This is a genomic window from Actinoallomurus spadix (assembly GCF_024055725.1).
GTDB classification, from domain to species: Bacteria; Actinomycetota; Actinomycetes; order Streptosporangiales; family Streptosporangiaceae; genus Actinoallomurus; species Actinoallomurus spadix.
Map to the genome: position 1 here is coordinate 1 of NZ_JAMXMX010000039.1, position 48,475 is coordinate 48,475.

At 72.1% G+C, this 48,475-nt stretch carries 40 protein-coding genes; 12 read left to right on the forward strand and 28 right to left on the reverse strand.

Features of this window, described 5'->3' with window-relative positions:
• Positions 1 to 81 precede the first annotated feature (81 nt).
• A complete protein-coding gene (locus NE235_RS34810) occupies positions 82 to 327 on the forward strand; it encodes a DUF2630 family protein (protein ID WP_252810737.1) in 246 nt (81 codons plus the stop codon).
• Between the two features lie 93 nt (positions 328 to 420).
• Here NE235_RS34810 and NE235_RS34815 read toward each other — a convergent pair whose 3' ends face one another.
• The 9 genes from NE235_RS34815 to NE235_RS34855 form a co-directional block, all read right to left on the reverse strand.
• A complete protein-coding gene (locus tag NE235_RS34815; RefSeq protein ID WP_252810739.1) occupies positions 421 to 1,905 on the reverse strand; it encodes a glutamate--cysteine ligase family protein in 1,485 nt (494 codons plus the stop codon).
• Positions 1,906 to 1,955: 50 nt separating this feature from the next.
• On the reverse strand, positions 1,956 to 3,521 hold the full coding sequence (locus tag NE235_RS34820; RefSeq protein WP_252810740.1) for an ATP-binding protein: 1,566 nt from the start codon (positions 3,519 to 3,521) through the stop codon (positions 1,956 to 1,958).
• A gap of 96 nt (positions 3,522 to 3,617) precedes the next feature.
• Positions 3,618 to 5,354 carry an arginine--tRNA ligase gene (gene argS / locus NE235_RS34825; protein WP_252810741.1) on the reverse strand — a complete coding sequence of 579 codons (1,737 nt, stop codon included), beginning with the start codon at positions 5,352 to 5,354 and terminating at the stop codon, positions 3,618 to 3,620.
• Between the two features lie 106 nt (positions 5,355 to 5,460).
• A complete protein-coding gene (locus tag NE235_RS34830) occupies positions 5,461 to 6,612 on the reverse strand; it encodes a saccharopine dehydrogenase family protein (protein WP_252810742.1) in 1,152 nt (383 codons plus the stop codon).
• A 347-nt stretch (positions 6,613 to 6,959) separates the two neighbouring features.
• Entirely contained in the window at positions 6,960 to 8,000 is a 1,041-nt protein-coding gene (gene plsX, locus NE235_RS34835; RefSeq protein ID WP_252810805.1) for a phosphate acyltransferase PlsX, read from the reverse strand.
• Positions 8,001 to 8,098: 98 nt separating this feature from the next.
• Positions 8,099 to 8,422 carry a hypothetical protein gene (locus NE235_RS34840; protein ID WP_252810744.1) on the reverse strand — a complete coding sequence of 108 codons (324 nt, stop codon included), beginning with the start codon at positions 8,420 to 8,422 and terminating at the stop codon, positions 8,099 to 8,101.
• A 35-nt stretch (positions 8,423 to 8,457) separates the two neighbouring features.
• Positions 8,458 to 9,306, reverse strand: coding sequence for an alpha/beta fold hydrolase (locus NE235_RS34845; RefSeq protein ID WP_252810746.1), 849 nt, complete (start codon positions 9,304 to 9,306; stop codon positions 8,458 to 8,460).
• Positions 9,303 to 10,019: a DUF998 domain-containing protein gene (locus tag NE235_RS34850; RefSeq protein ID WP_252810806.1), complete on the reverse strand. Its 717-nt coding sequence runs from the start codon at positions 10,017 to 10,019 to the stop codon at positions 9,303 to 9,305. Before NE235_RS34850 ends, NE235_RS34845 begins: the two co-directional genes overlap by 4 nt.
• Before the next feature lie 112 nt (positions 10,020 to 10,131).
• Positions 10,132 to 11,274 (reverse strand): hypothetical protein, encoded by a 1,143-nt coding sequence (locus NE235_RS34855; protein ID WP_252810747.1) that lies wholly within the window; start codon positions 11,272 to 11,274, stop codon positions 10,132 to 10,134.
• A 397-nt stretch (positions 11,275 to 11,671) separates the two neighbouring features.
• Between NE235_RS34855 and NE235_RS34860 the strand changes: the two genes are divergently transcribed.
• The gene (locus NE235_RS34860; protein WP_252810749.1) at positions 11,672 to 13,048 is read left to right on the forward strand and encodes a KamA family radical SAM protein; all 1,377 of its coding nucleotides are present in this window, start codon (positions 11,672 to 11,674) and stop codon (positions 13,046 to 13,048) included.
• Between the two features lie 99 nt (positions 13,049 to 13,147).
• Here the strand turns inward: NE235_RS34860 and NE235_RS34865 are convergent, their stop codons facing one another.
• Positions 13,148 to 13,681, reverse strand: coding sequence for a YbhB/YbcL family Raf kinase inhibitor-like protein (locus NE235_RS34865; protein WP_252810751.1), 534 nt, complete (start codon positions 13,679 to 13,681; stop codon positions 13,148 to 13,150).
• An 86-nt stretch (positions 13,682 to 13,767) separates the two neighbouring features.
• Entirely contained in the window at positions 13,768 to 14,730 is a 963-nt protein-coding gene (locus NE235_RS34870) for an amidohydrolase family protein (protein ID WP_252810753.1), read from the reverse strand.
• Positions 14,731 to 14,913: 183 nt separating this feature from the next.
• Between NE235_RS34870 and NE235_RS38510 the strand changes: the two genes are divergently transcribed.
• Together NE235_RS38510 and NE235_RS34880 are read left to right on the forward strand one after the other, a co-directional pair.
• A complete protein-coding gene (locus tag NE235_RS38510) occupies positions 14,914 to 15,648 on the forward strand; it encodes an IclR family transcriptional regulator (RefSeq protein ID WP_252810755.1) in 735 nt (244 codons plus the stop codon).
• A gap of 183 nt (positions 15,649 to 15,831) precedes the next feature.
• Positions 15,832 to 17,031, forward strand: a complete 1,200-nt coding sequence (locus NE235_RS34880) for a phospholipase D-like domain-containing protein (protein ID WP_252810757.1) — start codon at positions 15,832 to 15,834, stop codon at positions 17,029 to 17,031.
• A 64-nt stretch (positions 17,032 to 17,095) separates the two neighbouring features.
• Here NE235_RS34880 and NE235_RS34885 read toward each other — a convergent pair whose 3' ends face one another.
• Both NE235_RS34885 and NE235_RS34890 read right to left on the reverse strand, forming a co-directional pair.
• Entirely contained in the window at positions 17,096 to 17,923 is an 828-nt protein-coding gene (locus NE235_RS34885; RefSeq protein ID WP_406567661.1) for an ABC transporter ATP-binding protein, read from the reverse strand.
• Positions 17,916 to 18,965 (reverse strand): ABC transporter permease, encoded by a 1,050-nt coding sequence (locus tag NE235_RS34890; RefSeq protein WP_252810759.1) that lies wholly within the window; start codon positions 18,963 to 18,965, stop codon positions 17,916 to 17,918. Before NE235_RS34890 ends, NE235_RS34885 begins: the two co-directional genes overlap by 8 nt.
• Before the next feature lie 118 nt (positions 18,966 to 19,083).
• On the opposite strand from NE235_RS34890, the gene NE235_RS34895 reads away from it, so the two are divergent.
• The 3 genes from NE235_RS34895 (at position 19,084) to NE235_RS34905 (ending at position 21,852) form a co-directional block, all read left to right on the forward strand.
• Positions 19,084 to 20,619, forward strand: a complete 1,536-nt coding sequence (locus NE235_RS34895) for a bifunctional phosphatase PAP2/diacylglycerol kinase family protein (protein WP_252810760.1) — start codon at positions 19,084 to 19,086, stop codon at positions 20,617 to 20,619.
• Positions 20,620 to 20,818: 199 nt separating this feature from the next.
• Positions 20,819 to 21,184 (forward strand): DUF2795 domain-containing protein, encoded by a 366-nt coding sequence (locus tag NE235_RS34900; RefSeq protein WP_252810762.1) that lies wholly within the window; start codon positions 20,819 to 20,821, stop codon positions 21,182 to 21,184.
• Positions 21,185 to 21,291: 107 nt separating this feature from the next.
• Entirely contained in the window at positions 21,292 to 21,852 is a 561-nt protein-coding gene (locus tag NE235_RS34905) for a YceI family protein (RefSeq protein WP_252810765.1), read from the forward strand.
• Here NE235_RS34905 and NE235_RS34910 read toward each other — a convergent pair.
• Both NE235_RS34910 and lepB read right to left on the reverse strand, forming a co-directional pair.
• Complete coding sequence (locus NE235_RS34910; protein ID WP_252810767.1) at positions 21,839 to 22,276, reverse strand: NUDIX hydrolase; 438 nt, start codon at positions 22,274 to 22,276, stop codon at positions 21,839 to 21,841. The two genes, NE235_RS34905 and NE235_RS34910, sit on opposite strands and share 14 nt — an antisense overlap.
• A gap of 188 nt (positions 22,277 to 22,464) precedes the next feature.
• Positions 22,465 to 23,154 (reverse strand): signal peptidase I, encoded by a 690-nt coding sequence (gene lepB / locus NE235_RS34915; RefSeq protein WP_252810768.1) that lies wholly within the window; start codon positions 23,152 to 23,154, stop codon positions 22,465 to 22,467.
• Between the two features lie 154 nt (positions 23,155 to 23,308).
• On the opposite strand from lepB, the gene proS reads away from it, so the two are divergent.
• Positions 23,309 to 24,745: a proline--tRNA ligase gene (gene proS, locus NE235_RS34920; RefSeq protein WP_252810770.1), complete on the forward strand. Its 1,437-nt coding sequence runs from the start codon at positions 23,309 to 23,311 to the stop codon at positions 24,743 to 24,745.
• Between the two features lie 56 nt (positions 24,746 to 24,801).
• Here proS and NE235_RS34925 read toward each other — a convergent pair whose 3' ends face one another.
• From NE235_RS34925 to NE235_RS34950, 6 genes are all read right to left on the reverse strand, one after another.
• Positions 24,802 to 25,413, reverse strand: coding sequence for a DUF6328 family protein (locus NE235_RS34925; protein WP_252810772.1), 612 nt, complete (start codon positions 25,411 to 25,413; stop codon positions 24,802 to 24,804).
• A 9-nt stretch (positions 25,414 to 25,422) separates the two neighbouring features.
• Entirely contained in the window at positions 25,423 to 26,661 is a 1,239-nt protein-coding gene (locus NE235_RS34930) for a glycosyltransferase (RefSeq protein WP_252810774.1), read from the reverse strand.
• Between the two features lie 324 nt (positions 26,662 to 26,985).
• Positions 26,986 to 28,893: a SpoIIE family protein phosphatase gene (locus tag NE235_RS34935; RefSeq protein WP_252810776.1), complete on the reverse strand. Its 1,908-nt coding sequence runs from the start codon at positions 28,891 to 28,893 to the stop codon at positions 26,986 to 26,988.
• Positions 28,894 to 28,953: 60 nt separating this feature from the next.
• On the reverse strand, positions 28,954 to 29,709 hold the full coding sequence (locus NE235_RS34940; protein ID WP_252810778.1) for a GAF and ANTAR domain-containing protein: 756 nt from the start codon (positions 29,707 to 29,709) through the stop codon (positions 28,954 to 28,956).
• A gap of 19 nt (positions 29,710 to 29,728) precedes the next feature.
• Positions 29,729 to 30,193, reverse strand: a complete 465-nt coding sequence (locus tag NE235_RS34945; RefSeq protein WP_252810780.1) for a CBS domain-containing protein — start codon at positions 30,191 to 30,193, stop codon at positions 29,729 to 29,731.
• A gap of 124 nt (positions 30,194 to 30,317) precedes the next feature.
• A complete protein-coding gene (locus NE235_RS34950; RefSeq protein WP_252810782.1) occupies positions 30,318 to 30,791 on the reverse strand; it encodes an SSI family serine proteinase inhibitor in 474 nt (157 codons plus the stop codon).
• Positions 30,792 to 31,134: 343 nt separating this feature from the next.
• On the opposite strand from NE235_RS34950, the gene NE235_RS34955 reads away from it, so the two are divergent.
• Genes NE235_RS34955 through NE235_RS34965 form a run of 3 tightly spaced genes read left to right on the forward strand, consistent with a single transcriptional unit; the run spans position 31,135 to position 34,782 of the window.
• Positions 31,135 to 33,360, forward strand: coding sequence for a MinD/ParA family ATP-binding protein (locus NE235_RS34955; protein WP_252810784.1), 2,226 nt, complete (start codon positions 31,135 to 31,137; stop codon positions 33,358 to 33,360).
• 47 nt (positions 33,361 to 33,407) lie between these two features.
• On the forward strand, positions 33,408 to 33,788 hold the full coding sequence (locus tag NE235_RS34960; protein ID WP_252810786.1) for a hypothetical protein: 381 nt from the start codon (positions 33,408 to 33,410) through the stop codon (positions 33,786 to 33,788).
• A gap of 40 nt (positions 33,789 to 33,828) precedes the next feature.
• The gene (locus tag NE235_RS34965; RefSeq protein ID WP_252810788.1) at positions 33,829 to 34,782 is read left to right on the forward strand and encodes a DUF6177 family protein; all 954 of its coding nucleotides are present in this window, start codon (positions 33,829 to 33,831) and stop codon (positions 34,780 to 34,782) included.
• Between the two features lie 136 nt (positions 34,783 to 34,918).
• On the opposite strand, the gene NE235_RS34970 is transcribed toward NE235_RS34965, so the two are convergent.
• Both NE235_RS34970 and NE235_RS34975 read right to left on the reverse strand, forming a co-directional pair.
• On the reverse strand, positions 34,919 to 35,506 hold the full coding sequence (locus tag NE235_RS34970) for a sigma-70 family RNA polymerase sigma factor (protein ID WP_289849654.1): 588 nt from the start codon (positions 35,504 to 35,506) through the stop codon (positions 34,919 to 34,921).
• Positions 35,507 to 35,988: 482 nt separating this feature from the next.
• A complete protein-coding gene (locus NE235_RS34975) occupies positions 35,989 to 39,117 on the reverse strand; it encodes a M14 family metallopeptidase (RefSeq protein ID WP_252810792.1) in 3,129 nt (1,042 codons plus the stop codon).
• Between the two features lie 243 nt (positions 39,118 to 39,360).
• Between NE235_RS34975 and NE235_RS38515 the strand changes: the two genes are divergently transcribed.
• Positions 39,361 to 41,862 (forward strand): ATP-binding SpoIIE family protein phosphatase, encoded by a 2,502-nt coding sequence (locus NE235_RS38515; protein WP_252810794.1) that lies wholly within the window; start codon positions 39,361 to 39,363, stop codon positions 41,860 to 41,862.
• 76 nt (positions 41,863 to 41,938) lie between these two features.
• Here NE235_RS38515 and NE235_RS34985 read toward each other — a convergent pair whose 3' ends face one another.
• The 5 genes from NE235_RS34985 to NE235_RS35005 all read right to left on the reverse strand — a co-directional run bounded on the left by NE235_RS34985 (position 41,939) and on the right by NE235_RS35005 (position 47,291).
• On the reverse strand, positions 41,939 to 42,613 hold the full coding sequence (locus NE235_RS34985; protein WP_252810795.1) for a lysophospholipid acyltransferase family protein: 675 nt from the start codon (positions 42,611 to 42,613) through the stop codon (positions 41,939 to 41,941).
• A 62-nt stretch (positions 42,614 to 42,675) separates the two neighbouring features.
• Positions 42,676 to 43,659, reverse strand: coding sequence for a GNAT family N-acetyltransferase (locus NE235_RS34990; RefSeq protein WP_252810797.1), 984 nt, complete (start codon positions 43,657 to 43,659; stop codon positions 42,676 to 42,678).
• Between the two features lie 239 nt (positions 43,660 to 43,898).
• The gene (locus tag NE235_RS34995) at positions 43,899 to 44,486 is read right to left on the reverse strand and encodes a hypothetical protein (protein WP_252810799.1); all 588 of its coding nucleotides are present in this window, start codon (positions 44,484 to 44,486) and stop codon (positions 43,899 to 43,901) included.
• A 140-nt stretch (positions 44,487 to 44,626) separates the two neighbouring features.
• Positions 44,627 to 45,292: a hypothetical protein gene (locus NE235_RS35000; protein WP_252810801.1), complete on the reverse strand. Its 666-nt coding sequence runs from the start codon at positions 45,290 to 45,292 to the stop codon at positions 44,627 to 44,629.
• 181 nt (positions 45,293 to 45,473) lie between these two features.
• A complete protein-coding gene (locus NE235_RS35005; RefSeq protein WP_252810803.1) occupies positions 45,474 to 47,291 on the reverse strand; it encodes a serine/threonine-protein kinase in 1,818 nt (605 codons plus the stop codon).
• Positions 47,292 to 48,475 lie beyond the last annotated feature (1,184 nt).

A 48,475-nucleotide genomic window follows, 5' to 3' on the forward strand; every position in this document is an offset into this window, starting at 1 on the left:
ACTGCGGGGCGGCGGCCGCCGCCCGGGGGCCCCCCCCCGCCGCTCGATGCTGCCAGACTGTCGTCGAGAGGTGATGCACGGATGCAGGACAACGAGATCCTCGGTCATATCAACGACCTGGTGGAGGAGGAGCACACGCTCCGCGAGCGGCTGCAGAAGGGAGACCTGACCGCCGACGAAGAGCACCAGCGGCTGCGCACGGTCGAAGAACGACTCGACCAGTGCTGGGACCTCCTGCGCCAGCGCAGGGCGCGGCGGAACGCCGGCGACGATCCCGAAGGCGCGCAGTCCCGGCCGACCGGCGAGGTCGAGGGCTACCTTCAGTGACCGTCACGGGCCACCACCGGTGACCGTCTCGGTTCACGTCCGGTGACCGCCCAGGGTCACCTTCGGTAGCCGTCGCGGGCCACCCCGGCGGCCTCAGCCCTCTCCGACGGGCCAGGTGTGCACGGGCGCGTTCGTGTGCATGTGCTCGACGTAGCGGCGCGTCATCAGCCGCAGTGCCTCCGCGCGGTCGGCGCCGGCCGCGCTCGCCGCGCGGACGGTCTCGACCTGCCACGTCGCGCCGTTCCGGCCGGTGACGCAACGCTGCTCGATGATGCCGAGCAGCCGGTCCCGTACGACCGTGTCGACGCCCCACCGGTCCAGGCCGGTGACGGCGAGGGGCAGCAGGTGCTCCAGCACCAGCCCGGTGACCGGCACCTCGCCCGTGCCGGGCCAGTAGACCCGGGCGTCCAGGCCGAACCGCGCACCGCGCCGCGCGTTGTCGGCGGCGGCCGCGAAGGACATCCGCTCCCAGATCGGGCGCTCCTCCTCCGCGAGCGCCCGTACCAGGCCGTAGTAGAAGGCCGCGTTCGCCATGATGTCCGCGACGGTCGGCCCGGCGGGCAGGACGCGGTTCTCCACCCGCAGGTGCGGGCGGCCGTCGACGACGGCGTACACCGGGCGGTTCCAGCGGTAGATCGTGCCGTTGTGCAGCGCCATCTCGGCCAGCTCCGGGATCTCGCCGCGGGCCAGCGCCTCCACCGGCTCCTCGTCCTCGCACATCGGCAGGAGTGCGGAGAAGTACCGCGAGTTCTCCTCGAACAGGTCGTACGCCGAGTCGATCCAGCGTTCGCCGAACCACACCCGGGGGCGCACGCCCTGGGCCTTCAGCTCCTCCGACCGCGTGTCGGTCGACTGCTCGAACAACGGCAGCCGGGTCTCCCGCCACAGCTCCCTGCCGAACAGGTACGGGGAGTTCGCGCCGAGCGCGACCTGCACACCGGCGATGGCCTGGGCGGCGTTCCAGGACGCCGCGAAGTCGCCCGGGCCGACCTGCAGGTGGAACTGGACGCTCGTGCACGCGGCCTCGGGCGCGATGCAGTCCGACGAGGTCCGCAGCAGTTCGACGCCCTCGATCTCCAGCGGGAGGTTCTCCCCGCGGGCCGCGAGGACCTGCTCGTTGAGCAGCCGGTACCTCGGGTTGGCCGACAGCGTCGCCTCGCTCACGTCCGACTCGCGCAGGGTCGGCAGAATGCCGATCATCATCAGCTCGGCGCCGACCGTCCGCGCCCGCCCATCGGCGTGGTTGAGGTTGTCGCGGATGCGCTGTTCGAGCATCGCGAGCGCCTTACCGGCCAGCGACCCCGGCGGCAGGTTGATCTCGATGTTGAACTGCGCGAGCTCGGTCGCCCACGCGCCCGGATCGGCGATGGACTCCAGAACGGCCGCGTTCAGCATCGCCGGCAGGCCGTTCTCGTCGACGAGGTTGAGCTCGACCTCCATCCCGATGCTGGCGCGGTCGTCCTCGAACCGGCCGTCGCGCAACATCGCCGCCAGGGCCTCCAGGCAACGCCGGACCTTCTCCCTGTAGCGCCGCCGGTCCTCTTTGGTGATGGCGACCGCCGCCACGTCCCTGCCCATGCAAACCCTCCGGGGAGTTCGTCGCACCGTTCCCGGGGAGGGCCATACCCCTACCCGACGAACGTAAGGATCGTCTCCCGGTCTTTCGCGACCGACGTGGCGAGAGTCTCATGCCGGGCGCGGAGCTCTCGGAAGGCGTCCGCGATCTGCCGCGTCTCGGAGAGGAAACGCTCCTTCTCGCGTACGGCGGACTCCGCGGCCGTACGACGAGCGAGCCGCTGCACGATCCACAGGACCGCCCCGACGACGGCGATCACGGCGGGGAGGACCGCCAGGGCGCCGAGCCCGGCCGCGATCGTCCCGACGAGGCCCAGGACACCGGCACCCGCCAGGGCCAGGCCGACCCGCTCCGCCGCCGGGCCGGTGGCGTACCGGGCGGCGATCCCGGCCTCCGCATCCGCCGTCGAGTCCGCACCGTCCGGGCCGATCGACAGGCCCCAGCCGCGCACCCGGACCTGCACGCGTTCGGGGAGGGGACGGGACGCCTTCTCCGCCAGATCGCCGACCGCCACGGCGACCCAGCGGCGCCCGGCGCGCAGCGCGACCAGGCGCAGCGCCGGTGATCCCTCGTCGAACATGTCGCCGCGCAGCAGCGACCGCGTCTCTCCTCCCGGGGCGTCCCAGGACTCCGGCGGCGCGGCCGTACCGTTCTCGATGATCTGCCGTAGCTCCCGGGCCCGGGAGATGAGCGGAGCCTCGGCGGGACTGCCCTCGTCGACGAGCGCGACCAGCAGCCGGGCGAACTCCGCCACACCGGCGTCGTCCGCCGTACGAGGCGAGGGCTCGACCGCGGGAACGGTCTCCTCGATCCTGGCCCGCAGGCGGGCGAGGCGCGCGGTGTCCACCTGCGGCCCGGTCAGGGCCGGCTGGTCCCGCAGGATCCTCGGCAGCCAGGAGGTCTCGCCGCCCCTGCTCGAGGCGGAGATCCTCTCGGCCCACGCCCGGCCCTCCGCGGCGGCATCGGCGGCCGGAAGGCCCTCGACGAACGCGGCCAGGCGGCGTTCGACGTGGGACCGTCCCGTCTCGCCGAAGATCCCCTCGGCGCAGGCGGCCCACAGCCGTCGCTGCACGTGGGTGACGGTCTCACCGAGGGGCGGCAGGGTCCGCGCCAGCCACGGCACGGCCTCGGCGTCCCGCCCCGCGACCGCGAGCGCCAGCGTCAGGAACAGGGCCGTCCGCGCCTCGTCGCGCCGGATCGCCTCGGCGGCGTGCGTGTCCGCGCTCACCCCGTCCCCGCGGAGCAGCGCCGTTAAGGCCGCCGTGGCCGGTCCCAGCCAGTAGCCGGGGCAGTCGTCCAGGTCCAGATTCAGGTCGAGGCGGGGCGGGTCGGCGGCGTCCCGGGCGAGCGAACGCAGCAGCCGCCGCGCCTCCTTGCGGATGGCGGCCTCCCGGTCGAAGACCGCCATCTCCACCCGCAGGTCCGAGAGCTCCACGAACGCGTCGAACGACCGGGCCAGCCGGTCGATCCGCCGTTCCAGCGTGCCCTGCACCTCCGTGAGCTTCGACTGCAGTGTCCGCGAGCTGCGATCGGCGTAGTCGTACGCCGCGCCGACCTCCTCCCGCAGATCGCGGATCTGCCGGTCCTGCCGTGCGTCGGTCCACCAGTCGTCGCTCACGTCGCCTCCCGCGCCTCGGGACCCTGCCGCTCGGAGTTCCGACGCACGGCACCGCCCGCCCGTTCCGCAGGAACGAGCGGGCGGCCGGAAGGATCGTTACATGCGCTCCGGAGTCGCCACGCCGAGCAGCTCGAGGCCCTTGCTGAGGGTGCGCAGGGTCAGCGCGCACAGCGCCAGCCGTGACGCCTTCGTCGGCTCGTCCGGCGCCCGCAGCACGTGGCAGTTCTCGTAGAAGGTGGTGTACGCGGAGGCGAGGTCGAACAGGTACGCGCACAGCCGGTGCGGCTCGGCCGCCTCGCCGGTCTGCCGCAGCGCGGTGCCGAACCCCAGCAGGTGCAGGGCGAGGGCCCGCTCGGCCTCGTGACCGAGCGTGATCGGGCCCGCCGCCTCCTCCGGGGCCAGCCCGCCCTTGCGGAAGATCGACCGGATCCGCGCGGTGGCGTACTGGAGGTACGGCCCGGTGTTGCCCCGGAAGGAGATCATCCGGTCGAAGTCGAAGATGTACTCGCTGCCCCGGGCGACCGACAGGTCGGCGTACTTCACCGCGCCGATGCCGACGGCCTCGACGATCCGCCGCCGGGTCTGGTCGTCGAAGTCACCCTCGTGCGGCACCTCGTCGAACGCCGCGCCGGCCCGCTCCACGGCCTCGTCCAGCAGCTCCGTCAGCTTGACCGACCTACCGCTCCGCGTCCGAAAGATCTTCCCGTCGGGGCCCAGGACGTTGCCGATCTGGGCGTGCTCGGCGCTGACCTTTTCCGGCAGCCAGCCGGCCATCCGGGCCACCGCGAACACCATCTGGAAGTGCAGCGCCTGCTGCGCGCCCACGACGTAGATCATCCGGTCGACGTCCAGCTTGTCGACGCGGTACCGCACCGTGGCCAGGTCGGAGGTGGAGTAGTTGTAGCCGCCGTCGCTCTTCCGGATGATCATCGGCAGCGGGTCGCCCTCCCGGCCGGTGAACCCGGGCGGGAACACGCACAGCGCGCCCTCGCTGATCTCCGCGAGGCCCTTGTCCCGCAGCTCGTCCGCGGTGACGCCGAGCATGTCGTCGTAGAAGCTCTCGCCCCGGATGTCCTCGTCGGTCAGCGTCACGCCGAGCCGGCCGTACACCGTGTGCAGGTAGACCTTCGACAGCTCGACCAGCCGCTCCCAGTGCCGGATCGTGTCCGGGTCGTGGGCCTGCAGCTTCACGACCCGCTCCCGGGACCGCCGGGCGAACTCCTCGTCGGAGTCGAACCGCTGCCGCGCCATCTGGTAGAACGCGTTCGGGTCGGTCTCCAGGAGCCCGGCCTCCGCCGAGCCCTCGCCGACGTCGAGCAGCAGCTCGATCAGCATGCCGTACGGCGTGCCCCAGTCGCCGATGTGGTTGTCCCGGATCACGTGGTGCCCGAGGAACTCCAGCACCCGCGCGAGCGCGTCGCCGACGATCGTCGTCCGGAGATGACCGACGTGCATCTCCTTGGCGATGTTCGGCGAGGAGTACTCCACGACCGTGGTCTGCGGAGCCTCCGCCTTCTCCACCGCCAGCCGCTCGTCGCCGTGCATGGCCTGGGCCTGCCCGGCGATCCACTCCGGGCTGAGCGTCAGGTTGACGAACCCCGGGCCGCTGATCTCGACCTTCGCGCAGACGTCGGACACGTCGAGGTGCGCCACGAGCTCGGCGGCGATGTCGCGCGGCTTGCGGCCCAGCTTCTTGGCGAGCGGAAGCGCGACGTTGGCCTGGAAGTCGGCGAACTGCGACGGACGGATCACCGGGTCGGCGTCGGGCTCTCCGAACGCCGCCCCGAGGGCGGCCTGGACGCGGGCGGCGAGAACGTGCTGCGGGTCGGACATCGGGATCCTCATGGAGTACGGCTTCGGCAGCTGCGGCTGCGACGTCCTCAAAGCCTATCGGCGACCGCCCACAGCCCCATCCGAATATCCCCCCGCCCGGCCCGTGTCAGCCCGTTGAACCGACGACCGTGAACTCCAGCCCGGCGTGCCGCAGGCGGGTGAGGAGGGCGTCGCCCATCGCCTGGGCCGTCGTGACCTGACCGGCGGTCTCGGGAAGGTCGTCGAAGGCCAGGCACAGGGCGGACTCGGCCAGCATCTTCGCGGTCTCCCCGTAGCCGGGGTCACCGCCGGAGACCTTGGTCACGACCTTCCGGCCGCCGCCCTCCCCGGCGAAGTGCACGCTGAACCAGCTCCGGGCCCGCCGCTCCGCCGACGGCCCGGCCCCGGGCGTGAAGCGGTCGAGCAACCGGTCCCGTACGGGCCCGATCTGAGCGGCGGCCACGACCCCCGCCGCCCCGGCGGCCAGGCCGACGGCGGAGGTCAGGTGCCGTACGGCGGCGAAGTGGCCGTAGGAGAAGTCGGGCCCGTAACGGTCAAGAGCGGCCGCGGAGCGCCGGACCACGTCCGGGTCCAGGGTCGGCAGCGGAAGCGCCCAGGCGCCGAGCCCGGCGTTGTGGTGCGGACGCCCCCGGACGGCCCGGACCCGGCGCCCCGGCACGGGCGGCTCCGCCGCCCGCCGCCGGCGATGGACCCGGGCGGCCTGCCGCGAGTGCGCCGCCGCCATGATCGCGGAGTGCACGGTGCCGCTGGACGGCGCCCCACTGGCCTGGACGTACCCGCGCACGCTCAGCGGGACGTCCTCGGGCAGCCGCCGCACCGTGAAGTAGACGCCGAGGTCGTGCGGCACCGAGTCGAACCCACACGCGTGCACGAGCCGCGCTCCCGTCTCGGCCGCCCGCGCGTGGTACTTGAGGTACATGAGGTCGACGAACTCCGGTTCCCCGGTGAGGTCGACGTAGTCGGTGCCCGCCTCGGCGCACGCGGCCACCAGCGGCTCGCCGTAGGTCACGTACGGGCCGACGGTGCTGATCACCACGCGGGCGGACTCGGCGACCTCCCGCAGCGAGGCCGGGTCGTTCACGTCGGCGCGCAGGAGCGGCAGGTCGGCGCCGAGCCGGTCGCGCAACGCCTCGAGCTTCGCCGGGCTCCGCCCGGCCACCGCCCACGTCCCGGACCCGTGCGCCGCGAGGTACTCGGCGGTGAGGCCGCCGGTGAACCCGGTCGCGCCGAACAGCACGATGTCGTAGGTCCGGTCCATGAGGCCTCCCGCGGTCGCGTGTACCTGCCTGCTTACCGCGTACGCCGCGCGCGGAAAAGCACCCCGCCCCGACTGTGGCCCACGTCGCACGATCCGTGGTGAAGCGGAAGCCGATCGGGACGGTGTCTCGTTCCCTGGGGGTGGCGGTTACAGTGCCTGAGCCGGCACCTGGCCGGGCTCCTCGGCCGGATCGATCAGCCACTGTGACGCCGCCGGTGACGCCACAGGCCCTGGCAGAGCGGTCATCCATCATCACCCGCCGACGGCGAAGAGACCCCAACGGAGACGAGCCGACCACGACGGCGGCGGGGAGGGGAGTGGATGCTGACCGGGGCCCTGCCGGGCCGTCAGAGGTCGGAGGGGTCGGGGGACGGGCCGGGGTCCGGGTCGGGGTGGGGGCGGCGGGAGAAGCGGTTCGGGCGGGTGGCGGCCAGGCCCTCGCCGATCTGCTCGACGATGCGGCCGGCGGCCAGGTCACGGGCGAGGACGCAGGCGGAGCTGATCGCCGGGGCGCGGGACGCGCCGTGGGCGATGACCACGGTGCCGTTCAGGCCGAGGAGGACGCCACCGCCGTGGGTCTCCGGGTCCAGCCGGTCCCGCAGCCGGCGCAGTTGCCGGCGCTGCAGGAGCGTGGCGGCGCGGGCGAGCAGGCCGGAGCCGATCGCGGCGCGCATCTCCGTCACCGCCATCCGTACGGCGCCCTCCACGGTCTTGAGCGCGACGTTGCCGGTGAATCCGTCCGTGACGACGACGTCCACCGCGCCGGCGAGAAGGTCGCCGCCCTCGAGGTTGCCGATGAAGTCGACGCCGGGCAGGTCCCCGGACAGCAGCTCGTGGGCGCGGCGGGTCAGCTTGTTGCCCTTGCCGGCCTCCTCGCCGATCGTCAGCAGGCCCACCCGTGGCGCGGCGACGCCGAGCCGGATGCGCGCGTACGCGGTGCCGAGCGTGGCGAACTGGACGAGCATCTCGGGTTTGGCGTCGGCGGTGGCGCCGGCGTCGAGGAGCACCGTCGGGCGCGGGCGGGTGGGCAGGACGACGGCGAGCGCGGGCCGCATCACCCCAGGCTGGCCGCGTAGGCGGAGCCGGGAGGTCGCCACCACCCCGCCGGTCGATCCGGCCGAGACGAGCGCCGCCGCGTGCCCGCGCCGGATCAGGTGGCAGGCGATCGCCACGGACGAGCGGGGCCGCCGCCATCCGGCCAGCGCGCCCTCGTCCATGGCCAGGGCGTCCTCGGCGTGCACGATCGGGATCTCGCCGAGCGCGTCGTGGCCGCGGAGCAGGTCGCGGACGCGGCGGGCGTGGCCGACCAGGACGACGCGGACGCCGTGCTCACGGGCCGCGGCCACGGCGCCGGCGACCACCTGCTCGGGGGCCTCGTCGCCGCCCATCGCGTCGACCGCGACCCGCGGACCCTCGGCACGCTCGTCCGCTCGTCGTACGGTGCGTTCGTCCGGTCGCCGCCCGGCGGGCTCCTCGGCCGGGCCGGTCACTCTGGGTCCTGGCAGCCCTGGCCGAGGCAGGGCCTGCGGACGACCTCGCGGCCGTTCACTGTGATCACGTACTCCTGAAGAGGGTGCGGGGAGTTCGCCCGGTAGGCGACGGCGTCGACCCGGACCGGCTCGTCCCGGTCGGTCCGGCCGACGCACTGCACCCGGACGACCGACAGCGTGTCGGCCGACAGCGTACGACAGCGCATTCCCGGGCGGATGGTGTACCCGAGGCCGCGCAGTTCGTCGCTCGCCCCGCGGGCCGTCGCGTTGCGCAGTGAACTCTCCGAGACCTTGCGGACCGGATCTTCACACGCCGTCATCAGGAGAAGCGGGATCAGGGCGAGGGCGGCGGCCTTCATAGTTCGCGGACCGCCCGTGCCACGGTCTCGGGGCGGTCGATGTGCACCAGGTGGCCGACGTCGGGCAGGACGACCTGCCGTCCGCGCGGGCTGAGCGCCGCGAGGCCGGCGTGCGCGCGCCGCCATGCCTCCCGGCCGCCGCGCAGGTCGCCCAGGGCGGTCAGCACCCGCAGCGGGATGTCGGGGAAGGGCACGTGGCAGCGCAGGGTGAGCAGGTCCGCGGCCATCTGGCGGTACACGGAGTCCTCGGCGAGAAGGGTGCCGAGGACGTGCCCGCGGGTGCAGACCGCCCGGACGTACTCGGGCGGCGCGACGTTCCCGCGCGCCGTCAGCAGGCGCATCGCCAGGCTGTACGCGGCCGGGCCGGCCAGCCGGGTGAGGCCGGTCGCGCCGGCGACGGTGCCGGCGAGCCGGGCGAGGGGCTCGAGGCGGCCGAGGAGGCGGGCGTGCTCCGGCGTGCGCGGCTCCGCGCTGGGGTCGACCAGCACCATGCCGCCGACGAGATCGGGGTGGAGCCGGGCGAACGCCTCGGCGTGGAAGCCGGCGAACGAGTGCGCGACGAGGAGCACCGGGGCCCCGGCCCAGCGGGCCAGCGCGGCCAGCCGGTCGGCTTCGGCGCGGAGGGTCGCGGCGCCGCGTACGGGCGGGCTGCCGCCGAGTCCGGGCCGGTCGAAGACGATCGCCCGGTGCGCGTCGCGGAGCAGGGAGACGACCGGGATCCAGTCGAACCAGGCGCCGCCCAGACCCGCGCTGAGCAGCACCGGAGGCGATCCCGTGCCCTCTGTGACGACGTGCAGGCGGTGTCCGCCGACGGTCATGAGGTCGCCGGGCAGGCGGTCGTTCACCGGGTCGTGGCCTTCTCCCGCTCCGCGCTCGGGCCGCCGGGCCGCGCGACCGGGCGGAAGACGGCGCGGGCGCGCCGCCGGCCGGTGTACAGCTCGACGGCGATGACGAGCAGCCACACCGAGATGACGGTCACCTGGACGCGCTCCATGACGCCGAGCATCAGGCCGAAGTACATGAGGGGCAGCGTGCCCAGGGCCGTGGTCGTCTCCACCACCATGACGGGCCAGCTCCAGCGCGCGAGCACCGGCCAGCGGCCGTACCGGCGGGCGGCGATGGTGAGGGCGAGGAGGCTGACGATGCCGCTGGTGACGACGAGCGTGCTGGTCAGGGAGTGGAACTCGTGGGCGAAGGAGACCGTCCCGGCGCGTTCGCGCAGCGCGCAGGTCGGGTCGGAGTTGGGTGCGCAGTCCATGGCGAACAGCGAGTCACTGATCGAGAAGACGCCGAACAGCAGCAGGGCGAGCCAGCCGACGAGCGCCCAGCCGCGCGGGCGGAGCCGGCATAGCACGACCGCCGCGACGATGATCGACAGGGTGCCCGAGAGGAAGTCGCAGCCGGAGAAGAAGCCGTGGTACGGCTGGTCGGTGGCGGACAGTTCACTGACGTAGCCGTTGACCGGGTCCAGCTTCGGGTCGATCAGGAACTGCAGGACCCAGGAGCTGTAGACGACGCCCGCGATGGCGGCGAGGACCGGCAGGAACGCCGGTAGCATCACTTGATCACGAGCAGGTCTCGCCGAAGTCACAGCATCCAATCTAGGTGCCCCGTGTGGGTCCGTGGGACTACCCAGCGGCTGTGGACTTAAGCGGCAGACCTGCAGATTCTTACGATCCTTGGAGGATTCTGGAGAAGACTCCGGCGTCCTCGTCGAGCCCGCTGCACGTGTCGTTCTGCGCGGTGGTGTCGGCGGTGCACGGCGTGTCCCGGGTGATCGACCACATCGACAGGCGGCCCAGGTGACGGGTCGCGGCCCAGGAGCGGACCTGCCGGGCGTCGTCCGGCTGGAACCCGGCGCCGGTGCCCGCGACCCCGATGACGGGCGTGACGCCCATCCGCCGCCAGACCGTGTCCGCGTCCTGGTGGTACAGCTTCTGGAGCTGGCCGTGGGCGGCGGTCGCGGCGGCGAGCACGGCCGACCCGGTCCCCCCGGAGGGGAGCAGGTCGACGATCGAGACGTCGACGCCGGCCGCCGTCGCCGTCCGCAGCGTCGCGAGAGCGTCGGCGGTGAGGCCGGTGCGGTGCACCGGCAGGGTGAACGACACGCGCAGGCCGGGCCGGTCGTGCCGCAGCCGGGCCAGGGCCTCGGCGCGGCGGCGGGCCGCCGCGCCGTCGGCGAGCGCCGTGTCGGTGAGGAAGAAGTCGACCTGATCGGTCCCGGTCGTGGTCAGCACGGAACGGTACGCCGAGGTCAGCGCGTCGGTGTCCGCGCACTCACGGGCGAGTTCGGTGGCGTGCGGGCCGCCGAGGGAGACGATGACGTCGCCGGGGACCTTCTTGATCTGCTTGCGGACGACCGCGTCGCCGAGCGGCGTCAGGCCGCCCCAGGTCGGCGTGCATCCCTGGCCGGCCGCGACGAACCCGAGCGTGTAGTTCTTCACTCCCGGCCGTGCCGCGCTCTTGGCGAAGTCCAGCGGCGGCCAGGTCAGCACATCGGCGTACGGCGCGAAGGGGACGTCGGCGACCGGAGCTGCCGAGGCGGTCGGCTCCGGTGGCTCGGTGGTACGGGAGGCGGAGGGCGCCGGGTGGGAGGCGGCCGGGCGCGAGCGGGCCCCCGGAACCTCCGTGATCGCGACGTCGGGCCGGGAGGCGGCGCGCGAACGGGCCGACGGGGTCGCGTGCTCATCCAGGTCGGTCGTCGCCGCGAGTACGGCGGCGCCACCGGTGCAGGGGATGAGCAGACCGGCCGTGATCAGCGCGATTCTGCGGCTCAGCCGGGGTGCCGCGCGGCGCTTGCGGTGTCTGCCCACGACCTCTCCTCGTGGGGCGGCAGGGGCTGCCGCCGACCGGCGTGACCACTGTCGCGTATGGGATCCGTCATCCGCAGTATGGCGTAACCCTCAGTCAAGATCACGATTAGGGTCCGCGTGTCGGTCTGACACTTTCTCGCCGTCCCGAACGTTGATCGTTTAGGGGTGGGACCCATGTGTATCGATAAGCCTCCCTACGGGTATCCAATTCGTAAGAAACGGGGCTCACAGGTTCACTAGGGCTGGGGAGCGTGGCATGCCGTGACGCGATGACGTCGCGGTCCGACTGCTAGGGAGGGAATACCCGGACGGCGAGTCGCCCGCGGGGGTCTCATGAAGCCCGGTCCGCGCGACTTCGCCTGCGCGTTTCCCGTCGACTCGGAGGAGTAACGTCAACGTGACCTTGGTCAACGACGCGGCGCCGGCCGCGGTGAACACCACCGGCCGCAGGTTCCGCGCCTTCACGGCGAAGCATCTGGACGAGCTCACCGCTCGTGCCGGGCTGACCGCCGAGCAGCGCCTGGCGATCCAGGCGGTCGCTACGGTCCTGCCGTTCCGCACCAACAGCTACGTCGTCGATGAGCTGATCGACTGGTCCGCGGCCCCGGACGACCCGATCTATCGGCTCGTCTTCCCGCAGGAGGACATGCTCCCCGCGGAGGACGTCGCCCGTATCGCCGACCTGCTGCGCCGGGGAGCGCCTCGGGCAGAGGTGAACGCCGCCGCCCACGAGGTCCGGCTCAAGCTGAACCCGCATCCGGCGGGCCAGCTGCAGCTGAACATCCCGACCCTGCACGAGGAGCCGATGCCCGGGGTGCAGCACAAGTACCCCGAGACCGTGCTGTTCTTCCCCAAGCAGGGGCAGACGTGCCACGCCTACTGCACCTACTGCTTCCGCTGGGCGCAGTTCGTCGGCGAGCCCGACCTGAAGATGGCGGGCGACGACGTGGAGCGGCTCAAGCGGTACCTGCTCGCGCACCCGGAGGTCACCAGCGTCCTGTTCACGGGCGGCGATCCGATGATCATGGGTGAGCCCGTCCTGCGGCGCTACATCGAGCCGCTGCTGGAGCTCGAGCAGCTCGAGTCGATCCGGATCGGCAGCAAGGCGCTGGCCTACTGGCCGCAGCGCTGGGTGACCGACCCCGACGCCGACGACACGCTCCGCCTGTTCGAGAAGGTCGTCAACGCGGGTAAGAACCTCGCGTTCATGGCGCACTTCACCCATCCGCGCGAGCTCGAACCGCACCTGGTGTCGGAGGCGACCCGGCGCATCCGTAGCACCGGCGCGGTCATCCGCACCCAGGCCCCGCTCATCCGCACAATCAACGACACGCCCCTGACATGGGAGACCATGTGGCGGCGACAGCTCCGGATGGGCATGGTCCCGTACTACATGTTCGTGGAACGTGACACCGGGCCGCAGGACTACTTCGCCGTCCCCCTCACCCGGGCTTATGAGATCTTCCGCGACGCCTACAAGAACACCTCGGGACTCTGCCGCACCGTCCGCGGCCCGTCCATGTCCGCGACGCCGGGCAAAGTGTGCGTCGACGGGGTGGTGGAGATCGGCGGGGAGAAGCTGTTCGTCCTGCACTTCATCCAGTGCCGCGACCCGGAGCTGGTGAACCGGCCGTTCTTCGCGAAGTACGACCCGGAGGCCGTGTGGCTGACCGACCTGCGGCCGGCCTTCGCCGACCGGTTCCCGTTCGAGGGGCGCGTTCCGGGCGGGGACGTGACGGCGCATGACGTCGTCGCCGCGGGTCCGTCCCTGTGACCGGCCGGATCGCATGGCCCTCCCGGTGAACCGCCGGCGATGATCGTGGGGCCGTACCCCTGGTACGGCCCCACAAACGATCCCGCGGGCGCGAAGCCGTCAGCTCTCGTACTCGGGGACGATCTGCGCGCGGCCCAGCGTGTGGCCGGTGATGTTGAAGCCGACGACCGCGGGCGAGGCGTCCTCGGGGACGCCGAGGTTCTCGACGTCCAGCGCGTGCACGGTGAAGACGTAGCGGTGCGGCGCTCCGGGAGGCGGAGCGGCCCCGCCGAACTCCCTGTTCCCGTAGTCGTTGCGGGCGTGCTTGGCGCCCTCGGGCAGCCCCTTGAAGTCACCGCCGCCCGCGCCCGTCGGCAGCTCGGTCACGGAGGCGGGGATGTCGTACAGGACCCAGTGCCAGAAACCGCTGCCGGTCGGCGCGTCGGGGTCGTAGCAGGTGACGGCGTAGCTCCTGGTCTCCGCCGGAGCGCCCGCCCAGCGCAGGTGCGGAGAGAGGTTCTCGCCGCTGAATCCCCAGTCGCTGAACACGTGCGCATTGGGCAGTCGCTCGCCGTGCGCGATGTCGTCGCTGGTCACGGTGAAGGACGGCACCTCGGGCAGGAACTCGTGCGGCAGCGGTGGCCGGCCGGCCATGGCAACCTCCTCGATCGGTTCGACGGATACGCCTATGTCCTATCAGCCGTGCCCGCCGTCGTCGCGATGAGCTTTGTATCGGCCGATCAGCGTTCAGGCCCTTCCCCGAGAAGGTGCCCGGCGTTGCGCGTGGTGAGGGATCGCCAGTCCGGGTGTCCGTCGGCCATCGCCGCGTCGAGCGACGTCAGCAGGCGCAGCGCGAGCTCGCGCTGCGTCCAGGCGTAGTCGCTGCCGTACAGCAGCCGCTCCGGCCGGGCGATGCCGGTGAGCGCGGCGATCTGCTGCTTCGACGGCATGCCGGCGAGGTCGTAGTAGAACCGGCCGAGGATGTCGGCGACCGTGACGCGGTCGGCCGCTTCGCCGCTGATCGTGCGGAACGCTTCGACGCGCTCGGTGAGCAGCGGCAGCACTCCGCCGAGGTGGGGCACGATCAGGCGAATGCGGGAGAACGCCGCCGCCGCGCCGCTGAGGATGAAGTCGATGACCGTACGGGCGGTCTCGAACAAGAACTCGATCATCGGCCACGGCCGCCCTGACGACAGCTCCTCGAAGCCCGGGCAGGTGGTCGGGTGCAGCAGGACGATCGCCGCCCGGCGGTCGAGTTCGGCGAGCAGTGGGGTGAACCGCTCGTCGGCGAGCCGGATCCCCCCGTGGTTGGACAACAGCGCCACACCGTCCGTGCCGAGTTCGTCGAAGCAATAGGCCAGTTCCGCCAGCGCGCCGTCCACATCGGGCAGGGGCAGGGTGGCGAACTGCCCGAACCTGTCGGGATGTCCTCGTACCTCCTGGGCACAGAACTCGTTGACCTCACGCGCCAGGGAACGGGCGGCCCGGTCGTCACCGAAGTGGACGCCCGGCGAGGACAGCGACAGCATCGCCTTCGCGATGCCGGCTTCGTCCATGAGCGCCAGATGTTCCTCGGCGGTCCATCGCGGCCAGTAGGTCTCGGGCATGCCGTCGGCTCGCGCATGACCGCCTGCCTTGGCGGCCTCGATGTAGTGCGGGGTGGTGAAGTGGGCGTGAAAGTCGATCAGGCCTTGTGTTCTCATCGCTGTCTCCTCCCAGGTCGGGGCGCTCCTCCCGACCGGCCGCCTCTCACCCTAGGCAGGATGGCCGTTCAATAGCATGGGCTGTGCCACTGAGTGGAACGGAGAGGCGATGCCGACATCAGATCCGCCCGATGCGGGTTCCGGGCCCGGACGTCTGCGCCGGCTCCCAAAGCGGGCGAGGCGGTGATCGACCGGGCCTTCGCCGTGCTGGGCGCCTTCGACGCCGACCACCGCGTCCTGCCCTTGGCGAGTCTCGCCCAGCGGACCGGCCTGCCCCGCAGCACCGCCCTGCGCCTGGCCCGCAAGCTGACCGAGGCCGGGGCGCTGGAGCGCCTCGACGACGGTCGCTACGTGATCGGACTGCGCCTGCTGGAGATCGCCTCGCTCGCCCCGCGCGGGCACGGACTGCGAGCCGTGGCAATGCCCTACCTGGAGGACCTCTTCCACGTCACGGGCCAGCACATCGTGCTGGCGGTACGGGACGGCGCCGAGGCCATGCTCGTGGAGCGGCTGTCCGCGCACAACGCGAGTCCGGCGCTCTACCGGGTCGGCGGCCGCATGCCCCTGGCCCGGACCGGCGTCGGCCTGGTCCTGCTGGCCCACGCCCCCACCGAGGTGCAGGAGCAGATCCTCGGGTGCCATGAACCCGGGCATGGCCGTGACTGGGCGCGCACCGCCGAGGATCTGCGCCGTGTCCTCGCCGAGGTCAGGCGGGGCGGCTATGCCATCGGGAGTCAGGCCGAGCCCCGGCCGCACACGACGGTGGCGGCGCCGGTCCGCGACGCGGACGGCGTCGTCGCCGCCGTGTCCGTGGTGGCTCCGAGCGTCGATTTCGACGCGGCGGTCTATGTGCCGGCCGTCCGCGCCGCCGCGCGTGCCATCTCGCGGGAGATGAACGACGGCCGCCACCGAAGGTAGATCGATCGTGGCCTGGCTTCCAGCGGCAGTTGCCGCACAGGCCCGCATCCGGGGCTTTTCTTGGGTAACTCGTGTGTTCTGTGTGACTGAGGCGCTACAGTGCGTGATCTACGTCGATCACACTCCGGGTCCGGCGGACCGGCCGTCCGCGCACCCGCCCAAGAAATCAGGAGAAGTCAGGACATGCGTGGACTTGCCATCGCCGTGGTCGGCGCGGTCGCCCTCACCGGCGCCTCCTCGCCGGCCCGGCCGGCCTCGTCGGCGTCCCTCGCGGCCCGGTCGCTACCACCGGGGACCGTTCCGGCGCTCGCCCTGCGGCCGTCCGCCGTCTTCAACGTCCCCTCCGGGTCGGCGGCCGAACAGAACGCCATCGCCCACCACGTGAACCAGCTGACGGCCGGTGCTCCCCGGGGCGCGCTGATCCGCATCGCGGTGTTCATGTTCACGTCGCCGGCGTTCGCCCGGACCCTGATCGACGCCAAGCGGCGCGGCGCGCACGTCCAGTTGGTCGTGGACGCGAGCACCCGCGACAACGACGCGTACCGCCGCGTCGAGCGGGCGCTGGGCACCAGCCGCAAACGCTCATCGTGGGTGGTGGCCTGCCACGAGGGCTGCGTCGGCGACACGATCATGCATAACAAGTTCTTCCTGTTCTCCCGCACCGGGCGGACGAGGAACGTCGTCGTGCAGTCCTCGGCCAACCTGACGACCCGCAACCGCGTCAACGCCTGGAACAACGCCTTCACGATCAGCGACGCGCGCCTCTACCGGGCGTACGGCCGCTACTTCTCCGCGCTGGCCGCCCGGCACCACGAGCGGGACCACTACCGGGTGACCCGCAGTGGGCGCGTCACGGCCTACACCTTCCCCCGCGCGGGCGACTCGCCCCGGACCGACACCCTGTACGGACTGCTCAAGAAGGTCGGCTGCGGGGGCGGCACGTCGGTGCACGTCACGACGTTCAACCTGAGCCGTACGGACGTCGCCGAGCGGCTCTGGGCACTGTCCCACCAGGGCTGCGACGTCCGGGTCATCTACACGAATCTGAGCGCCCGGGCCCGCGACATCCTGCAGCGGGAGGACGGGCCGGAGCTGCTGAACAGCCACTACCTGTACGTCGACGCGGAGACCGGAGACGAGATCGACGCCTTCGCCCACTCCAAGTACGTCCTGATCGACGGGGCGTACGCCGGGCGGTCCCGGAAGGTCGTCATCACCGGCAGCCCGAACTACACCGAGCCGGCGCTGCGGCACAACGACGAGACGATGATCAGTATCGAGGGGGCGGACATCCACGGCGCCTACGAGCGCAACTTCACCCGGCTCTGGGAGGCCGCCCAGTCCCACTACCAGCTGCGGGGCAGCGTGCCGGACCCCGGATGATCCGGCGAGAGCCCGCTTCGGAGGTCGCTTCCCCGGAACGTCCGACCTCCGAAGCGAGCCGTGATCACTTCCCGGTGGCCTCGACGTAGGCGTCGACGACCGTGTCGGTGTCACCGTCCATGACCAGCCGACCCTCGTCCACCCACAGGACCCGGTTGCACATCTCCCGGATCGAGTCGAGCTGGTGGGCGACGAGGAAGACCGCGCCGGCCTCCTTGCGTAGCTCGTCGATCTTGGCCTTGCTCTTGCGCCGGAACTTCGCGTCGCCGGTGGCCAGGGCTTCGTCGATCAGCAGCACGTCGTGGGACTTCGCCGCGGCGATCGCGAACCGCAGCCGCGAGCCCATGCCGGAGGAGTACGCCCGCATCGGCAGCTGGATGAAGCCGTCCTTGAGCCCGGCGAACTTCACGACCTCGTCGTACTTCGCCTTGACCTCGTCCGGGCCCATGCCCATCGCGAGGCAGCCGAGCACGATGTTGCGCTCGCCGGTCAGGTCGTTCATCAGCGCGGCGTTGACGCCGAGCAGCGACGGCTGGCCCGCGGTGTAGACGCCGCCCTGCTGCGGTGGCAGCAGCCCGGCGATCGCCTTCAGCAGCGTGGACTTGCCCGACCCGTTGGTGCCGATGACGCCGACCGCGTCGCCCTTGTAGGCGACGAAGGACATCCCGCGGATCGCGTGGACCTCCTTCATCGACGGGCGGTTCTGCCGGCGCACGATGCGCATCAGGGCGTTGTTGGCGTTGCCCTTCCCGCCCGCGCCGTACACGCGGTAGATGATGTGCAGGTCGTCGACGACGACGATCGGCTCGCGGTTCGGGTCGATCACCACGGGGGGAGCCGATCCGTCGGGCGCTGAGGACACCTTGACCTTCTCCTTGACGGCGTCAGCCACGGCCGTACCTCTCCTCCGCGCGGTGGAAGTACCAGAAGCCCACCGCGAAGGCGACGACGGCCCAGCCCACGGCGTAGATCCAGATCATGTGGTTGGTCGAGACCAGCTCGGAGTGCATCTTGCAGGCGTTCGCCGCCTTGACGAGCTGCTTGTGGGTGGTGCCGCCGGCCGCGCACTGCTCGGCGTACTTCACCGTCATCGTGTGCAGGTCGTGGCGGTAGGAGCCCATCAGCGCGCGGCGGGACAGCTCGACGTACACCGACCCGGGGTTGGCCTCCATGATCCGCATGGCCCACGTCGGGACCTTCGACGCCAGGGCGTACATCGAGAACATGATCCCGGAGAAGTAGAGCCAGGTCCGGAGGACGAACGGCAGCAACTGGCTGAGGTCCGGGACGAACGCGCCGATCCGCGCGACCACGAGGCTGACGCCGATGTTGAACATCAGCTGCAGCAGGAGGATCGGGATGATGAGGATCCACTGCCAGGTGGGCCACTCCTGGAACCCGAGCATGATCACCAGCAGCACGCCCATCGCGGCGAACAGCTGCTGCAGCTCCACGATCGTGTAGGAGAACGGCAGCGTGGCCCGCGGGAAGTGCAGCGCCCTGATCAGCGACATGCTGGTCTGGACCGACTTCGCACCCGACGTCACCGACCGCTGGGTGAAGTGGAAGAGGAAGATGCCGGTCACCAGGAATGGGATGTACTTGGTCACGTCCCCGCTCCGGCCCAGCAGCAGACCGAAGATCAGGTAATAGACCAGCGCGTTCAGCAGGGGAGTGAGCACCTGCCACAGCTGGCCGAGACGAGATTCGGTGTACATCGCGACGCTCTTGGCGGAGGCGAACGCCCAAATGAAGTGGCGTCGCTGCCAGAGCTGTCGGATGTACTCACCGATGGGGGGACGAGCGGCGCTCTGTTTGAGCCCATGGCGCGCGGCGAACTCGGCCAGCGGGGGGTTCCCGTTCATGTGAGGGGGCTCCGCGATCGTGCTGACCTGCCCGCCACCCGAGGCTCCGAGCCGTTCCGGGTGACTCATGCGGAGCAGCCTATTGCAGACGGGCGTCCGGGAACGACCAACCGCCGGATGCGATGCCAACAATCCGATCATCGGCGTGATCCGAGGCGTAACGGGGATACACCGCTGCATGCCCCTGTTGAATCGAGCGAGAGAGCTGGACCAGCGCGCTTTCGACGCGGTCGCGGCGGCCAAGCTGCCCGGGCTCGAATACGTCCTCCCGCGCCTCTCGAGAATCGCGAACCATTCGGTGCTGTGGGGCGGCGTCGCCGGGACGCTCGCCCTCACCAGGCGGCCGCGGATGCGCCGGGCGGCGCTGCGCGGAGCCATCGCCATCGGCCTGGCCAGCCCGCTGGCCAACATCGTGGGCAAGCAGGCGTTCCGGCGCCCCCGCCCGCTGATCGAGCTGTTCACGCACCCGGCCCGCCCCCGCGTCACCCGGGCGGGCGTCACCCTCATCCCCTCGATCCGCTCCCCGTGGCGGCTGCCGACGTCCCCGTCCTTCCCGTCGGGCCACTCGGCGTCGGCCGCGGCCTTCGCCACGGCGGTGGCCATGGAGGCCCCGGCGGCCGTGGCGGTCCCGGTGGGGGTCACCGCCGCCGCGGTGGCCTTCTCCCGGATCTACACGGGCGCGCACTACCCGGGCGACGTGCTCGCCGGGCTGGCCCTGGGCACCGTGGCCGGCCTCGGCACCCGCCTGCTGTGGCCCACCCTGCCCGGCCCGGCGAGTTCACGCTGGTCCAAGCCGGTGGAGACGGTCCGCGGCATCACGGAGGACGGCAAGGGCGTCGTCATGGTGGTGAACCCGGGCGCCGGCGCGAACGCCGGCGGCAGGGACCTGACCCGCGCCCTCAAGGAGCGTCTCCCGGCCGCGGAGATCATCGAGGCGGGCGGCGACCTCGAGACGACGCTGAAGGACGCCGCCGGGCGCGCGGCGGTGCTCGGCGCCTGCGGCGGCGACGGCACGATCCGGGCCGCGGCGGCCGCGGCCCTCGACCACCGCGTTCCCCTGCTGGTGATCCCCGGCGGCACGCTCAACCACTTCGCCCGCGCGCTCGGCATCGAGACGGTCGCGGACGCGATCGCGGCGTACCGGACCGGGTGCGTCGCGCGGGTCGACGTCGGCCGTGCCGGTGCGGAGATCTTCCTCAACACCGCGAGCTTCGGCGCCTACACCGAACTCGTCCAGCGGCGGGAGCGGCTGGAGGGGCGGCTGGGCAAGTGGCCCGCCCTCGCCGTGGCCGCCGTCCGCGTGCTCCGGCACACCGAACCGGCGGACGTGTACGTCGACGGCCACCGCCGGCGCGTGTGGTTCGCGTTCATCGGCAACGGCCGGTACGGCGCCCGTGGGGTGACCCCGACCTGGCGGGCGCGGCTCGACGACGGAGTGCTCGACATCCGGCTCATCGGCGCCCGGCGCCACATCAGCCGGACCCGCGCCGTCGCCGCCCTGCTGGTCGGGCACCTGCGGCTGGTGCCGGACTACAGCGCCTGGTCGGCCGGCAAGCTCGAACTGCGGGGCGCCGACGGCCCGCTGCGGCTGACCCGGGACGGCGAGGTCGGCGCCGCCGAGGGCACCGTGACCGTGACCAAGGACCCCGCCGCCCTCGCCGTCTTCGTGCCCCCGGCGACGGCCGCCGCCTCCGCCAAGGCGACGACCGGCCGGATCCACTGAGAGGAGGTCTCGCACCGGCCCCGTCAGGGTTCACGGATGCTCTGGTCGGGTAGGGCGGCTGGAGGGGTGGTCACGCAGAGCGACCGCCTGATTCCAGACGAGGATCTCGGGCGTTCCCCTTGCCGGGGGGGTCGGACCGGAACGCCTGCATGCCCGGGGGAGCGTCCGAGAGGGGGCTACGCGAAAGGTGAGGTCATCCATGCAGCGCGAGAGCGACAAGCAGGGTACGGCCCAGGACGAGCACCTCCGGAAGGAGACCAAGAACCTCATCAGGGGGAGCGGGACGACGGAGGCCGAACGCGGTGGCACGGGCGGAGACGCCACGCCACGGCCCGCACGACCGGCACGGGGCATGTCACCCGCGGAGGTCGCCCGCCGGGCCGAGCTCAGCCGACACCTGCCGCCCAGCGAGTTCCCCGCCGACCGGGGGCGCCTCCTCGCCCACCTGCGGAGCAAGAACGCGCCCGCCTCGGTGATCGAGACCATCTCGGGACTGCCCGAGGGCAAGGAGTTCCACACCATCGGGGACATCGTCCGTGAGATCGGCCTGCCCGCGCGCCACTGAGACGCAGGATCGGTGAACCCGCGCACGTCGAACCGGAGGCGCCCGGCCGGGCGCCTCCTCCCTGACGGCGCCCCGGCGGGCCGGGCGTCCGGGCGTACCCTGGAACCATGGCGCTGAGGACGGGCACCTACGCGCTGGGGCCGGACGCGGGACGGCTCCTGCTCCGGACGTCACGCAGCGGTGTCGGGCGCAAGGTGGGACACGACCTGACGATCGAGGTGACCCGCTGGTCCGGGGAGGCGGTGGTCGACCCGGCCGACCCCACGAGCCTGTCCGTGAACGTCGACGCGGAGGCCGACTCCCTCCGCGTGCGCGAGGGCACCGGCGGCGTCAAACCGCTGACCGACTCCGATCGCGCGGAGATCGAGAAGAACGCCCGCCAGAAGATCCTCCACGCCGCCGACCACCCCCTGATCAGCTTCCGGTCCACCGGCGCCCAGGGCTCGCCGGAGTCCTTCACCCTCACCGGGGAGCTCACGATCATGGGCCGGACCCGTCCCCTCACCGTGAGCGGCGCCGTGGAGGACGACCGGGTACGCGGCCGGGCGACCGTCGTCCAGACCGAGTGGGGCATCAAGCCGTACTCCGCCCTGCTCGGCGCCCTCAGGCTCGCCGACGAGGTAGAGGTCGAGTTCGACCTGGCGCTCCGTACGGTCACCAGCCGTTGATCGTGATGGATGTGCCGGCCAGATAGGCCCTGATACCGGCTGCCGGGTAGTCGATCGTGTTCGACGGCAGCACGACCGGATCGCACCACAGGAGCTTGCCGCACTTGTGGGGCTCGGCGTTGTACGGCTCCCCGCCCCACCGGTCGGTTGCGAAGAACAGGCCGACCCGGGCGAGATCGGGCCGCTGCCGGTGGTGGACGACGGTGGCCGGCCGCAGGTCCTCAGGGTCGATCCGGATGCCGACCTCCTCGCGGGCCTCCCGGGCGGCGCCGACGGTGACGGGCTCTCCCTCCTCGAGGTGCCCACTGGGCAGGTGGAGCATGCCGTCGCAGTATCCGGTGCCCTGACGTTCCAGGAGGAGGATCTCGGTGCCGCGTTCGAGAATGACGTGCACGTCGATGATCGACCGGTACCGCTCTGGCATGCGTCCTCCCGCGGTCAGTGGTGCGGGGGTGACCATAGTGTCCGGACGGATGCGGTGACGCGCTGAGCGAGGAAATCGGCATCGTGCCTGGCCGGAATCGAACAGGGGGATTCCGTCCGCGTTCTCCGCCGGCGCCGAGGATGTTCGAGCCTGGAGTGACGAGGATCCTCGGCGGCGACGCCGGCGGGTCAGCCCTTGCCGAGGGTGTTCCAGCGGGAGGGCGGCCAGACGATCACGAAGGCGCGGCCGATGACGCTGCTCACCGGGATGGTCCCGTCGTAGCCGTCCTCGAGGTGGAAGCGGGAGTCGGCGGAGTCCGACCGGTGGTCGCCCATCACCCACAGGCGGCCGGCCGGCACCTTGATCGGGCCGAAGCTCTTGTGGTCGTCCTGGTAGACGTACGGCTCGTCGAGGGGCTTGCCGTCGACCAGCACCCGGCCCCGCGCGTCACAGCACTGGACCGTCTGACCGCCGACCGCGATGACGCGCTTGACGAGGTCCTTCTCGTTCGCCTGGGGCATGCCGAACAGGCCGCCCACCCAGCTCAACCCGCGCTGCAGCGGGTTGCTCGGCTTGGCGATCCGCGTCTCCGGTTCCCAGGAGGCGGGCGCGCGGAAGACCACGATGTCCTTCTGCCTCGGGTCGTGGAACCGGTATCCGGCCTTGTAGACGAGGATCCGGTCGCCCGTGCAGCCCGCGCAGCCGTGCAGCGTCCGCTCCATCGACTCGGAGGGGATGAAGAACGCCTGCACCAGGAACGTCTTGATCAGCAGCGACAGCACGAGCGCGATGCCGATCAGGATGGGCAGCTCGCGGAGGAACGACCGTTTTTTCGCGGGCTTCTTCTGCTCCGCCTTGGGCGGGGACTCGTCAGACACGCCTGTACGGTAAACCGAACGGCGATGTGATCGGCGTAAGGCCCCGCAAGCGCCCGCGTCCCGCGTCCCACGGCGGGTGGTCGCGATCGTCCCGGCCCCGGCCGTACCCCCTGGTTGTCCACGCGAGCGCCCGGAGGCCGGTACGCTCGGCTGCGTGAGTCGGGAAGGTGTCACTCCTCAGTCCGAAGACTTCTCCGCCTGGTACAACGAGGTCGTCGTCCAGGCCGAGCTGGTCGACCGCGGCCCGGTCCGCGGCACGATGGTCATCCGGCCGTACGGCTACCGCATGTGGGAGCTGCTGCAGGCGGACCTCGACGGCCGCATCAAGGAGGCCGGGCATGGCAACGCCTGCTTCCCGATGTTCATCCCGGAGTCGTACTTCAAGCGTGAGGCCGAGCACGTCGAGGGGTTCTCGCCCGAGCTGGCCGTGGTCACGGTCGCCGGCGGCAAGGAGCTGGAGGAGCCGCTGGTCGTGCGGCCCACCTCCGAGACGGTCATCGGCGAGTACATGGCCAAGTGGATCGACTCGCACCGCGACCTGCCGCTGCTGCTGAACCAGTGGGCCAACGTCGTGCGCTGGGAGCTGCGCCCGCGCATGTTCCTGCGCACCACGGAGTTCCTGTGGCAGGAGGGCCACACGGCGCACGCGGACGAGGACGACGCGATGCGCGAGACCATGTGGGCGCTGGACGCCTACGCCGGCGTCGCCCGCGAGCTGGCCGCGATGCCGGTCATCGAGGGCGAGAAGACGCCGAGCGAGCGGTTCGCCGGAGCCGTCCGCACTTACTCGATCGAGGGCATGATGCGCGACGGGCGGGCCCTGCAGGCCGGCACCTCGCACTACCTCGGCACCAACTTCGCCAAGGTCTTCGACATCCAGTACCAGGACGCCCAGGGCGAGCTGGTCCACGCCCACACGACGTCCTGGGGCATGAGCACCCGCATGCTCGGCGGCGTGATCATGACGCACGGCGACGACAAGGGGCTCGTGCTCCCGCCGCGGATCGCGACGTACCAGGTCGTGATCGTGCCGATCGGCCGTGACGAGCTGGCCGAGCGCACGCTCGCGGCGGCGAGCGAGCTGGCGGCCCGGCTGAAGCAGGCCGGCGTCCGCGTCCACGTCGACGAGCGCACCCAGCTGCGGCCGGGCTTCAAGTACAACGACTGGGAGATGCGCGGCGTCCCGATCCGGCTGGAGCTCGGCCCCCGCGACCTCGACGCCGGGGTCGTGACGCTGGCCCGCCGCCTCGGTGACCAGGGCAAGGAGCAGATCCCGCTCGACCGCGTGCCCGAGGTGCTGCCCGGCATCCTGGACGAGTTCCAGGCGTTCCTGTACGACCGCGCGGAGCGCTTCCGCGACGAGCACACCGCCGAGATCGACGACTGGGAGTCCTTCCGGTCGCAGGTGAGCGGCGGCTGGGCGCGGGTCCTGCACTGCGGGCGTACGGAGTGCGAGGACGAGATCAAGGCCGACACCGCGGCGACGCCGCGTGTCGTCCCGGCGCAGGCGCCGGAGGAGACGGGCGTCTGCTTCCGCTGCGGGCAGCCGTCGGCGTACGGCAAGCGGGTCATCTTCGGCCGTTCGTACTGACCGCGAACGCACAAGGAAGGCCCCGTACCTCTCGTACGGGGCCTTCCTTCGTGGTCTCAGTCGATGACCCTGCCGTCGTCCCGCTCGGCGCGACGCCGGTCGGCCTCCTCGCGCCGTAGTTCGCGGCGGTCGGCCTCCGCGCGCTCGGCGTCGCGCTCCTCGGCGTCCGCCTCGCGTGCCGCGTAGATCCGCCGGCGGGTCAGCATCGGCTGCACGAACCAGGCCCACCCGGCGACCAGGACGAATCCCGCCGCCGTCGCGGCCGCCAGCCCGGAGGAGAAGAACCCCTTCGCGGCGACCGCCACGGCGCTGGCCATCGAGACGGTGAGCGCCAGCGTCCCGGCGATGCCGTACCGGTTCGACCGGCTGACCAGCAGGTCCTTACGGCCGGACCGGAACAGGATCCGGTGCTGGGCGGCGGGGGCCATCAGGCAGATGGACGCGCCCGCCGCCGTGATCAGTGACAGGTAGAACACCCACTGCCCGACGTGACCGACCCGCTTGAACCCGTTGGAGAACGGCAGGGTCAGCAGGAACGCGAACAGGAACTGCACCCCGGCCACGATGACCCGCAGCCCCTGCAGCATCTCCACGAGTTCGCGGTCGAACCGCTCCCGCGGTGTCTCGTCCCGGCGCGGATCCGGCTCCTTCGTGTCGCTCGTCTCCATCGAGGGCCGTCAGAAGTCCTCGTCCTCGTCCGCGGCACCGGCGCCGACACCCGCCAGAACGGGCTCGGGCTCGGGCGCCGGCTGCAGGGACTCGTACACCTTGACGGTCTCGTGCGCGACGCGCTCCCAGGCGAACCGCGACCGGACCCGGTCGACGGCGCCGATGCTGAGGGCCGTGCGCATCGTCGGGTCGGCCAGCAGGGCGCGGACGCGCCGGGCGATCTCCATCGGCCGGTCGGCCGGGACGTGGATGCCCGTGACGTTCTCGACCACCGAGTCGAGGTGACCGCCGACGGGGGAGGCGACCACGGGAGTGCCGCACGCCATGGACTCCAGCGGCACCCGGCCGACGGTCTCCTGCGCGGGAACGCTGATCGTCAGGTCGGCCGAGCGCAGCAGCTTCGGCGCGTCGTTCGCCGAGACGCGGCCGATGAACGTCACGCGGTCGGCGACCCCGGCCTCCTTGGCCTTGATCCGCAGCTGGTGGACTGTCTCGTCGGTCTCCAGGTCCTCACGGTCGGGGCCGCCGGCCACCACGAGCTCGGCGTCCGGGATCCGGGCCAGCGCCTGGATGACGGAGACCACGCCCTGGTGCCGGCCGACCTTCATCAGCGTGACGAGGCGCGGCGCGTCACCGCGCGGCAGGGACGGGCCGTTCGGGGCGAACTTCTCGACGTCGACGCCCGAGGGCACCAGCGTGATCTGGCGCCGCGAGATCCCCAGCCGTACGAGCTCGGTCCGCTCGCTCTCGGTCATCGCGACCACCGAGCGGACGCTGCGGCCGATGGCCTTCTCCAGGCGGACCCGCGTCGGCGAGCAGGGCTGCCCCGACCGGCTCAGGGTCGTCCCCAGGGTGTGGAAGGACTGGACGACCGGAATGTCGAGGCCGTTCGCCCCGGCGATCGCGGCCAGGCCGCTCACCCAGTGGTGCGCGTGCACCACGTCCGGGCGCCTGCCGTGCCAGCGCCGCGCCAGCTCCGCGCCGAAGTCGGCGAGGTAGGGCAGCAACTCGTCCTCCGCGAGCGGCCGGGCGGGCCCGACGGCAAGCTGCTCCACGGTGACTCCAGGAGCGAACCGCACCTTCTCCCGCGGGTCCCGCCCGTCCTGCCGGGTGAAGACGGTCACGCGGTGGCCCTGCCGCCCGAGCTCACGGGCCAGCTCGGCGACGTGCACTCCAAGGCCCTCGTCAAGGCCCTTGGCGGCACCGAGGGGGCTGTCCTGGACCGAGACCATGGCGATGTTCATCATCGAGCAACCTCCGAGAAGATCAGGCGACCGGGCGCGTCGGTGTCCGCGACGATCTCGGCCCGTCCGGCTCCCGTACGTACGGGAAGGGAGCCGTGGGAGTGATCGGGGATGGGGAATGCGCGCGTGCACTCACGGCCAGGGACGTTGCCTGGAGCCGTGGGGGAAAGAGAGGAAACCGCCGACGTCAGGCCGCTGACCGGGCCTGGACTGTATGTACGCATGCACACCCTCCGGAGATCGAGGGCGGGTATGCCGCCCTCCGGTGGTGTGCCTGCGTCTTAGGCACGAGTTCCTGGACCCAATTATTACCTCATGTCGCGGCGATTAAACAGCCGACCCGGAAACCGCGATCCGGCCGCCGGTGTCCGCGGTGACGCGCAGGGCCAACATCGACACGTCATCGCGCAGCTCACCGCCGCAGAACTCGAGCAGGGCGTGCTCCACCGCGAGCGGCATGTCGGCGACCGGACCGTCGGCGTGCGCGGCGAGGATCTCGACCAGGCGCTCGTGCCCGAAGCGGTTCCGCAGCGCGTCGGAGCTCTCCACGAGGCCGTCGGAGTACAGGAACAGCGTGTCCCCGGCCTCCAGGTCGAGCGACTCGACCCCGACCTCGAAGTCGTCGGCGAACAGGCCGAGCGGGATCCCGCCGCCGCTCAGCGTGCGGATCAGGCCGTCGCGCCGGATCAGCACCACAGGCGGATGCCCGGCGCTGCCGATCATGACGGAGAGGCCGTCGTCGCGTGGCTCGACGCAGGCCATCACGGCGGTGACGAACCGCCCCTCCTGGTCGAGCAGCGTCTCGTTGACCATCGCCAGGACCTCGTCGGGCTTGGCGTTCCACCGGCCGAGGATCCGGATGCCGTGCCGCGCCCCGGCGTTCACGGCCGTGGCGTCCTCGCCCTTCCCGCAGACGTCGCCGAGGGCCACCCCCCAGCCCGCCGCGGTCGGGAACACGTCGTAGAAGTCACCGCCGAACCCGCCGTCCCGCGTCGCCACGACGTACCGCGCGGACACCTCGGTGCCGGGGATGGCCGGCAGCTCACGCGGCAGCAGGCCGGCGCGCAGCCGCTCCGTCACCTCCATGCGGCGGCGGTAGCGCCGCCCGGTCCGGATCACCAGGGCGAGGTTGCGGGCCAGCCGCTCGACCAGCCCGAGGTCCATCAGGTCGAACGGCCCCTGCTCGCCCGAGACGGTGAGCGTGAGGGTGCCCAGGGTGTGCTCGCCGTCGTCCAGCGGCACGCAGATCAGCGAGGACGCCTCCATCAGCCCGCACACGGGCAGCCCGGCCTCCGTCGTGCCGAGCGTCCGCAGATCGTCGATATGGGCCTGCAGGACCGACTGGCCGCTGTCGTACACCAGGGCGGGCAGCGAGCCGGGGCCCGGATGGACGTTCTCCAGCATGCGGGCGATCTGGGTACGGCGCTCGTCGTCCGGGCCCATGACGACCTGACGCCGCAGGGCGCCGTTGCGCTCCACATCGACGATCACCCAGTCGGCGAGCTCGGCCGCGAGCAGCCGCGCCGAGCGGCGGACGGCCACCGACTCGGTCAGCGAGTCGTCCTCCAGCAGCATCCCGGTCGCCGTCGCGAGGACGTCCATCCGGTGCACCACCGTGGCGACCGCGTCGTCCGTGGCCGACACCTCGGGCGCGGCCTCCTGCGCGTCCGGCTCCTTCGTCGACGGGGCGGTCGCGGCGACCACGAGCGGCTCGGGCTCCCCGCTCACCCAGATCCGAGCGAGCGTCACGTCGGCGAACACCGGGCCGTGCTTGGAAAGGAAGCGCACCCGTGTACGGCGCCGCTGACCCGAGTGGAACACCCCCGCGATGTGCGAGCCGACCGCCGCCCGGGTCGCCATGTCGCAGAACACCGGGAACGGCTTGCCGGTGAGGTACCCGGCGGACGAGCCGAGCAGGGCGCCCGCCTGGCGGTTCACCCGGCGGACCGTGCCGTCGCGCTCGAGCAGGAACAGCGGCACCGGGGCGTCCTGGAACACCGTGCGCAGCATCCGGCGCTCGCTCTCGGCGGCCTCGGACCGCGCCTCCGCGGACGCCCGGCCGTCACCGGTGGCGCCGAGCGCCGCCACGGCCAGCTCGAGCTCGACCAGGGCCGCCTCCAGGAGCGGGCCCGCGTCGGCGTCGGGCAGGGCCGCGGCGCTGCGGAGCTCACTCAGCCGGATCTTGAGCTTGGCGGTGTCCTGGATGAGGGACTGGGTCTCCTGCTGGTCGGACATGTCCCTCCCAGCCTGGCACGTGATCACTGCCCGCGTCCGAATCGGGCGGCTGTTCGTACTCTAACGGCCATTCCTGGCGCCAGCGAGACCGGACCGCCCCGTGCCGTCGCCGTCCGGGCCGCTGCCCTCGACGATCCGCCGCGCCAGCGCCGTCAGCTTGACGTGCCGGGTCTGCGAGATCCGTTTGAGCTCGTTGAACGCGGTCTCGGCGTCACAGCCCATCGCGTGCATCAGCACGCCCTTCGCCTGGTCCACGACGGCCCGCGCCTCCACGGCCTGCTGCAACTGCACCGCCGTACGGTGGGCGTCCTCGTAGTGCCGGGTGTTGGACACGGCCGCGCCGCCCTGCGCGGCCAGGAGGGCGCCGAGCCCCAGCTCCCGCCGGTCGAGCGCGCCGGGCACCACGCCGTACATCATCAGCGTCATCAGGATCGGCCCGGTGCGGTGCACGGTCGTGGCGAAGCACCGCACCCCCCGCTGCAGGGCGATCGGGGTGAAGGCGGGCCATCGGGTCTCGACCAGCGTGTCGGAGCAGAAGATCGAGGTCTCGCTGCGCGCCACGTCGAAGACCGGGCCGTCCCGGCGGGCGCACTGCACGTCGATGAGATGGGACAGGTCCGGATGGGTGCTGGTGACGTCGCGGGGTTCGGGATCGTCCCCGGCGGTCCACCGGATCCCGCTCGCCCCCGCGCATCCCCGGACCGTACGGACCGCGAGCTCGGTCACGCGCCGCAGCGCCGCCGTCTCCGACGCCTCGTGGATGAGGCCCAGGCGGGCGATCTCGACGGCCAGTTCACTGCTGATCTGCGGTCCCACGCCGTCCACGGTAACCCCCTCAGCCTGCCGGACGTGCGCTGCCGGGGGCGGCGCGGGCACCCGGATCGTCACCCGTCAGGTCGTTCGTCGTGTCGCCGGCCACGTCGCCGGTGATGTCGGCGGCCATGACGTCGCGGAGTGAGACGATGCCCACCGCCCTGCCCTCCTCCACCACGGGGAGCCGCCGCACGCCTCGCTCGCGCATGAGGCGCACGGCGGCCTCGGCCTCGTCATCGGGCCCGATCGTCACCACGCCGGCGCTGCAGACCTGGTCCAGTCGGGTGCCGTACAGGTCGCGTCCTTCCGCCACGGCGCGTACGACGATGTCGCGGTCGGTCAGCAGTCCGCACAACCGGCCCGCCTGCGTCACCAGCACCCCGCCGATGCCCTGGTCGCGCATCAGCCGGGCGGCCTCGGTGAGCGGCGCGTCGAGAGGGAGGGCGACCGGTTCGGGCGTCATCACATCGCGTACTTTTTGCGCCATTGCGAACACTCCCTTCGCCCGTCATGCGCCGACTACCCCCGAAGGCGGGTCTTATTCCGAACCGGGGCGCGGTGCGGATTATGGGCGTCGACGGAGGGTCGGAGTGTTCGCCGTATCCCGATCGTCAGAAGTCGAAGATCGAAGCCGTCTTGGCCCGCAGCACGCAGGTGTTGGGGTACTGCCCGGTGACCTTGACCGGCTCGCCGCGCCACTGCCCTTCCGCGCTCACCGTGACCGGTGAGTAGATCATGAAGCAGGCCCGGGGGTTCCTCCGGTCGGGGGCGACCGTGAGGTCGCGGCGCGCCTTGTCGAGGTCCGCGCACGCCTGCGCGGCCTTCGGATGGGTGCCGCCCACCGGATCGCACTGCAGCGTCACCGTACGCGGGAGGGCCGAGCCCACCGTGGTCCGCAGGGTCAGCAGGGTCGCACCCGGCGCGGCCTGCCCGGCTACCGGGCTCGCGGACGGCGGCACCGGGGCGCCGGCACCGTCCTGCGGCGGCGTCGTGACCGACACCGGGGCCCCGACCTCCGAGACCGGCGGCACGCGTTCGCTGAACCGCTCCGGGGTGTCCGCGGTGGTGTCCGCGTCATGGATCATCGCCCCGGGTGGCGCGGGCCGGATGTGCCGCCCCGCGTGCGGCCGAACGGCGCCCTTGCCGGTGCCCGTCGACGGTGGCGCCGGTCTCGTCTCGGCTCCGGCCGCGGAGGCCGAGAGCACTGCCGGAATTGCGGCGGCGATGGAACACGCCAGAATGATTCGCATTTGTCGTTCCCCCCGAAAAGTCCGCCTGATCAGCGGAGCTCAATCGCTCACTGTAGCGCACTGATCTCGGACCGTAATTGGGCCGCATGTCCGCAGCCGACGCCCCTGACGGGCTCGCGCCGATAGGATCAGTAGCGTTTCCACCCCCATACGCCCGGTTCAGGCCGAGAGGAGACCGGTGTCCGAACAGCCCTGGCAGGTCACCGTGCTCGCCGAGCTCGGCATTCCCCTGTCCGGGCTCATGGTCTCCGATCCGAGCGGCCGTCCCGTTCCCTCGGCCACGCAGAACACGGCCGGGAGCCAGGCGCCGCCCGCCGGTGTCCCCGAGGCCCCGCCCGCGCCGCCCGCCACCGCCCCGCCGGCGACCGGGCCGGCCCGGCAGGACGATCCACACCCGCCGGAGGACGTCCCTCCGATCGGATCGCCGGACGTCCCCCCGGTTCCGGCCGAACGCACCGCCGCCGATCCGGAGAGCGATGCGCCTCCGGCCGGTGACCGGCCCTACCTCGCCGACCAGCCAGTGATCGGTGGCACGGTCCACGACGACCGGGCCGTCGCGTTCGGCGGCTTCAGCGGTGACTCGACCGCGCCGACCCGTCCGCCGCAGGAAGAACAGCCGGGGTCCCGGCCGGAGCCGCCGGGGCAGCAGGCACCGGCCCCGTCCTGGGACCAGACCGCCCCGCCTCAGTGGGAACGGACCCCGTCGCAGGCGGACCCGACCGCACCCGCGCAGTGGGAACAGACGCCGGCGCAGGCGGACCAGGCTCCTCCGGCGCAGTGGGAACAGACATCGTCGCAGGCGGAACCCGTACCTCCGGCGCAGTGGGAACCGGCGCCGGCGCAGGCGGAGCCGGCGGCACCGCAGGCCGACCAGGCCCCTTCCGCACAGAGGGTGCAGTTCCCTCCGCAGACGGAACAGCCCGTGCCGGGGTGGGGCCAAGCGGCGCCGCAGGCGGAGCCGGCGCCTCCGGCGCAGTGGGCGCAATTCCCGCCGCAGGCGGACCAAGCGCCGCCGCCGGAGTGGGACCAGCCGGTGCCACAGGCGGAGCAGGCGCCGCCGGAGTGGGGCCAGCCGGTGCCACAGGCCGACCAGGTGCCCCCGGCACAGTGGGCGCAGTTCCCCGCGCCGACGGAGCAACCCCCGCCGGACCAGTGGGAGCAGGCGCAGCCTGACCAGCGGGGGCAGGCGCAGCCCGACCCTTGGGGGCAGGCGCAGCCGGGCCAGTGGGAGCAGGCGTCGCCGGACCCGAACGCCCCTGCCGCGGTGTGGCCCGACCTCCCGGCAGAGGGCGAGCAGGGCCCGGCGTCGTGGGATCCGCCGCAGCAGGCGGGATGGGATCAGGCCGCCCAGCCGTCCTGGGGGGCTGAGGCGGCGGCGCCGCAGGAGTCCTGGCCGTCGTCCGGTGCCGACGCGTGGCGGCAGGATCCCGAGGCTCCGCCGGATCGTCCGGCGCAGGGCTCACCCGCGTCCGGTCCCGCGCCGCTGGGGCCGCCTGTGACGGGCGGGCCGATGGCGCCGCGCGATCTCGTGCGCCGGTCCGCGTACGGCGACCCGCTGGTACGCCGCATGTCCCGGGGCGTGCGCCGGGCCATGGGTGCCGCCGCGGCGAACGACGTCCGCAAGGCGACGGACGTGGCGGCCGTGCTGAGCCGGCCCGTCCCGTCCTGCCGGCAGATCGTTGTCACGAGCATCCGGGGCGGCGCCGGCAAGACGACCGTCGCGGGGCTGACCGCGACCGTGATCGCGCAGTACCGGCAGGACCGCGTCCTGGCCGTGGACGCCGACTCCGGGCTCGGTTCGCTGCCCTTGCGGATGGGCGTCGGCCCGCGCCTGTCGCTTCACGACCTGACGTCGTCGCCGCAGCCGAGGTCGTTCGAGGAGGCGTCCCGGTACCTCGCCCAGACCACGGACGGTCTCTGGGTGCTGTCCGGGACCGCCGGAGGACGGATCACCGGAGAGCTCGACCTCACCACCTTCCGTACGGCGGCGGGCGTGATGAGCCGCTACTTCGCCGCGTCCGTGATCGACTGTGGGGCAGGGCTGCTGCCGGAACTGCAGCGCGGCATCATGGCCGAGGCCCACGCGCAGGTCATGGTCACGCCGGGTACGGTCGACGGGGCGCTCAGCGCGCACGGTGCCCTGGAGTGGCAGGCGAACAACGGCTACGAGCACCTCCTGCCCCGTACGGTGATCGCGTTCGTGACGCACACCCCGCACGTCGACGCCGATCTGACGCGGGCAGCGCAGATGCTCAGCTCGGGCGGGTTGCCGGTGGTGCACATCCCCTATGACCGCCATCTGGCCGCCGGAACGGCGGTGGAGTCCGCGCGGATCGGCCACGAGACCCGGGCGGCGGTCATCCGGATCGCGGTCGAGGCGTTCGCGCGGGCGGTCGCCGCGTGACGACGACCCCCGGCAGGCGAGACGCTCCCCGATAGGAGGTGAGGTTCTTGACCAGCGACTTCGTCGCGTTGGTCCGGCATCGGCCCGAGATCTCGACCGTCATCGACGGCATGATCGCTTTTGGTGAGTCGCTGGAGCCGTACGACGCCGGTGACGGGGCCTTCCATCTCTACGACGCCGGCGGGCGGCTCGCCGTCTCCATCGAGACCCCGCAGCTCGTCGAGGTCGGTGGCGAGGTCGAGCGGCTGCTGGGCCCGGAGCTCGCCGGCCGCGTACGGACGCCCGTGTGGTGGGTCGAGGTACGGGCGGCGGCGGGCATTCCGGAGGCGGCGCGGATCGCCCGGAGGTTCGCGGCAGACCTCGTGCACTGGCAGGGCGGCACAGTATGGCCGGAGGACGCCGCTCCTCCGACGAAGGAGGGCCCGTGAGCGCAGTGCCTCTGGTCACTCTCCCGGCGGAGGCGGGCACGTGAGCGGCCCGGCGGCGGACGCGCTGACCCCGAACGCGATGGTGGTCCTTCAGGATCGCCCGGTCGTGGCGTTCACGCGCTGGCTGTCCGACGGGCTGCGGCTCTGCAGCGAGACGCGGCGGGGACTGCAGATCGTCACCGGCCCGGACTCCCGGATCACGGTGCCGTTGCGGCTGGTGCTCACCAGCCCGAACAGCCACTGGGTGGTCCGCGCGGACGGCGGCTACTACGACGGCCTGTCCGGGGTGCCGCTCGTGTGGGACGGCGCGGCCTTCGTCACCGATCCGCAGGCGCGGACGTACGCTCCCGCCTACACGACGCCCCCGTCGGAGCCCATCGGCGCGCAGCTGACGGTGACGTTCCGGGTGCGGTACACCTCGGACACCGCGATCGGCGCCGCCACCGAGGACATCTGCACCGCGCTGACCGGCGGTCCGCCCGGCGGCTGGGGAACGGCGGAGCCCGCCACCGACGTGTGGCGGCGGGAGAGGCTCAGTGAGCTGTTCTGGTCACGTGGTGCCGAGGCGACCTGGCTGACGATCGTCGGCACGGGCGCGACACCGGCCGTCGGCACGATGCTCGTGTCGAAGACGGGGGATGCGGTCGAGGAGGCGGTGACGATCGTCGTCGGGTACGCCGATCCCCGCGACGTGCCGGCCGCCGCGCTGCCCGGCCTCCTCGGCGGGATCGCCGCCGGACGGCACCTGATCTCGCTGTTCGCCCAGCTGGGGAACGGCCGCGCGGATCTGACGACCGTTCCACGCTGGCTGGGGCCGCCCGCGCCGATCGGCATGGCCGTGGGAGGGATGGTCTCGGAGGTGCCGGGCATCCCGGCGCAGCAGATCGGGGACGCCCGGTCGCCGGCGGTGTGGTACGTGCTGGGGGACGGCCGGCAGCAGGAGGGCTGGCAGCGGTACGAGCAGCTGACCCGGCACCTGCAGGGCGGATTCTGAGCGACCGGTCCGGCGCGCCGTCTGCGCGCACCGGGCCGTCGGCGGCCCGGTGGCCGGTGCCGACCGCTCAGGGCGGCCCGCTCAGGGTGGCCGGTTCAGGGTGGCCGGCTCAGGGTGGCCCGCTCCGGCGGTCCGCTCAGGCGGCGCGGACGACGGCGACGCGCGGCGCGTACTCCTTGAGCTGCTCGCGGAGCTGACGGCGGCCGCGGTGCAGCCGGGACATCACCGTGCCGATGGGGGTGCCCATCATCTCGGCGATCTCCTTGTAGGGGTATCCCTCGACGTCGGCGAGGTAGACCGCCGTGCGGAACTCGACGGGCAGGTCGCGCAGCGCCTTGATCACGTCGGAGTCGGGCAGGCGGTCGAGGGCCTCGTGCTCGGCCGAGCGCAGGCCGGTGGAGGTGTGCGACTCGGCGCGGGCGAGCTGCCAGTCCTCGATCTCCTCGGTCGCGGCGCGCTGCGGCTCGCGCTGCTTCTTGCGGTAGGTGTTGATGAAGTTGTTGGTGAGGATGCGGTGCATCCACGCCTTGAGGTTCGTGCCCTCTTTGAACTGGTGGAAGTTCACGTACGCCTTGGCGAGGGTCTCCTGGACCAGGTCCTCGGCGTCGGCCGGGTTGCGCGTCATCCGCACCGCGCTGGCGTACAACGGGTCGATGAGCGGCGTGACGTCGCGCTCATATCGCTCGACGTCCTGGCGGCGTGCATCGCTCGCCACAGTCGTCATTTGCTGCTCCATAGGGGTACTGACCCGGACGGATCACCGTCTCTGGTCGGGGGGAGCTCCCCGCTTCGGTGCGGGGCCGGTACGAGGCGCCGGACACGGAGGCTCTCCGTGCAGCTTGTCGGCTATGAATGCCCGCCTGGGGCGTGGCGGGCCGGATCGCCGATGCGCCACCGACTGCTGTGTCGGTCGGACCGGCGAGGAGGCTCGGCGCCTCTCACGCGGGCGCCTACCGGAGTCGTCAGTCTAACGCAACTTCGACACGCCGCGAAATGAGCTTCGTCACACTCCGTGTCCACGGTCGGGCCTCCTTCGTCGAGCGTCGGTGCCGGTGGCCGGTCTCTCGGCTGGACGAATGGGTGATTACCCCTTTTCTGGCGGACACAACGTGCATCGTGCGCGGCGTGCGTAAAACCACAGGGCGTGGCCGCGCGACCTGGGGCCGCGTGGCCACGCCCTGGGGCGGTGGGCTCGTCGACGGCGGATCAGCCGAGCAGGTGCTTCATCGCCTTACCGATGATCGCGTCGCGCTCGGCCGTGGACGGCACCTGCTCCAGCCCGAACCCGAACATCAGGGTGTCGGGGGTGGCGACGGCCGCGACACCGAAGCCCTGGGCCCTGCGGAAGTCCTTGGCGTTGGGCGGGCTGCCCGCCGGGGCGCCGGGGGTGGACCAGGGACCGAGGCCGTTCTCGAAGCCTTCGGTGTCGAGGGTTCCGGCGGTGGTCGTGACCTTGGTGTCGTCGACGAACGCCCCGATGCCGCCGGTGGCCGGATCCGTCACGTAACCGATCGAGATCTCGACCTTCTTGCCCGCGTACGCCGACAGGTCGAACGAGACCGGCTGCCAGCCGCCGGAGTTGCCGGTGAAGCGGTTCCACGAGCCGCTGGTGCCCGTCGCCGTGCACGGGTCGCCGGGCGTCAGGTAGTGCTTCAGCCAGGGGTGCAGGTCGAGCAGGAACCCGGCCTCGCACTCCGCCGGCACCCCGGTGTCGGTCCGGCCGCCGAGGTCCGGCAGCGTCGTCCAGTCGTCCGCGCCGGCGGTGTGCGCCTCGACGATCACGTTGTCGTAACCCTCCTCCGTGTCGTAGGAGAGCCGGGCCTCGAGCTTGGGCCGCTCGGCGGCCGTGACGCCGCTCAGATCGATGGTGCGGGTCAGGCGCATGTACGAGCTGTCGGCGTGCGCCCCGGCGGCGTACCAGGCGCCCTCGACCGGGTCGAACGGGCCGCCCGTGCCGGTGTACTCCCCGGCCGCCCAGCTCTTGAACTGCGGGAACTGCGCGACCGGCAGGTTGTCGCTGGTCACGTCGAAGTTCCCGGCTTCGTTGAGCGGGTTGGCGGTGCCGCCGAGGCCGGCGGTCAGCCCGGTGAGCGGGGTGCCGGTGCCGCGGAGACCGGCCGGGTTCTCCCGGGTCGCGCGGGAGTAGCCGCCGAGGTAGTACTGCACGAAGTCGTCGGCCAGCAGCTCGCAGTCGTCGCGCAGGGCGGTGGTGACGACGCACGGCTTCTCGGGATGCCCCTTGAGGCCGTAGTAGATGCCGCCGCCGTTCGCCCCGGCGAGCGGGCCGAAGTAGCCGGTGGTCTCGCCGGTGTGCAGCAGCTTGCCGCCCTCGTTGAGGTAGTCGCGCATCCACAGGGTCGTCCGCACCTCGCGGTCGGCGATCTGCGAGTCGGGGAACCGCTGGCTCCCGACCGGGACGTACTCATCGGCGGCGTCCTGCGTGAGCCGGTTGTCGCCGAGGTACCAGACGACGCCCTTGAAGTGGCTCAGCACGCCGAGGTCGTGCGGCGCGCCGTCGGCGTCGATGTCCCACACCGCGGCCTTGAGCTTGTTGGCCTTCAGCGCGTCGACGTACGCCTGCGCGTACTTCGGTGCGGTCGTGCCCGGCGGGTAGGTGGGGTTGACGCCCGTGTAGTCCTCGTCGGCGAGGACGAGCACCGTGGCGCCCTTCCGGTCGCGGACCGCGAACGTGAACGGCTCGCTGACCTTCCCGCCGGCGATGAACCAGGCCTGCACCTTGTCGCCGGGCCGCAGGCCGTGGATCGTGCCGCGGTACTCGGCGAAGTAGGTCCTGCTGTCGCGGCCGTACCGCTCACCGCCCCGCCACTCGCGCACGGCGGCTGTACGCGCGGGGCCGCCGTTGATCCGGTAGCGCAGCCTCTTGCCCGGCAGCGACCGGCGGATCACCGACGCGACGGTCTGGTCGGCGCCGTACGCCACCGGGAACGTGTCGACGGCGAAGTCCGGCACCGTACGGCCGACGGGGGAGACCGGGTGGGCCGGGTCGTGGGCGGAGGCGGCGAGGTCGAGGGCGAGGGGGAGGTTCTTCTCGAACTCCGCCCGGATCAGCTCCTCGCTGTCGGGGAACCCGAAGACCTGCGCCGTGCTCCCGCCGCAGTCGGCGGTCGTCCACTCGTCGTTCGGGTCGCTGTTCACGGCCGTGAGGCAGGTGCTCTGCTCCGGAGTGTAGGTCAGCGTGCCGAGCACGGACTCGGCGTACCCGTCGGTCTCACCGTTCGTGGTGTAGAGCTGCGCGCCGAGCTCGGGCGTGTAGCCGGGCACCGCCGGGTGGTCGACGTCCCCGAGGATCGCCTCGTGGATCACGTCGTCCGGGCTGCGGGTGAGGGACTGCCAGCCGACGCCGTGCAACAGCAACTGCGCGGCCGAGTGCCAGTTCAGCATGAACTTCGGGCGGATCTTCCGATAGAGGGCGACCTGCGCCTTCGTCTCCGGCTCGGACGCCGGACCGGAGCCGCGGTACGTCTCGTCGGCCGGAGTGGCCGACGAGCCCTCGTTGTCGTAGCCCCACTTGTAGGGGAAGTTGCGGTTCGGGTCGACGCCGTCGTTCGAGGTGATCTTGCCGTCGCCGTCGTTGTCCCGCAGGTTCTTGCGCCAGAACCGGTTGCCCGGCGTGAAGGTGTAGTCGTACCCGTCGACGTTCACGACCGGGATGAACCACAGCTCGTCGGTGTCGACGGCCTTCGTCACCTGCGCGTTCTTCCCGTAACCGTCCAGGTAATGGTGCAGCAAGCGGCGTACGGTCTCCGTCGCGATCCACTCACGCGCGTGCTGGGTGCCCTGGTACACGACCGCCGGGCGGCGGCCCGGCCGGAGCGAGCGGGCGTTCTTCGTCACCTTGATCGCGGTGATCGGTTTGCCCTGCACGGTAGTGCCGATGTCGACGGCCTGCGCGATGTCCGGGTGCGCCGCCGCGGCGTTCAGCAGCTCCTCGCGGAGGTTGCCGGGGCCGCTGTAGGGCCGGAACACACCGTCCCCCTTCGCGGCCAGGGGAGTGGCGCGCTGGGCGGCGGTCTTGCCGTTCACGACCTGCAGCCGCAGATCGAGGCCCTGGGCGTGCAGACGCCGCGCCTGCCGGCCGCCCATCAGCACGTCGACGTGGACCTTGCCACCGGTGATCTTCCCGGCGTGGACGTCCTCGGCGTCCAGGCCCGCGCCGCGCAGCGCCCGGGCCTGGTCGAGGGTGATGTCGCCGGTGTACAGGTCGACGCGGTCGGCGACGGGGCCGGGTCGCGGCGGCGACGCGCCCGCGGGCACGGACTGCGGGCCGGCCACGAGGGCCGAGGCGGCGAGGACGGAGATCAACACGGCTTTCACGGCGACTCCGGGTGCTCAGAGATCCCATGCGGGGTGGCGCAATGCTCCCCCGAGGTCAAGGGAGGGTAAAGGGACGTGCCCGAAGCCGGACGGCCTCATGTGGTCACCGGACGTGCCGGCGGCCTCGCCGAGCGACGTAATCGCCTCGAAACGCAGCGCATTCGCGTGGGCGGTTGTAACGTCGAGCGCATCGCGGGTCGGGGGGCCGTGCGCCTGCATCCTCGCTGGAGAGGGGGATCATCCGTGGTCACTCGGCAACGCCCCGCCGCGCGCCTCTCGGCCGCCGGGGTGCCGCCCCGGTTGCTGGACCGCCACCTGCTCGGGATCACCCAGATGGCCGTCGTCCTCCTCGACGGGTCCGGCCGGGTCCTGCGCTGGACCCCCGCCGCCGAGGACGTCTTCGGCGCCCCGTACGACGCGGTGGCCGGCCGTCCGCTGCGCACACTGCTGAACCTGCCGCAGGAGAACCGGTCCGCGTTCGACTTCGGCGACCGGCAACCGCGCCACGTCTGGACCGGGGTGTGCCTGGTCGCGCGCCTCGACGACGGCGCCGTGCGGGAGATCGCCTGGTGGGTCTATCCGCTGGCCGGGCCGGGCGACGCCCGCGGGCTGGCCGTGGCCGCCGACGCCCAGCGCATCAAGGAGCACGGCCACGGCCTCGCGCTGGGCGACGTCCTCATCGCGCCCCCGCCGCCGACCCCGCTCACCGCCACGAGCGGCGTCCGGATCCTCCGCGTCGAGCCCACGCTCGTCCAGTCGTCCACCGTCGACGCCGCGCTGCTCAGGCGCCGCCTCGTGGAGGTGCTGCCGCCGGACCTCGACCACGGGCAGATCACCGACCAGGTCCTCGCCCGCGGCCATCCGGCCGTGAACGTCAGCGTCACCGTGCGCCTGCCGTTCGCCGGTCAACGTGACACCGCGCCGCGGGTCGGCCGCCTCCGGCCGGAGACCCTCCCGCGACCGGCCGTCTCGACGGGCTCCGCCCCGCCGGAGGCCCCCGAGAGGAACGCCGCTCCGCCGGAGACCGCGCCACCGGAAACGGCTGCGGCGCCGTACGATCCGCCGTCCGCCGAGGCGCTGGAACACCGAGCAGCCCAGGGACGCCTGGACTTCCTCAACCACGTCGGCGCCCGCCTCGCCGACACGCTCGACCCGGTGCAGACCGCCGGAGCCCTGTGCGACGCGCTCGTCCCGTCGTTCGCCGACTTCGCGGGCGTTCAGCTGCTCGAGTCGATCGTCTCCGACCAGGAACTGCCCCCGGTGGAGGCCGACGCCTCGCCCAGCGTCGTACGCGTCGCCATGCGCTACGACGAGGAGGACGGCCACTGGGACGACCTCGTCCCCCTCGGCGAGGTGATCCGGATGCCGTCCCGTACTCCGCTCGCCGACGACTTGAGCACGGGGCGGAGCATCAACGTCGCCCGCGTCGGCGAACGCGTCAGCCGCCGCATCTCCTCCCGCGTCGGCGGCCGTGACCTGCGGCCCCTGCTGCGCGGCCGGGCGCTGCTGATCACGCCGCTCATCGCGCGCGGCAAGATCTTAGGCACGATCGTCCTGCTGCGTCGGCGCGACCGGCCGCCGTTCGGCGAGCCCGAGGTCGCCGTGGCGGAGGAGCTGGGCCGCCGGGCGGCGGTGTGCGTCGACAACGGCCGCCTGTACCGCCGCGAGGCGCGCGTCGCGGCGCAGCTGCAGCACAGCATGCTGCCCGGCGCCCCGCCCGACGTCGCCGGCGCGCAGATCTGCTACCGCTACGTCCCCGCCGACGAGGCCGTACGCGTCGGCGGCGACTGGTTCGACGCGATCCCGCTGCCCGGCAGCAGGCTCGCCCTCGTGGTCGGCGACGTCATGGGCCACGGCCTGACCTCCGCCGCGATCATGGGCCAGCTCCGCACCGCCGTACGCACCCTCGCCCCGCAGGACCTGCCGCCCGACCAACTGCTCCGCCAGCTCGATGACCTCGCCCGGCGGCTCGGCGACGAGTGCCTCGCGACCTGCGTCTACGCCGTGTACGACCCGGTGGCCCGGCGCTGCGAGATCGCCAACGCCGGGCACCTGCCTCCCGTGCTCGTCACGCCGTCCGGGGAGTCCTGGCTGCTCGAGGTGCCGCCCGGCGCCCCGATCGGCGTGGGCGGCGTCGCGTTCGAGACGGTGAGCTTCGACGTCGAGGACGGCAGCCAGTTCGTCCTGTGCACCGACGGCCTGGTCGAACGCCGTGGCCGGCCCCTCGACGTCGGGCTCACGGCGCTGCGGGAGTTCCTGTCCGGCCCGCCCCGGCCGCTGGAGGACGTCTGCGAGACCCTCATCGAGAGGTTCAGCACGACGGGCCGGCACGACGACGACATCGCCCTGCTGGCCGTACGCCTCGAGGGCATCCCGAAGGAGGACGTCTTCGCCTGGAGCCTCACGGCGGAGCCGGCGGTGGTCCGCGAGACCCGCCGCCTCGCCCGCCAGGCCCTGGAGACCTGGGGCCTGCACGCCCTCGTGCCCACCGTCGAGCTCCTGGTCAGCGAGCTGGTCACCAACGCCATCGTGCACGGCGCGGGCGACCTCGGGCTCCGCCTGATCCGCGCCAACGCCCTGCTGTGCGAGGTCCGCGACGACGGCTACGACCTGCCGCACCTGCGCCGGGCCGAGACCACCGACGAGAACGGCCGGGGCCTGCAGCTCGTCAGCGCGCTCGCCGAGCACTGGGGCACCCAGCGCACCCCGACCGGCAAGGTCGTGTGGTTCGAGCACCCGCTGTAGGCCGCTCGGGGGCGGCGCGGCCCGGCGGCTCTCCGGCGGCGCGCAGACCCGGCGGTCGGCCAGGGAGGCGCGGCGGTCAGGCCTGCGTCTGCTTGGACCGCTCGTTGTACACGCCGGCGTACTCCTGGCGCGACAGCGTCCGGATCTCCTTCATGATCTCGTCCACCATCGCGCGGCGGCCCTTGGCGGGCGGCAGGTCCGCGAACGCCGTGTAGTCGATCGGCTTGCCGAACTTCACCCCGGGCCGGTGCAGCCGCGGAATCGGGATCTTCGACCCGACCGGCATGATCTTCTCGGTGCCCTTGACCGCCACCGGAACCACGCTGACCTTGGCGTTCAGCGCCAGCCAGCCCACGCCCGTGTGGCCGCGGTACAGCCGGCCGTCCTCGGACCGCGTGCCCTCCGGGTAGATCGCGAAGGCATTGCCGTCGTTCAGGACGCCGAGCGCGATGTCCAGCGCGGCCACGGCGGCGCGCTGCTCCGTACGCGGCACGGGGATGTGGCCCATCGCGTCCAGGAACGCGCCGAGCACCCGCGCGGCGCCCTTGCCCTCGAAGTACTCCGCCTTGGCGATGAACGTGACCCGGCGGGGCACGACGAGGGGGATCAGCACGCTGTCCACGAACGACAGGTGGTTGCTGGCGAGGATGACCGCGCCATCCTCAGGGACGTTCTCCAGCCCCACGACCACCGGCCGGAACACGATCCGGAGCAGCGGGCGGACCACCCGGTACATGAACCAGTACAGCAACTGTGCCTCCTCGACTCTCCGTCACTGTAGACCCGCCGTGACCAGGAGGCCGCCAACGGCGCCTAGTGGATCATCCTCGGGTCGCACTGGTACTGCCGGGTCTGCCGCAGCGGCCGGAACCCCAGGCGTTCGTTGACCGCGAGCATGTGGGTGTTGTCCTCGGCGTTGTCGGTCTCGATCTCTCGTACGGCGGGCCACTCGGCGCGCAGCCAGTCGAGCATCGCCGCCTTGACCCACAGCCCGAGCCCCCGCCCGCGGTGAGGGGACACGACGGCGGTGTCGTACTGGATCGCCCGCGTGCCGTCACCGACCGGGATGACCAGCTCCGTGAAGCCCGCGACCGCGTCGTCGTGCAGCGCGGCCACCGTCAGGAGCGTGTCGCCGCGTTTCTCGACGACCTCGGCCATGTCCCGTACGCGGTCGGTGTCCCAGGTGGTCGTGCCGAAGTCCATCTTGCCGGTCGGCATGTCGCCCATGGAGCTCTTGGCCTCGGCGAACGTCTCCGCCAGGGCGTCCGGGACCACGCCGAGCCAGCGGGTGAGGCGGTACCCCGGATGCTCGGTCCCGACGATCTCCTCGACGCCACGGGCCGCCGCGACGTCGAGCAGCAGCAGGCTGAGGGAAAGGGCGCAGGTGAAGCCGTTCGCCTCGAGGAAGGACGCGCCGGACGTCTGCGAGGACGCCTCCACCACGAGGGTGCGGCGCTGCTCGTCCCGCGCCGCCCGCGCGACCGTCCGCAGCAGGGTCGTCCCGACGCCCCGGCGGCGGTGCCCGGGATGAACGTGCAGGGTGAACTCCCCGAGGTGACGCCGCCCCGCCCCCTCGAACAGCCGGAGCCGCGCGACGCCGGTCACGACGCCCTCCGCCCTCGCGATCCACAGCAGGTGGCGGCTGCCTGCCCCCGGCGTGGCCAGGTGGCCGTGTACCTGGTCGAGCGTCGGCGCCGGCTCACCGGGGAGATCGTGCGCGACCGACGCCACGACGACCTCGTGCCACGCGGCGACGTCGGCGTCGGAGACGTCGCGCAGTCGCTGAACCTTGTCCAAGGACGCTCCTCGATCGTTGGCTCGCTCTCCTCAAGAGAGGACCGTACGCGCCCCGGCCCGACCACGTCTCTGATTCCGGACAGCCGCCCGGGCCCGCTGCCGCATCGGGTCCCGCAGACGTCCGACCTGGCATTCCACCTCCGCCCGTGATGCGGTTCTTGTCTCGAATGTCGCACCGTCCCGGTGGCGGGAGGGGCACCGCGCGCGGCGGAACCCCTCCGTCGGAGCCTCCCACCGGATCAGGGGAAGAGGCGCTCGAATCGGAACGACGTACGGCCGGCCGCGTCCGAGAGGATGTCGGCGGCGGACGTCGCCCCGGCGGCGTTGAACCGGGCCGCCTGCAGCCGGATCGTCGTCGGCCCGCCGACCCGTACGCGCTCACTGATCGGCGCGGTGGTGTTCACGCCGTACGGGGCCGCGTGCCGGTTGCCGTCGATGATCTGGGTGACGAGACGCTGGCTGTCCGGCAGGACGCTGCCGGAGGTGACATCGAAGAGCCGGGCGACGATGTACGCGTTGACCGGGGGCGCGCCGCTCAGCCGTCCGCGTACGTCCAGGTCGAGCGCGTAGATGCCGGCCGTGGGCAGCGTGACCTGCAGACTCGAGTTCGTCCAGGCGCCCGACGCGGTGGGCTGGAGGTTGAGCCCCGTCGTCAGATGGGCCATCCCCGACGGCGCGAGCTGGGCCTTGTACGGCTCCGGCGTGATGCTCGCGAGCGAGGCGATCTCGTGCCGGCCCGGGGACGAGGCCCCGGTGTCGGCGTGGGCGGAGACGGCGAAGAGCCCGAAGGCCATGGTGGTCCCGAGGGCGGCGGTCAGTCGACGCATGCGCGTCCTTCCAGGTCAGCGGCCTGATGGTCAACTCGTCTGTACCCTCGCCATACCCGCTCTATGCACGGAGAGTAATCGCAAAGATGCGAACCGTCAGCAGCGGGGATCGGGACGGCGCCGGGTATGCCCCCGCCGGGCTAATCCGCCGTCTCCGGCGCGGACGTGATGCTCCGCTCCGGAGCGGCGAGTTCGCCGAGCGCCATCCGCGCGCCGATGTCGCCGACGGCGGCGTGGAACGCGTCGAGGGGAATGAGCCGGCTGGGCCCGAGCGAGGCGTGCAGGACACCGGGCGGGAAGAAGGCACCGTGACAGCGAAGGCAGACCATGGCGTTCTGCCAGGTGTGCATCATCGCCGGCCACACGGCGGCGTACGCCGCGTACCCCCGCTTGAGCCTGCGCCCCTGAACGAAGGCCACCGCGTACACGACCACCGCCAGCGCGGCGGAGACCACCGAGGTCACCAGGTAGCGCACGTGGTCGTCCGGCTGCCCCGGCCGGGTGCTCGCCGAGGCCATGGACGCGGCGATCGCACTCATCCCGAGGAGAACGGTCAAGAGCAGGATCACCCCGCAGTTCCACGCCGACCGGCGGCGAGGAGGCGGGGGAGGGGCCAGCCGCATCGCCAGATGGCTCGTCTGCGTCCCATGGGAGGTCACCGCCATGGCCATCGGCCCGGCTCCGATGCCTCCGCCGACCGCGACACCGGTGGAGTGAGTGACACCGCTCTGCGCGGCGTAGATGCTCTGGGCGTTCTGCACCTGGTCGAGCCGGGCGCATCGTGGGCAGACGAGGGCGTGCGTCATCGGGGTCTTCTTCCGCGCGGAGGGCCGGCATGGGCCGGCACGGCCGCGAGTGAGGCGGCCGGGCCGTCGACCCGATCCTGAGCCTTCGCCCGCGTTCTCCCCAGGGGGCGGAGAAGCCGCCGATCAAACCCCGATCAATCGAACAAAACCGCAGGTCCGTGCGTTATCCGGGCCGCGTGGGTCAGCGGCAGGTCGCCGTCACCGTGCCGGCGACCTCCGTCCGATGGTCGTCATAGTTGTCGTACAGCTGCAGGTCGATCAGGCCGCTCTTGGTCGGCCCGAACGTGAGGGTTATCGCCTTGCCGCGACTGGCGAGCTGGTCCGCCCGGACGTTGCCGCCGATCCGGTGCTCGTCGGTGTGCTTGCCGGGGAGCGTGTCCCACGCCTGGTAGGTGACGGCGTTCGCGTCGACGGCGGTGGAGTTCGGGAGGTCGATCCGGAACGCACAGGTCCGGCCGGCCCCGGGGTGGAAGACCCAGTTGGCCCCGGCGGCGTTGTCGCTCGTCCGGTGGGTCAGCGCGTTCCCGCAGGAGCCGGTCGCGGTCCCGGCCAGCGCCGTCCACGAGCCGCTGGTGTCCATCCCGACCGCACCCGCCGTGGCGCAGGACGGGCCTGAACTCGCCGTCCAGGCCCGGGGTGACGCCACCGGCGAAGGCCGCCCGCCGCCCTTCCGGTCGCTCGCCCCGGACCCGCGGGTGAGGGCCGCCGTGACGCCGGCGGTCGCGACCACGACGACGACCAGGGCGGCACCCAGCCGGAGCCGTACGGACCTGGCGCGCCGACCGGCCGCCCTCCCGAGCAGCGCGCCGATGTCCTCGACGGAACGCCTGGCCCAGGCGTCGACGGAGTCCGGCAGCCAGTTCATCCGGAGCCGCTGCCCCGAGCAGGTATCGATGATCTGCTCCGGCGTCGGACGGCGCGCGGGATCCTTGTCCAGGCACCGGGTGATCAGACCGCGCAACCGTTCGTCGTGACAGTCGAGAGCGGCAGGATCAGGGTCGGTGTGGATGATGCGGTACAGCACCTCACCGTTCGTACCATCGCCGAAGGGCAGCACTCCGGTGGCGGCGTAGGCGAGCACGGAGCCGAGGGCGAAGATGTCGGAGGCGGCCGTGACCGGGCGGCCGTCGGCCTGCTCCGGGGCCATGAACGGGATCGTGCCCACGTGCGCGCCGGTCTGGGTCATCCGCGTGCCGTCGTCGGCCTGCGCCACACCGAAGTCGATGACCTTGGGGCCGGTGGGCTCGATGAGGACGTTCGCCGGCTTGAGATCCCGGTGGAGGATCCCGGCGGCGTGAATCTGCTCCAGCGCCTCGGCGATGCCCGCCGCCAGCCTCAGCACCGTCGCCGGCGGCAGCGGCCCCTCGAAGCGGACGACCTCGCCGAGCGAGGGCCCCGGAATGTACGCGGTCGCCATCCACGGCGGGTCCGCGTCGGGGGCGGCGTCGATGACCGCCGGGGTGTACGGACTGTCCACCCGCCGCACGGCGGCGACCTCCGCCACGAACCGGCGCCGGAAATGCGGGTCCTCGGCCAGATGGGGCCGTACGACCTTCACCGTGACCGGGCGGCCGGTCTTGGACTCACCCAGGTACACCTGGCCCATCGCGCCGCCGCCCAGCCGGCCCAGCAGCCGGAACGGCCCGACCTTCGCCGGGTCCGAAGGCCCCAGCGGCAGCACCGACGCCGGCAACTCCTCCGGCTGTGTCCCCGTATCCCCCGCCGACGTCGGCGGAGAATCCCCCGATGAGGCCCGGGGATCCTCCGTCTCGTCCCGCGGGGTCTCCGGATCGCTCGCGGGCGGACCGGCATCGGTGATCATCTCGGGATGCGCGGTCTGCAACGCGGCGTGCAGGGCCGTCCAGCGCTCGCGCCACTCGTCGAGATCCCCATCGCACGCCGTCACGAAGGCGGCGGTGACGTCCCACGTCGGCAGGCGATATCCGGCCGCGGCGACCGACAGAACCGACGGAGCGTAATGCGCTCGGCGCGCCAGCACACGATATGTTGGAGCTCCGGGCGCCCGCGCCCGCAATTCGCGAAGACCCAGCGCGAATTCCTGAAGAGGTCCTTCCGGAACCGGCGCCTCTCGTCTGCCCACCGCCACCTCGATCGCTTCGCGTACAGCCGGCGCAGCGACAGTATTCATTGCAGGACCCGACCGGTCAAACCCCCGCAAGACCGCCCTGATAACCGGTCCCGGATCCCGCTCCTTCGCTTTCACCTTCACCTGGGTCATCTGGCGGAGGCGGAACCGAGCGGCTCGCCACCGAGAGATGCCGAAACCGGAAGTTCGCAGCCCGCCCTGCGTTTTGACGGCTGGTATAGCGTCCGCAGGGTGAATTCCTACCTCGTCGACATTTCCGACGGGCTGACGCGTAGAGCTCGGTCATTCGTCCATGCGCACGGCCTCCGCGTCGAGTTGCCGTACGTTGAGCAGTCCAGGGAACATTGGCTCGCACTGGGAGTTCCTGCCGCAGAGATCGACCGGATGGCGGCCTACTCGACCCGGTGGGGCGGGCTGGTCCTCCCCCCGGCGCCCTGCTACGACGGTGGTCACAGATTCCTGCACCCGGACATGCCGGAGAAGGGACCGGGCGATGGCTGGTGGTTCGAGGCAGGACCGCAGCGAACCGCGCTGCCCTACAGCTTCTTGATCAGCCCACACGGGGAGTTGGGGATCCACGGCGACCGATGGGTGCCCCTTCATGCGAGGGTGGAGGGCTGGGTGGAATCGGTCGCCCTGGCGACGCGGTCCCTGAGGTCGCCGGATCGGCCGACACCTGGTGGCGGGGCGGAGACTCCCTCGTGGCGCTTTACACCGGTGAGGCCGAGCATTTCGCCGTCCCCCGATACCGCACCGCACTAATCTATTCAGGCCTGGATGACTGGGGATTGCGCGGCTGAGGTGGGCCGCCCTCAGTCCACGACGAAGGCTCCGGCGGCGGCGCCGAGCTAAGGTTCTGGCGGGCGCCGGGAGTGGCGGCTTGTTTTCCAGGGGTGTCTACTCAGGCGAGAGGATTCTTCTCTCAGTAGCCGCTGACGGGAACAAGGTGCCCCCTGGTGGTGCCGCTCTGCCCCAGATGGTGCGTTATGTCCCTGAGTGTGCGGGGACGACGAGCCCCCATCGCTGAGTAGGCCCGGGGCGCGGTGCCGGGATTGCTCCCGGTCCGTTTCCCCGGA

Excerpts from the sequence above, each read along its gene's own strand:
- NE235_RS35000 (WP_252810801.1), bottom strand. The coding sequence starts at position 45,292 with ATGACGCACGCCCTCGTCTGCCCACGATGCGCCCGGCTCGACCAGGTG.
- NE235_RS34905 (WP_252810765.1), top strand. The coding sequence starts at position 21,292 with ATGGCGCTGAGGACGGGCACCTACGCGCTGGGGCCGGACGCGGGACGG.
- NE235_RS34830 (WP_252810742.1), bottom strand. The coding sequence starts at position 6,612 with ATGGACCGGACCTACGACATCGTGCTGTTCGGCGCGACCGGGTTCACC.
- NE235_RS34865 (WP_252810751.1), bottom strand. The coding sequence starts at position 13,681 with ATGGCCGGCCGGCCACCGCTGCCGCACGAGTTCCTGCCCGAGGTGCCG.
- NE235_RS34880 (WP_252810757.1), top strand. The coding sequence starts at position 15,832 with ATGCGTGGACTTGCCATCGCCGTGGTCGGCGCGGTCGCCCTCACCGGC.
- NE235_RS34890 (WP_252810759.1), bottom strand. The coding sequence starts at position 18,965 with ATGAGTCACCCGGAACGGCTCGGAGCCTCGGGTGGCGGGCAGGTCAGC.
- NE235_RS34995 (WP_252810799.1), bottom strand. The coding sequence starts at position 44,486 with ATGCGTCGACTGACCGCCGCCCTCGGGACCACCATGGCCTTCGGGCTC.
- argS (WP_252810741.1), bottom strand. The coding sequence starts at position 5,354 with ATGTCCGACCCGCAGCACGTTCTCGCCGCCCGCGTCCAGGCCGCCCTC.
- NE235_RS34900 (WP_252810762.1), top strand. The coding sequence starts at position 20,819 with ATGCAGCGCGAGAGCGACAAGCAGGGTACGGCCCAGGACGAGCACCTC.
- NE235_RS34970 (WP_289849654.1), bottom strand. The coding sequence starts at position 35,506 with ATGACGACTGTGGCGAGCGATGCACGCCGCCAGGACGTCGAGCGATAT.
- NE235_RS34870 (WP_252810753.1), bottom strand. The coding sequence starts at position 14,730 with ATGAGAACACAAGGCCTGATCGACTTTCACGCCCACTTCACCACCCCG.
- NE235_RS34840 (WP_252810744.1), bottom strand. The coding sequence starts at position 8,422 with ATGACGGCGTGTGAAGATCCGGTCCGCAAGGTCTCGGAGAGTTCACTG.
- NE235_RS34925 (WP_252810772.1), bottom strand. The coding sequence starts at position 25,413 with ATGGAGACGAGCGACACGAAGGAGCCGGATCCGCGCCGGGACGAGACA.
- NE235_RS34935 (WP_252810776.1), bottom strand. The coding sequence starts at position 28,893 with ATGTCCGACCAGCAGGAGACCCAGTCCCTCATCCAGGACACCGCCAAG.
- NE235_RS34945 (WP_252810780.1), bottom strand. The coding sequence starts at position 30,193 with ATGGCGCAAAAAGTACGCGATGTGATGACGCCCGAACCGGTCGCCCTC.
- NE235_RS34910 (WP_252810767.1), bottom strand. The coding sequence starts at position 22,276 with ATGCCAGAGCGGTACCGGTCGATCATCGACGTGCACGTCATTCTCGAA.
- NE235_RS34950 (WP_252810782.1), bottom strand. The coding sequence starts at position 30,791 with ATGATCCATGACGCGGACACCACCGCGGACACCCCGGAGCGGTTCAGC.
- plsX (WP_252810805.1), bottom strand. The coding sequence starts at position 8,000 with ATGGGCGGCGACGAGGCCCCCGAGCAGGTGGTCGCCGGCGCCGTGGCC.
- NE235_RS34815 (WP_252810739.1), bottom strand. The coding sequence starts at position 1,905 with ATGGGCAGGGACGTGGCGGCGGTCGCCATCACCAAAGAGGACCGGCGG.
- NE235_RS34810 (WP_252810737.1), top strand. The coding sequence starts at position 82 with ATGCAGGACAACGAGATCCTCGGTCATATCAACGACCTGGTGGAGGAG.
- NE235_RS34930 (WP_252810774.1), bottom strand. The coding sequence starts at position 26,661 with ATGATGAACATCGCCATGGTCTCGGTCCAGGACAGCCCCCTCGGTGCC.
- NE235_RS34850 (WP_252810806.1), bottom strand. The coding sequence starts at position 10,019 with ATGCTACCGGCGTTCCTGCCGGTCCTCGCCGCCATCGCGGGCGTCGTC.